The organism is Psychrobacter sp. 2Y5, assembly GCF_051847375.1.
Lineage (GTDB): Bacteria > Pseudomonadota > Gammaproteobacteria > Pseudomonadales > Moraxellaceae > Psychrobacter.
In genome coordinates this window covers 1-46,554 of sequence record NZ_JBPYDA010000014.1, presented here as the reverse complement: position 1 = coordinate 46,554, position 46,554 = coordinate 1, and the positions used below count along the sequence as shown (strand labels likewise).

General features: G+C 44.8%; 39 protein-coding genes and 1 pseudogene. 16 read left to right on the top strand and 24 right to left on the bottom strand.

The genetic code is table 11. From position 1 onward, the window contains the following. The 5 genes and pseudogenes from ACS8E3_RS12060 to ACS8E3_RS12040 all read right to left on the bottom strand — a co-directional run. Nucleotides 1–316 (bottom strand): annotated as a pseudogene (locus ACS8E3_RS12060) (hypothetical protein); the annotation flags it as partial. A gap of 280 nt (nucleotides 317–596) precedes the next feature. Continuing rightward, complete coding sequence (locus ACS8E3_RS12055; RefSeq protein WP_439244501.1) at nucleotides 597–1,967, bottom strand: OmpP1/FadL family transporter; 1,371 nt, start codon at nucleotides 1,965–1,967, stop codon at nucleotides 597–599. 475 nt (nucleotides 1,968–2,442) lie between these two features. Beyond that, on the bottom strand, nucleotides 2,443–3,876 hold the full coding sequence (locus tag ACS8E3_RS12050; RefSeq protein ID WP_439244499.1) for a hypothetical protein: 1,434 nt from the start codon (nucleotides 3,874–3,876) through the stop codon (nucleotides 2,443–2,445). 285 nt (nucleotides 3,877–4,161) lie between these two features. Next, nucleotides 4,162–5,655, bottom strand: a complete 1,494-nt coding sequence (locus tag ACS8E3_RS12045) for an OmpP1/FadL family transporter (protein WP_439244497.1) — start codon at nucleotides 5,653–5,655, stop codon at nucleotides 4,162–4,164. Between the two features lie 286 nt (nucleotides 5,656–5,941). Continuing rightward, nucleotides 5,942–6,214, bottom strand: a complete 273-nt coding sequence (locus ACS8E3_RS12040; protein WP_439244496.1) for a SlyX family protein — start codon at nucleotides 6,212–6,214, stop codon at nucleotides 5,942–5,944. A 193-nt stretch (nucleotides 6,215–6,407) separates the two neighbouring features. Here ACS8E3_RS12040 and ACS8E3_RS12035 point away from each other — a divergent pair, with 193 nt between their 5' ends. The 6 genes from ACS8E3_RS12035 (at nucleotide 6,408) to ACS8E3_RS12010 (ending at nucleotide 12,821) form a co-directional block, all read left to right on the top strand. Beyond that, on the top strand, nucleotides 6,408–8,342 hold the full coding sequence (locus ACS8E3_RS12035; protein WP_439244494.1) for an ATP-binding cassette domain-containing protein: 1,935 nt from the start codon (nucleotides 6,408–6,410) through the stop codon (nucleotides 8,340–8,342). Between the two features lie 568 nt (nucleotides 8,343–8,910). Further along, nucleotides 8,911–9,495: a ubiquinol-cytochrome c reductase iron-sulfur subunit gene (petA, locus tag ACS8E3_RS12030; RefSeq protein WP_439244492.1), complete on the top strand. Its 585-nt coding sequence runs from the start codon at nucleotides 8,911–8,913 to the stop codon at nucleotides 9,493–9,495. Between the two features lie 22 nt (nucleotides 9,496–9,517). Then, nucleotides 9,518–10,723: a cytochrome b gene (locus ACS8E3_RS12025; protein WP_439244504.1), complete on the top strand. Its 1,206-nt coding sequence runs from the start codon at nucleotides 9,518–9,520 to the stop codon at nucleotides 10,721–10,723. Then, nucleotides 10,723–11,439 (top strand): cytochrome c1, encoded by a 717-nt coding sequence (locus ACS8E3_RS12020; RefSeq protein WP_439244490.1) that lies wholly within the window; start codon nucleotides 10,723–10,725, stop codon nucleotides 11,437–11,439. The genes ACS8E3_RS12025 and ACS8E3_RS12020 overlap by 1 nt, the downstream gene beginning before the upstream one ends. 252 nt (nucleotides 11,440–11,691) lie before the next feature. After that, nucleotides 11,692–12,306 carry a glutathione S-transferase N-terminal domain-containing protein gene (locus tag ACS8E3_RS12015; protein ID WP_439244488.1) on the top strand — a complete coding sequence of 205 codons (615 nt, stop codon included), beginning with the start codon at nucleotides 11,692–11,694 and terminating at the stop codon, nucleotides 12,304–12,306. A gap of 74 nt (nucleotides 12,307–12,380) precedes the next feature. Beyond that, entirely contained in the window at nucleotides 12,381–12,821 is a 441-nt protein-coding gene (locus ACS8E3_RS12010; protein WP_439244486.1) for a ClpXP protease specificity-enhancing factor, read from the top strand. Between the two features lie 90 nt (nucleotides 12,822–12,911). On the opposite strand, the gene dcd is transcribed toward ACS8E3_RS12010, so the two are convergent. From dcd to ACS8E3_RS11970, 8 genes are all read right to left on the bottom strand, one after another. Further along, nucleotides 12,912–13,487 (bottom strand): dCTP deaminase, encoded by a 576-nt coding sequence (gene dcd / locus ACS8E3_RS12005; protein ID WP_439244484.1) that lies wholly within the window; start codon nucleotides 13,485–13,487, stop codon nucleotides 12,912–12,914. A gap of 133 nt (nucleotides 13,488–13,620) precedes the next feature. Then, nucleotides 13,621–14,724 (bottom strand): DUF2804 domain-containing protein, encoded by a 1,104-nt coding sequence (locus ACS8E3_RS12000; protein WP_439244483.1) that lies wholly within the window; start codon nucleotides 14,722–14,724, stop codon nucleotides 13,621–13,623. Nucleotides 14,725–14,746: 22 nt separating this feature from the next. Beyond that, nucleotides 14,747–15,172, bottom strand: a complete 426-nt coding sequence (locus ACS8E3_RS11995; protein WP_439244481.1) for a hypothetical protein — start codon at nucleotides 15,170–15,172, stop codon at nucleotides 14,747–14,749. An 85-nt stretch (nucleotides 15,173–15,257) separates the two neighbouring features. Beyond that, entirely contained in the window at nucleotides 15,258–16,490 is a 1,233-nt protein-coding gene (gene apbC / locus ACS8E3_RS11990) for an iron-sulfur cluster carrier protein ApbC (protein ID WP_439244479.1), read from the bottom strand. Nucleotides 16,491–16,602: 112 nt separating this feature from the next. Beyond that, nucleotides 16,603–17,943: a magnesium transporter gene (mgtE, locus tag ACS8E3_RS11985; protein WP_439244478.1), complete on the bottom strand. Its 1,341-nt coding sequence runs from the start codon at nucleotides 17,941–17,943 to the stop codon at nucleotides 16,603–16,605. Nucleotides 17,944–18,103: 160 nt separating this feature from the next. Then, nucleotides 18,104–18,904, bottom strand: coding sequence for a 3-hydroxybutyrate dehydrogenase (locus tag ACS8E3_RS11980; RefSeq protein ID WP_439244476.1), 801 nt, complete (start codon nucleotides 18,902–18,904; stop codon nucleotides 18,104–18,106). A 91-nt stretch (nucleotides 18,905–18,995) separates the two neighbouring features. Continuing rightward, a complete protein-coding gene (locus tag ACS8E3_RS11975) occupies nucleotides 18,996–19,625 on the bottom strand; it encodes a CoA transferase subunit B (RefSeq protein ID WP_439244473.1) in 630 nt (209 codons plus the stop codon). 98 nt (nucleotides 19,626–19,723) lie between these two features. Then, entirely contained in the window at nucleotides 19,724–20,437 is a 714-nt protein-coding gene (locus tag ACS8E3_RS11970; RefSeq protein WP_439244471.1) for a CoA transferase subunit A, read from the bottom strand. A gap of 363 nt (nucleotides 20,438–20,800) precedes the next feature. Between ACS8E3_RS11970 and ACS8E3_RS11965 the strand changes: the two genes are divergently transcribed. From ACS8E3_RS11965 to ACS8E3_RS11930, 8 genes are all read left to right on the top strand, one after another. After that, nucleotides 20,801–22,288: a GntP family permease gene (locus ACS8E3_RS11965; RefSeq protein WP_439244470.1), complete on the top strand. Its 1,488-nt coding sequence runs from the start codon at nucleotides 20,801–20,803 to the stop codon at nucleotides 22,286–22,288. 314 nt (nucleotides 22,289–22,602) lie between these two features. Further along, on the top strand, nucleotides 22,603–24,669 hold the full coding sequence (gene metG / locus ACS8E3_RS11960; RefSeq protein WP_439244469.1) for a methionine--tRNA ligase: 2,067 nt from the start codon (nucleotides 22,603–22,605) through the stop codon (nucleotides 24,667–24,669). Nucleotides 24,670–25,126: 457 nt separating this feature from the next. Beyond that, nucleotides 25,127–26,101 carry an ABC transporter substrate-binding protein gene (locus tag ACS8E3_RS11955; protein WP_439244503.1) on the top strand — a complete coding sequence of 325 codons (975 nt, stop codon included), beginning with the start codon at nucleotides 25,127–25,129 and terminating at the stop codon, nucleotides 26,099–26,101. Nucleotides 26,102–26,269: 168 nt separating this feature from the next. Continuing rightward, nucleotides 26,270–27,313, top strand: coding sequence for an ABC transporter substrate-binding protein (locus ACS8E3_RS11950; RefSeq protein WP_439244468.1), 1,044 nt, complete (start codon nucleotides 26,270–26,272; stop codon nucleotides 27,311–27,313). Nucleotides 27,314–27,690: 377 nt separating this feature from the next. Next, nucleotides 27,691–28,590, top strand: coding sequence for an ABC transporter permease (locus ACS8E3_RS11945; protein WP_439244467.1), 900 nt, complete (start codon nucleotides 27,691–27,693; stop codon nucleotides 28,588–28,590). 42 nt (nucleotides 28,591–28,632) lie between these two features. Further along, nucleotides 28,633–29,427, top strand: coding sequence for an ABC transporter ATP-binding protein (locus ACS8E3_RS11940; protein WP_439244465.1), 795 nt, complete (start codon nucleotides 28,633–28,635; stop codon nucleotides 29,425–29,427). A gap of 348 nt (nucleotides 29,428–29,775) precedes the next feature. Next, entirely contained in the window at nucleotides 29,776–31,167 is a 1,392-nt protein-coding gene (locus ACS8E3_RS11935; RefSeq protein ID WP_439244463.1) for a cytochrome c, read from the top strand. Then, nucleotides 31,167–32,093, top strand: coding sequence for a c-type cytochrome (locus ACS8E3_RS11930; protein ID WP_439244461.1), 927 nt, complete (start codon nucleotides 31,167–31,169; stop codon nucleotides 32,091–32,093). The genes ACS8E3_RS11935 and ACS8E3_RS11930 overlap by 1 nt, the downstream gene beginning before the upstream one ends. 117 nt (nucleotides 32,094–32,210) lie before the next feature. Here the strand turns inward: ACS8E3_RS11930 and ACS8E3_RS11925 are convergent, their stop codons facing one another. The 11 genes from ACS8E3_RS11925 to ACS8E3_RS11875 form a co-directional block, all read right to left on the bottom strand. Next, nucleotides 32,211–32,909 carry a YidX family protein gene (locus ACS8E3_RS11925; RefSeq protein WP_439244460.1) on the bottom strand — a complete coding sequence of 233 codons (699 nt, stop codon included), beginning with the start codon at nucleotides 32,907–32,909 and terminating at the stop codon, nucleotides 32,211–32,213. 163 nt (nucleotides 32,910–33,072) lie between these two features. Then, nucleotides 33,073–33,984 (bottom strand): SMP-30/gluconolactonase/LRE family protein, encoded by a 912-nt coding sequence (locus ACS8E3_RS11920; protein WP_439244459.1) that lies wholly within the window; start codon nucleotides 33,982–33,984, stop codon nucleotides 33,073–33,075. A 230-nt stretch (nucleotides 33,985–34,214) separates the two neighbouring features. After that, on the bottom strand, nucleotides 34,215–35,375 hold the full coding sequence (locus ACS8E3_RS11915; RefSeq protein WP_439244458.1) for an iron-containing alcohol dehydrogenase: 1,161 nt from the start codon (nucleotides 35,373–35,375) through the stop codon (nucleotides 34,215–34,217). A gap of 112 nt (nucleotides 35,376–35,487) precedes the next feature. Further along, the gene (locus ACS8E3_RS11910) at nucleotides 35,488–37,911 is read right to left on the bottom strand and encodes a copper-transporting P-type ATPase (RefSeq protein ID WP_439244456.1); all 2,424 of its coding nucleotides are present in this window, start codon (nucleotides 37,909–37,911) and stop codon (nucleotides 35,488–35,490) included. Between the two features lie 104 nt (nucleotides 37,912–38,015). After that, nucleotides 38,016–38,486, bottom strand: a complete 471-nt coding sequence (locus ACS8E3_RS11905) for a DUF305 domain-containing protein (protein WP_439244454.1) — start codon at nucleotides 38,484–38,486, stop codon at nucleotides 38,016–38,018. Between the two features lie 254 nt (nucleotides 38,487–38,740). Then, on the bottom strand, nucleotides 38,741–39,724 hold the full coding sequence (locus tag ACS8E3_RS11900) for a copper resistance protein B (protein WP_439244452.1): 984 nt from the start codon (nucleotides 39,722–39,724) through the stop codon (nucleotides 38,741–38,743). 25 nt (nucleotides 39,725–39,749) lie between these two features. Next, entirely contained in the window at nucleotides 39,750–41,453 is a 1,704-nt protein-coding gene (locus ACS8E3_RS11895; protein ID WP_439244450.1) for a copper resistance system multicopper oxidase, read from the bottom strand. An 85-nt stretch (nucleotides 41,454–41,538) separates the two neighbouring features. Then, complete coding sequence (locus tag ACS8E3_RS11890) at nucleotides 41,539–42,180, bottom strand: DUF411 domain-containing protein (protein ID WP_439244449.1); 642 nt, start codon at nucleotides 42,178–42,180, stop codon at nucleotides 41,539–41,541. 140 nt (nucleotides 42,181–42,320) lie between these two features. After that, a complete protein-coding gene (locus ACS8E3_RS11885; protein WP_439244447.1) occupies nucleotides 42,321–42,917 on the bottom strand; it encodes a c-type cytochrome in 597 nt (198 codons plus the stop codon). 125 nt (nucleotides 42,918–43,042) lie between these two features. After that, nucleotides 43,043–43,321 carry a hypothetical protein gene (locus ACS8E3_RS11880; RefSeq protein WP_439244445.1) on the bottom strand — a complete coding sequence of 93 codons (279 nt, stop codon included), beginning with the start codon at nucleotides 43,319–43,321 and terminating at the stop codon, nucleotides 43,043–43,045. A gap of 134 nt (nucleotides 43,322–43,455) precedes the next feature. Further along, on the bottom strand, nucleotides 43,456–43,782 hold the full coding sequence (locus tag ACS8E3_RS11875) for a hypothetical protein (protein WP_439244444.1): 327 nt from the start codon (nucleotides 43,780–43,782) through the stop codon (nucleotides 43,456–43,458). Between the two features lie 227 nt (nucleotides 43,783–44,009). Between ACS8E3_RS11875 and ACS8E3_RS11870 the strand changes: the two genes are divergently transcribed. Together ACS8E3_RS11870 and ACS8E3_RS11865 are read left to right on the top strand one after the other, a co-directional pair. Then, nucleotides 44,010–44,762, top strand: a complete 753-nt coding sequence (locus ACS8E3_RS11870; protein ID WP_439244443.1) for a heavy metal response regulator transcription factor — start codon at nucleotides 44,010–44,012, stop codon at nucleotides 44,760–44,762. A gap of 1 nt (nucleotide 44,763) precedes the next feature. Further along, nucleotides 44,764–46,209, top strand: coding sequence for a heavy metal sensor histidine kinase (locus ACS8E3_RS11865; RefSeq protein WP_439244441.1), 1,446 nt, complete (start codon nucleotides 44,764–44,766; stop codon nucleotides 46,207–46,209). Nucleotides 46,210–46,554 lie beyond the last annotated feature (345 nt).

Genomic DNA, 46,554 nt, shown 5'->3' with positions numbered 1-46,554 from the left:
CTTGACCAAGCGCCGTTCCATCAACAGATAAATGCTGAGCGCCCGATAAGTCCGCTTCCGCTGCTGAGCTGTAGTCTTCACCAGGCTCAGGAGTAGGTTCTGGTTCAGGCGTTGGCTCAGGCTCAGGAGTGGGTTCTGGAGCTGGAATGGTTGGACTGCTACCATCAAAGATATCACTCATATTATAAGAATCGCTACCACTACTTCCGCAGGCTGCTAATATCACAGAAGTCAGGATTACGACGCTAGCTTTTAATGGGGTGTTTAATTTAGGTGCTGTAGAATCAGCTGAGATTGAATGACGGTTAGGTAACATTCGTATTCCTCCATGGATTATGATGAGATATTCCTTTCATATTCAACGCCTTATAGCAGTTGAACAACTTTTATAGATAACCAAAAATAGCATAGTAAGTCAAGATTTAATTATTTAACCTTTACGAGATACGATAATACTTAACCGTAAAAGTAATACTAAACTGAATAACCACGCTTTATTAATATCTACATTTTACTTAAACTATTTTCGCTTACTATAAAGCTCATCCATCACCGCTTGATAAGCTTTATAGAGCGTTAATTAAATAGAAATTAGTTTACTGGCTCTGATAAGACAGTTTTACACCAGCAATATAGCCATCATTGTCATCGGCTTTACTGACGACGCTACCATTAGGTAATTGTCCTGTGGCATCACCAAACTTGAGGTATTTACCGCCAACTGAGACCGCCCATTCTGGAGTGACATTATATTTAACGCCGCCGCCTACACTATAGAAACCTTCAATGGTACCCAATGAGCTGACCGGATCACCGGCGCCTGAATCATAGCCGACTACGACTGAACCAGCTAATTTTTCATTGAAGCGTTTGGCTAGACCCACATCGACTTTCCACTGGTCTTTATCGTAAGACAATAAAGGCAAGCCTTCAGGTACTGCTGCTTTTGAGTAGGCATTGTAGAAAGGCGGTACAATCTTAAAGTCGCTCCAAGGTACCCAGCGTACATCTACGGTGCCTAGTAGCTGATACTCTTGACTAAGGCCTGTTTCGAAGTTTAAGTTTACAGATTCTGGAGTCGTTACTGTGGCCCTAGTGGTCGCGTACTCACCTATGGACTGGCCTAATTCAGAGTTTGGATCAATACCAAGCTGCCCTAAAGCAGTATTTTTCAAGCCTGTACCTAGTAATGGAATTCTCTCGCCTATCTCAGTTTCATGATCAATCTCTGAGCGATAAGTCAAGTTAGCTTTTAGAGCAATTTCAGGGATACTATACCCTACCCCTGCTACCCAGCCATAGTCAGTATCGCCATTGACGTTGGCATCATAACCGGTCAGAGGACCATAGGCTTTACCACGCAAATTTACTTCAGCTTTTGCTCTTTGCATGACTGGGCCGCCAAAGACTTGAAAGCCGTTAGACTTAAAGCCTAGTAAACCCGTCCACGTCTCAGTATGTACGCTAACGTTAGTGTTCTTTTCGTAGTTAGGATCGTTTACAGATGGATTGATCGTTGATTGAGGCAGCACAATCGGAGTGCCGTCAGGACCTCTTGTGACAAAGTTGTTGTCGCCAGGACGAGATACAAAGTTATGATCACCCTTATATTCAACTTCGGCACCAAATGGCTCATCGTAGAAGACACCAATACTGAAGTTCTCATTGATGTCTGTTTTGACACCGTAACGAGCGAAAGTATACGCATCATCAGTAGCATCGCCAGTGTCATTGCCTTTGACATAACCAGATTCGTTCTCAGTGATACCAAATGGTGTTCCAGCGTTGTCATGTGCTGAAACATCAGTATCGATATAAGCATAATCAATCTCAGCGTAAGTGCCTGGATTGAAGAAACCTTTGATATCTTGACCAGAGCGATCAAGTCCAGCTGCTTGAGTAAATGAGGCAGCAGATAAAGTGATAAGCGCTAAAGTGAGCTTAGAGATAGGGAATTGTTGCGACACGTGACATCCTCCATGAATAATATTATCGATCGGTAGGGTTATCCACCTGACCTCTACTTGCAATCCTTTGCCAAACGACGAAAACATCGCTCGCAAGATTTGATTTTACTATGTTATCAGATTTTTTAGACATCACAGTAATGTAAGTCAAGGTAACTGATTTTGATATCATAGTTAATTTTTAAGGTTATAGCAAACCTTCTTTATCGACTTTTATTAAGGGCAATCTTTCTATTTTAAGACAGAATATCTGGCTTTATAGATATAATGATAACTATTCAAATCAAGGCCTAGCAAGCTAACAATAGCCGACATACAACTTCGCACACTTTCTTTTAGACAGATTTTTCGATTAACTAGCCTTATATATGACTAGTAGGTTCACAATTATTTTAGTCATTGTAAACCTAAAAAAGCGACTTTAAAAAGTCGCTTTTTTGAAACTATACTATTATGTCGATTATTTGGTACTCTATTATTTACCTTGATAAGATAGCTTCACACCGGCAATAAAGCCATCGTTATCCTCAAAATCATTAACAATCTTGCCAGTAGGTAGTCTGCCTTGAGCATCACCGAACCACAAGTACTTACCGCCTGCTGAAACGGCCCATTCAGGAGTGACATTGTACTTAGCACCCAAGCCAACACTGTAGTAACCTTCGATAGGACCTAGAGAGGTCGTTGGATCACCTGCACCACTATCCCAGCCTACTGTACCACTGACTGCTAAAGCAGGAGCTAAGCGCTTAGCAACACCGACTTCTACTTGGTATTGATCATCATCATAGTCGACTAAGTTGAGACCATCGGGACCAAATCTACCTAAAGTAGCATCGTTATATAGTGGTGGCGTGATTTTGAAATCACCCCACGGCACCCAGCGCACCTTAGCCGTTGCCAATGTGGTCGGATTGATACCGGTTTGGAAGTCAAAGTTGATTGACTCAGGGGTTGTTGTTTCTACCTTACCGCCACGCTGACTAGGTAGCTGACCACTAGCTTGACTGCTCAGTATTGGCGCTAGAGGATATACTTCAAATGTTGGTGAATCATGATCAATCTCAGAACGGTATGTTAAGGCTGCTTTTAGGGCAATCTCAGGCTTACTAAACGAGATACCTGCTAGATAGCCATAGTCTGTATCACTGCTCGTGTTAGAAGTATATCCGGTGGCCGGGCCATAAGCCGTACCACGAAGCCTAGTCTGAGCTTCAATACGCTGAGCAACTGGACCACCATAGATTTGGAAGTTCTTTTTTGGACCGAATTTCATACCTAAAATAGCGGTTAAGTTATTGCTACGAACTTCAACTTTGGTCGTTTCGCCTGGTGTAGCAGCTCCAACATCAGCAACAGCTACTAAAGGTGCTAGAAGTGCTAATTGACCTTGTTGCTCAGGAGTTAAGACACCTGCCGCTGCCCCTGCTTGTAATTGTTCTAACGCATCTGCAGCTTGAGCATAGTTTGTCAGTCCAAGTGGCGATCCTGGACCAATCGCTCCACCTGATGCGCTACTGATAACAGCGTCTCGGTCGCCATTGGCTACAAAATTGCCTTTTTTATATTCAGCAGCAGCACCGAAGGGCTCATCATATATAACACCGATACTGAAGGTGTCATTGATATCCGCTTTTACGCCATAACGGAAAAAGTCGTAGGATTCAGCGATATCTCCAGTATCATCACCGCGCGCATAATCATTATCAGTCAAAAGTTGGTTTGCACTATCGCGACCACTAACATCAGCGTCAATATAGGTATAAACGGCCTCCGCGTAAGTGCCGTCTTGAAAAAAAGCAGTAACATCTTGACCAGAACGATCAAGACCAGCAGCGCTAGCTATACTAGCTGCAGAGAAAGCAGCGACAGCTACCGCAAGGGTTTTTAAATGAAAGGTAGGGCGCATTATGTATCTCCAAACATCCTCATTGTTAAACCGTCAGCATAGTCAAGTTGTTACCAAATATGTCAACGATGTCCTAATTTAATAGTAATGGCTTTTTCACTTTAAAACAACAATTAAATACTTTATTTATCATCCTTTATCTGCGCAACATTTACCGTACTAATGTCAACTTTACTACCAAACAGTTTGCATCGGTCAACAAAAAAGCGACCCCTAAGGATCGCTTGTTATTATCGCTTATTTTTATGATTTACTTTCATAAGTCCTTAACGCTATTTTAGTTCACTACTGCGCTGCCTGATAAGACAATTTAACGCCTAATACGTAACCATCATTGTCTTCGAAGTTAGCGACTATTTTTTGGGTAGGTAACTGACCTTTGGCATCACCGAACCATAAGTATTTGCCACCAGCAGATACCGCCCAGTTTTCAGTGACGTTGTATTTTGCGCCAAGGCCAGCACTATAGTAGCCTTCAATTGGGCCTAGTGATGTTACTGGGTTACCTGCACCGCTATCCCAACCAATATTACCTGATACAGCCAATGCTGGCGTTAAGCGCTTAGCTAGACCAAGCTCTACTTGCCATTGGTCGTCATCATAACTGACCAAAGCTAAACCCTTATCGTCTTCGGTAGCACGCTTGCTGACTTCGTTATATAAAGGCGGCACAATAGCAAAGTCGCCCCAAGGCACCCAGCGTACTTTTGCGGTGGCTAAAGTAGTTGGGTTAATACCTGTTTGGAAATCGAAGTTTACTGATTTCGGGGTAGTAATCTCAATAGTGCCACCCTGACTAGGATCACCACCTAATGCGGCAACTAAAGGATATTGCTCATCGATATTGGTATTATGTTCAATCTCAGAGCGATAAGTCAATGCCGCTTTTAAAGCAATCTCAGGCTTGCTATAAGAGACACCAGCGAGCCAACCAAAATCTTGATCAGAGCTGATATGAGCGGTGTAACCGGTTGCTGGACCGTACGCTACGCCTCGTAGCGCTACATCGGCTTGTACTTGTTGAGCGACAGGACCACCATAGATTTGGAATTCTTTATTGGTGCCTAATCTCGCGCCAAGAATACCAGTAACGTTTTCGGTGCGTACTTCTACATTAGTGCCTTCACCAGTCGTCGCTTGCTCTGCTTGCGCTGAAGCTACTGCCGCGCCTAACGATTCGGCTTGACCTTTTAGCTCTAAAGCTTTGTCTTGGGCAGCTTTTGCTTGCGCGGCAAATTCTGCTGCTGCTTGTGGCGAGGTCGCATTTTGGGCTTGCTCGGCGAACTGGGCAGCGGCTTGACCTGCTTGCGTAGCACCTTTTGAGAGCTGACCTATTTTGTTGCTAGCATCTACTAAACCAGTAGCATTGCCATTTGAGATAATGTTGATAGCGTCATCTAGGTTGCCTTGAGCGACGAAATTATTATTACCAGTATAATCAGCAGCAGCGCCGAATGGCTCGTCGTATAAGATACCAACGCTGAACGTGTCATTGATATCAGCTTTTACACCGTAGCGAAAGAAATCGTAAGACTCAGCGATATCGCCTATCTTATTGCCCTTGGTATAGGCTTTATCATCAGCACCTATATAAGCGTTGTCATGACCGGTGACATCGCCATCGATATAAGTATAGACCGCTTCGGCATACAAGCCGTCTTGTAAAAACGCGGTAATATCTTGACCAGAACGATCAAGGCCTGCAGCGCTAGCCGCGCTAGCCATAGAAAAAGTAGCAATCGCTACGCTAAGAGCTTTTAAACAAAAAGTGCTACGCATTGAATCTCTCCAAACATCCTAACTGTTTTATTTTCTTACTCAATAAGCCTAAAGGGATTAAACATTAATGAGTAAGTGGGATTGAAGGCAAGATACTAATGGCTTTTACAAGTGATGACAACCATAAAAATAATTATTTAATTACTATGCCGTCACAATATAGTCACAACTTTACATTTAATAAAACTCATATAATCGCGTTTGCGATTTGGATCGGACGATACTGGCGGCTATCTATACAAGGCTGGTACTTAGCAGAATGGCATTTAGTAAAATGACATCTTTCTTAATAATGTGGAGGTTTATCCGCTAGGACATCAAAAGGAGCGATACCGTCGCTTTCGTTTTGACTCTGTACTTGGTTATAGATAAGCTGCAACTGTCGTTGTAGCGTTTGGATATCTTTATCTTGACGGGTAATCACTTGGTCCAATCGCTCTACGGTTAGCTCAAGATGCGCCATACTCATTTGTAGCTCAATCATCTCATCTTTTAGTTCAGCCTGTGTCGGCGAGTCGTTTTCTGTCGCCTCTGATGGCTGGCGCAAATATAGTGGCATGATAACTATCCTATCCATTGAAGGTTAATAATTTAGTAATAAGGTTTCCGCGATAAAAAAGCGTTACATCCGCTAAAGTCATCTAGGGTCATGTTATACTGCTGACAATTTAGCGTGGCTCGTATTTAACCGCTTAGCTAAGCCCTATTTTATCATCTATTCTCCTCTACTATATATAAGCTTAAGACAATCTATGGCACTGATACATCTAAAAAACATCCACCTCGCTTTTGGCGTAGCACCTATCCTTGACGGCGTTGATTTCAGTATTGAGGCGAGCGAACGCGTTTGTCTAATCGGTCGTAATGGCGAAGGTAAATCTACTTTATTCAAGCTCATCAACGGCACTATGCAGCCTGATAGCGGCGAAGTCATTGTCAATAGTAGCGTGCGTGTTGCTATGCTTGAGCAGGATGTTCCTGAAGCTCGCGGACGTATACTAGATATCGTCATGGGCGGCAGCCGTCACACGGCTGATCTACTCATGGCCTATAATCAGCAAACTGATCTATGTGCTGAGGGCGATATGGACGCCTGCGAGCGCATGGCGACTTTGCAACACGATATCGACGCGGTACACGGCTGGGATTTAGAGCGCGAAGCGACACGGCTGATTACCACGATGGGACTCGATCCTAATGATGACCTGTCCTCGCTATCGGGTGGTCGTAAGCGCCGAGTGCTGTTGGCAAGAGCCTTAGTCACTAAGCCTGACGTATTATTGCTTGATGAGCCCACCAACCATTTGGACGTCGATAGTATCGAGTGGCTCGAGCGCTTCTTGTTAGATTGGCAAGGTTTGACACTGCTGTTTGTCACTCACGATAGAGCGTTTGTGAATAAGCTGGCGACGCGTATCGTCGAATTAGATCGAGGTCTATTGACCAGCTATGATGTCACCCAAGGCGCTAAAGGCTACGCGCGCTATCAAGAATTAAAAGAGCAGCAATTACTCGCTGAAGAAAAAAACAATGCCAACTTCGATAAAAAACTAGCGCAAGAGGAAGTTTGGATTCGCCAAGGAATCAAAGCTCGCCGCACTCGTAATGAGGGCCGCGTGCGGGATCTAAAAGCATTACGCGAAGAGCGTAGCCAGCGCCGTGAGCAAGTCGGTAACGTCAATATCACGATGGGTGAAGGCGAGAAAAGTGGCAAGCTTGTTTGCAAGGTTAAAAACCTACATCTTGAGTACGACGGCAATGTACTAGTCGACAATTTTAGCACCACGATTATGCGCGGTGATAAAATAGGTATCATTGGTCCTAACGGCGCTGGCAAAACCACCTTAATTAAAGCCTTGCTCGATATGTCTGATGATGAAGTCACTAAGACTGGCACTGTAGAGCTAGGAACTAATCTACAAATCGCCTTTTTTGATCAGCTGCGTGATCAGCTCGATTTAGAAGCTAGCGTTGCCCAAAACGTTTCTGAAGGCTCAGATTTCATCGAAGTTGGTGGCCGCAAGACGCACATCATGAGCTACTTGCAAGACTTCTTATTTGCGCCGGAGCGTGCGCGTACCCCTGTCAAAGCCTTATCTGGTGGCGAGCGTAATCGCGTACTGTTGGCCAAGCAACTGTTAAAACCGGCTAATATTCTAGTGCTCGATGAGCCAACCAACGATTTGGACATGGCGACCCTCGAATTATTAGAAGAGTCAGTCAGCAGCTTCAATGGTACGATACTGCTTATCAGCCATGATCGCTCGTTTATGGATAATGTGGTTACCTCTACTTGGGTATTCGATACCGATGAAGACGGTAATGGCGTGGTCGATGAATATGTAGGCGGCTATCAGGAGTACTTAATTCAAAAGAATCGCGCGCAAGCGGTAAAGGCGCCGAGCACTGCTAGCACTTCCAAAGCCAACCAAAAACCAGCAACGCCAACTAAGCCTAATAAAGCGCAAAAAAAGCTCAGCTTTAATGAACAGCGCGAGCTTGATTCGCTGCCAAAAGAAATCACTAAGCTAGAATCAGAGCAAGCTCAGCTACAAGACAAACTAGCCGATGGTTCTTGGTTTAACGAGGACTTTGATGCCGCAACAGCGGCCAGCGAACGCTTGGCAGTTATTGAGGAGGAGATGATGACGAAGCTTGAGCGCTGGGAAACGCTTGAGAATGATTAGAGCATTATCCTAGTATCTTTCATTTCCTCATTCTCTCATGGCTACTGACTTACATGAGAGGTTAAGTAGAATCGGTTACGTAAAGGTGCTGAAAGTTAGTGAACATTGAGCTGATTTCGAGTATCATCGCTTATAAATAAATACCCTTATCATTTATAAGGTAATCTTATCACTCGTAAGGCGATATTTGTTGCTGTGAAATAAAAGCAGTCTTTGAATCCTCACTAGCGATTATAAGTATTTTTGAATAGTGATTATATATGTCATGTAACTATTATAATGAGGCATATCGTTCAGTCGATGCGAATTATTTTGATAATGACTTAAGAACTTCAACAGTGTAAAGCTAATAATAATGCCCGCAAAGGTCGCGTTATTTTTGGCGTACCAATTTATTTTTTAACCAAAATAGCTTAGAATAGTAACAATTAGCAAAATTAGGCATAGCTGATGCGGCTTGTCTCTTTATATTGTCAATATGGTATAAACCAATACTAGATGTTTTATATTTCTAAGTCATAAACCCAGTGTGGGATAATCCCATTTCATTCACCTGGAGGAAGTATTAATGAGCCAAGCCGAAGGCGTTAATGTACAACGCCGTAGAGTTTTGATTGCTTCAACTGCCGTAATTGGTGCAGCTGGAGTAGCGGCGGTAGCCACCCCTTTTGTTCGCTCTTGGACGCCAAGTGCCAAAGCTGAAGCTGCGGGCGCGGCAGTTACTCAAGATATAGGTTCTATTGAAGACGGGCAAATGATTGTCGTAAAGTATCGCGGCAAACCTATCTATGTCGTCAAACGTACTGAAGATATGGTGAATACTTTAGAGCCTGTTGAGTCCTTACTAGCTGATCCCGACTCAAGCGCATCGCTACAACCTGAATATGCCAAGAACCAAACTCGTTCTATCGAGCCAGGCCTATTAGTGGTTGAAGGCGTTTGTACCCATTTGGGCTGTGCCCCAAACTATCGTCCTGAAGTTGGCGCGGCTGACTTAGGCGGTAATGACTGGTACGGCGGATTTTTCTGCCCTTGCCATGGTTCCAAATATGACTTAGCAGGTCGCGTTTATAGCGGCGTACCGGCACCAACGAACTTACCCATCCCAGAGTATAGTATGGATGGTACCATCTTGACAGTTGGGGAGGCTTAATATGAGTATGGGTAAAAAATTAATGCATTGGGTGGATTCGCGTTTTCCGGCGACTGAAACCTACGAATACCATATGTCCAAGTACTATGCACCAAAAAACTTCAATTTTTGGTATTTTTTTGGTGTGTTGTCAATGGTGGTATTGGTTAACCAGTTGGTGACTGGTATCTGGTTGACCATGATGTATAACCCAAGTGCTGAAGGCGCATTTGCTTCGGTTGAATATATCATGCGTGATGTCAAAGGCGGTTGGCTCATCCGCTATATGCACTCCACAGGCGCCTCCGCGTTCTTTGTTGTCGTTTACTTGCATATGTTCAGAGCACTGCTATATGGTTCATACCAAAAGCCACGCGAGCTACTATGGCTAATCGGTATGGGTATCTATTTAGCCTTGATGGCAGAAGGATTCTTCGGGTATCTATTGCCTTGGGGTAATATGTCATTCTGGGGTGCTCAGGTCATCTTGAACTTACCGGCAGCTTTGCCAGTCATTGGTGACGGCCTTGCTGAATGGGTACGTGGTGATTACATCATCTCAGGTATCACGCTTAACCGCTTCTTTGCGCTACACGTTGTTGCTATTCCGCTAGTATTAGTTGGTTTGGTATTTATGCATATCGTAGCTTTGCATCATGTCGGTTCAAATAACCCTGATGGTATCGATATTAAGAAGCTTAAAGATAAGAATGGTGTACCTTTAGATGGTATCGAATTCCACCCGTACTATACCGTTCACGATATGGTCGGGATTGTGGTGTTCTTTATCTTGTTCTTTGCAGTGGTATTCTTCTTCCCAGAAGGCGGCGGTTATTTCTTAGAGCCACCTAACTTTGAGGCGGCAAACTCCTTAAAGACACCTGAGCATATTGCGCCAGTATGGTACTACACGCCTTTCTACGCTATCTTGCGCGCGGTGCCAAATAAGCTTGGCGGGGTTATCGCTATGGGCGGTGCCATCGCAGTGCTATTCTTGATCCCTTGGCTCGATAGATCGCCAGTACGCTCTATTCGTTATAAAGGTATCTTGTCGAAGATTGCATTGGTTATATTTGCTATTAGCTTTGTAGTATTAGGTTATTTAGGTGCAACACCGGCCACGCCTACTGCGACAATCATGGCACGTGTTTTCACTATCTTGTATTTCTTATTCTTCTTACTAATGCCGTTTTACACTGCTATTGAGACGTGTAAACAGCCACCAGAACGCGTTACCGGAGGTCACTAATGAGAACCCTAACAAAATCATTGACTGGTTTGGGCTTAGGTGCAGTATTGACCTTGACTGCTAGCACCGCTATGGCAGCAGGTGGCGGTGGATGTGGTACCTTCGTTAATGCCGAAGGCGTTGAAGAGCATTTGGCTTGTAGCGATGCTCCGGTAGATTTCACTAACAAGGGCTCGCTACAAAACGGCGCAAAAATGTTTATGAACTACTGCGCTGGGTGTCACTCAGCGAAGTATGTTCGTCATTCACGTATCGCCAAAGACCTTGAGATTCCACCTGAACTAGTCGAGAAGTATCTGATGGTGACTACCGATCAAATCGGTGATCATATCAATGCGGAAATTGACCCAGAACTACAAGCGTCTTGGTTTGGTGCTGCGCCTCCTGATCTATCGCTCGTGAACCGTTTACGCGGTGATGATTGGGTCTATACTTATCTGTTATCTTTCTATGAAGATCCAAGCCGTCCTTGGGGCGCTAACAATTTAGTATTGGCTAATGCTGCTATGCCTCATGTCTTGCATAACCTGCAAGAAAGCGTGAGCCAAGAAGAGTTTGAGAGCGAAGTGGGCGATCTAGTCAACTTTATGGCATGGATGGGTGAGCCGGTTCGTCATGATCGCCGCGTCATCGGTGCTTTTGTCATCCTATTCTTGTTAGTACTACTCATTCCAGTTTACTTACTCAATAAAGAGTTCTGGAAAGATGTTAAATAAATAGATATTAAATAAGTCTTATTTTTTCGCTACTTTTAATAAACAAAGCATTACTTCGGTAGTGCTTTTTTGTGCAGTATATAGTTTGGCTTCAGTATTCAATATTTTAACGGCTAGAAAGCGGCCTAAACCTATCCCACTAATAAATTGTATATACCCGCTTGGAATTGGCTAGCATTTACGCTTACTACCTTGATTAACAAGGTGAGTTTGTTTACGATGACAGCCTTAATAATTGAATATTAGGCTGCTATGATCGATACGAATGACATTCCCAGTAGTCAGCTTATCTTGTACGCTGACGATGGCTACGATAGTCATGTCGTGCGTTTACTGTTGGAGGAAAAAAAGCTCGAGTATTATTTATCGCGTCTGCACTCTGAGCGGCCCGAAGATTTGACTGAGTTAAACCCCTACCATACTTTGCCGGTACTACAGCAGCGCGAAATCTCACTCTACGAGATTAACGTCATCTTTGAGTATCTCGAGGAGCGTTATCATGCCAATAAGCTACTACCAGAAACGCCGCAAGAGCGAGCACAGTTTCGACAATTGGCTTGGCGTATTCAGCACGATTGGTTGGTATTAGGCAAACGCTTATTAACCCATCCTGATAGCTTTAACCAAGCGCAAGGGGCTTTGGCTAAGAAGCAATTAGCCGACTCGCTGATTACTATCTCGCCGCTATTCGCTCATAAGCCTTACTTTATGGCGGATGATTTTGGCTGGTGCGATGTCTTATTAGCGCCGCTGTTATGGCGATTAGAGGAGATGCAAATCGAGCTACCACGCGCTATCAGTCGCCCTTTATTAGATTATCAAGAACGGTTGTTTGAGCGTAAAAGCTTTCAGGCCAGCGTCCGTTAAACTATTGCAGTACTTTTATAATTTGAAAATACTTGTTAGTATTATTTTGTAAAATATCAGTAGAGGAATAAAAAATGAGTGATAATCCGATCGCTATTACCCCAACGCGTCCTTATATGATACGCGCTATTTACCAGTGGATAGAAGATAATGCGCTAACACCTTACTTGATGGTCGATGCCACAGCTGAGAATGTACAGATTCCAACAGAACATGTGCAAGATGGACGTATTGTCCTTAATATTGCCAGTCGTGCCACCGGTAATATGAGTATGGAAAATGATTATATTCATTTTAGTGCGCGCTTCGGCGGTGTCTCACAAGAGATTTGGGTGCCACTACCAGCGGTACTTGGTATTTATGCCAAAGAGAACTCACAAGGGATGTTCTTTGATCCAAATGAATACGATAACTATGAGCCTGAAGAAGAGACTAGCGCGGTATCGAATAAACCAAAAGCCGCTGCTCCTAGACCGAAACGCGATAATAAGGCAGGTTTAAAAGTGTTGAAGTAATTCACTTAAAGTAAAATATGATGACTATAGAAAAACGGAGCCTATCTATAAGGCTCCGTTTTTTTGGCTGAGCATTCGTTTTAGTTAATACTAAGTCCTAGGCAAGGTCACCCCGCGCTGACCTTGGTATTTACCGCCGCGATCTTTGTAGCTGGTCTCGCAGACATCATCGGCGTCGCTCTGGAAAAACAACATTTGCGCGACGCCTTCACCGGCATAAATACGCGCCGGCAAATTGGTGGTATTACTAAATTCTAAAGTCACATGCCCTTCCCACTCAGGCTCTAGCGGCGTGACATTGACGATGATACCGCAGCGCGCGTAAGTCGATTTACCTAAGCAGATCGTCAGCACATCACGCGGGATGCGAAAGTATTCCACAGTGCGGGCTAGCGCAAAGGAGTTTGGCGGAATGATACACTCATCACCAACGATATCGATAAAGCTTTTTTCATCGAAGTTTTTGGGATCGACGACGACTGAGTGTACGTTAGTAAAGACTTTGAACTCAGGAGCGCAGCGCACATCATAACCGTAGCTTGAAGTACCATAGCTGATGAGGCGCTCGCCTTCGTCATTGAAGCGCACTTGCCCGGCTTCAAATGGCTCAATCATCTGCTGATTTTCAGCCATTTCACGGATCCAGCGGTCAGATTTGATAGACATTTTTATCCTTAACAGTATTTATAGTGTTTATGATAGATATTTCGGTAGCGATGATTATACGCAGTTGAGGAGTCAAATTATAGGCTTTACGCTAGATAAAAGTATCCACTCTACATTCAGCTAGAGTCAGGTATTACCATTTAGCAAAGTGATCTTCTGCTAGCCCTAATACCTTATCTAAGCGTATCACTTTCCCGGCTAAGCGTATCTCCCCACTGTACTCTCCTAGCCACTGCTCAAAGATACTAGCGACCATACCGAAATTATCTCTCTTTTTATAGACTCTAATCGGCGTGAAAGTTAAATCGATATCAACACTGCTCCAGCCCAAGTTTCGATGATAAATGTGCCAAGTATCTACGGATAAGTCGTCAGTACCTTTACGCTCAAATAGTACTGGTGGCAGATAAAAAATCTCACCATCGAGCCAGCAAGCATTTTCGCTCATGCCTGTCTCGTTAACGCCCATAGAGAGATTCAATAAAAAATGCCTGCCATCTGTTAGATAACTATTGACACAACTCCAAAACCAATTGGTCTCATGACGCATATAGCCAAGTGTCCAATCTAAATTGGCTCTCGTTGTCTTAGTCAGTTCAATTTTATGCTGCTGACCATCAGCGGTTATCTTTGCACCAGCTTTGATAGTTATCTCGCCGGTGGTAGCGCTCAACGGCTCTTTTTGCGTAAAAGTCCAACCGCGCCTACCCGTTGGTGTACATATCGCTAGCGGTTGCTGCTGACGCTCTAAGTTTGCATTGACTGTTAGATACTGGCTATCAAGCTCGATACTCACTTGTTCAGGGGTAAAATCTAGCGTTAGGCTAAGCTTACTATGACTAAAAGACATTTGCCCTTGATAGTGGTCGCCTTTAAATTCACTGCGGCGGGTGATTGGCTGCAAAGCTTCACCAATCTCTAACTGCTCAGTCTCCTCATTGTAGATATAAACGAAGGCACTAGTAGCAATCTTAATCGTTGCCAGTGCAAAACAAACTCTAAAAGGCGGTTCGATAATTTGGATAAAGCAAAATTGATTGGCCTTGAGGTCTTTGCGCCAGTTCGATAATGGTTTTTGCGAGATTAGCGGACTGTAATAGTCGAGATAGTTGATATGTTTAACTGTTGAGAAAACGCCAAACTGCGGTTGTCCATTGTCGATAAGCGCGTCAAGCTGAGCGGGCTTAGAATGGACGGTTGAATGTTGCAAGTGTTGTTGGTTACGTTTTTGACTCATTAGCTGGCATCCTAGCCAAATGTTATTGAGAGACTGGCTGTCCTTGATAGGCAACTGCGGTACTTATCACTATTCTTTTTGCCTGCCTTGATGCAGCCCAAATGGCTTCTCTAATAGCTTTAACCTCTATCGCAGTTAGTCCATCGGCCAACTCTTGCGTCACATTTGCTACAGCAAAAGCATTTGTCCCAAAAGGATGTTTGGGAAACTTTAACAATAAAGCCGCCATTGCCTCTACTGCTAGCAAGAAATCAGCAATCACCATTCGGCGGTTACTAAAGTTAGCATTAACCTGATAGCGCTTGCTACTACCATCTTTATAGTAGCAAACGCCAATCAATTGGTTATTTGATAACTCAATCTCATACACGGGCGGACGCAGCATTTTTAATAACTTATACTGCTTAGGCGCACCCTCTAAGTGATTTTGATAAATAGATACGCTCACAAAATTCCCTTTTTGAAAATAAAAGTACTTTAAGACCTATTTCCGCTTAGGCTATTTAATTATCGATAGAAATCATTGAAAACGGTTAAAATATCCGTTTATCATTAACAGGTCTAGCAAACTTAGCGATATTCGCTTCGATATTTTTGACAATATTTACATAATAAGTCGCAAACTCATCCTCTGCCAACACACTTGGCTCGCCTTTATCCACTTGCGCGCGAATACCACTAGCTAATGGCAACTGTCCTAATAGTGGTACCTGGTACTGCTCGGCGATCATCTCTCCGCCTCCCTTACCGAAGATGGCTTCGGTATGCTGACAGTTGCTACAAGTGTGTAGCGCCATGTTTTCAACCACACCCAAGACTGGAATATTGGTCTTATTAAACATCTCAATACCTTTTTGCGCATCAAGTAAAGCGATATGCTGCGGGGTAGTGACAATCACCGCGCCAGTCACTGGTATACGCTGAGCAAGCGTGAGCTGAATATCACCAGTACCAGGTGGCATGTCGATCACTAAGTAATCGAGCTGCGGCCAGTTGGTTTGATTATAGAGCTGCATCAGCGCGCCCGTCGCTTTGGGGCCGCGCCAAGCTACCGGAGTATTATCGCCATCGAGCAAACTACCGATAGAGAGCATTGCTAAGCCGCGCGCCTCGACCGGAACGAACTGATCGTTTTCAAGTTCAGGCTTAATATCGGCAACCCCAAGCATCGTTGGCATACTAGGACCATAAATGTCGGCATCAAGTATCCCAACCTTGTGACCTAATTTCTGTAGTGCCAAGGCGATATTGACGGTGGTTGTCGATTTACCGACGCCGCCTTTACCTGAGGCCACGACGATGATGTGACGAATACGCGGATGCGCGGCTAAAGAGGCTTGGGTGGGAGCGGCTTTACTGATAGGCACCTCTGCATCGCCGCTAGTGGGCTTTGAATCAGCAGTAGCGCTTTGTTTACTTGCCATCGCATCCGTCGTTTTTGGCATAGGAGTAGCCGCTGATTTGGGCAAACTAGCGCTAGAGGCTTTGGGCGGCGCGGGCAAGCGTACATTCATGTGAATGACCTCAATACCGTGAGGCCGTAATAGTTGCCCAAGGTCTTGCTGAATCATCTCAGGATCGCTACTGTGCGACAAACGCAAGTCTAACGTTAGCTCATTATCATTACGCTCAAGGCCAGTAACCATAGTCGCGATACTCACATCACCGACATGATAACTAAGCAGTGCCTTGTCAACCGCGCTATCACGCTGCGCTTGCTGCTGCGGTGTTTCAGGCTTGGGGTTTTTCTTCATAAAGTTAAACATAATAGCCTATATCGTTTTTATAAGTATGTAGTGTCATTATACCGTCATCGCTACTGTTTTTATAAGCTAGAAGCTTCTAATCTCACTAAACTTTACGCACTGGTCGTTCATACTAGCCTATAGCCAAAAACTTCGACGCAATAAATAAATAAATAAGGACGCCTGAGGCATCGCTTATCGAGGTAATCAAAGGCGCGCTCGCCGTCGCGGGGTCAAAGCCTAGTTTATTAAGCACAAAAGGCAGACTCATACCAATCACACTACCAATTAGTACCACCGAAACCATACTTAGCGCTAGCACGATCGAGACTATAAGATCACCGCGAATATAGCCAATAACCGCGACTGCCACTGCCATTGTAGCGCCAAGTAGTAAAGCCACTAAGGCTTCTCGCCCTAACAGTGAAAACCAGTCGCGCATCACCACATCACCTGTTGCAAGCGCCCTCACCATCAAAGTCGCTGACTGCGAGCCGGCGTTACCGCCGCTATCGACGAGTAAAGGTAAAAAGAAGACTAAGACTAAGTTTGCAGCAATGACATCTTCAAAATTGGCAATACTAAATCCTGATAATAGATTACCAAATATTAAGAATACTAGCCAAAAGACGCGCTTGCGATATAAGACAGTAATGCTTGCATCTTTTAAACGCCCTACCATGGTTGAAACACCGCCAGACTTGTGGAAGTCATCGGTTGCCTCATCGCTTGCCACATCCATTGCATCGTCATGAGTGACAATACCGACTAATGCGCCTAGATCATCGATAATAGGCAAGGCAATCAAATCATAACGAGCGACCACTTTTGCCACATCTTCTTGATCATCATTAACATTACAAGACACCGGATCGGTGACCATCAGATCACTGATAAGCTGCTCAGGTGCTGCTAATATGAGCACTCGCAAGGACACTACTCCTTGCAGACGGCGCCCCTTGTCGATGACATAAGCATGATAAATCGTCTCGGCATCAGGCGCTTCAAGTCGCAGCGCTTCTAGCGCTTCTTTAACCGTCATCTGCGCGCTCAAAGTGGCATAGTCTGAGGTCATCAATGCCCCAGCGGTCCGCTCCGCATATGCGGCAAGCCTGCGAATATCCTCTCGCTGCGCTTGTGCTAAAGCCGGAAGCAAGGCGTCTCGTTGCTGCTGATTGAGGCGCTTGTAGAGATCGGTGCGCTCATCTGCTGGCATCTCGCCCACCAGCTTTGCCATCTGCTCTCGAGGCAGTTTGAGCGCCATAGCAACCTGAGCATCAGCGTCGAGATACGAAAAAATCGTCGAGCGATTTGGCAAGCGCTCAAGTAGTTGCCAAGCAGAACTAGGATTGATTAACGCGAGTATATCCGCGATATCAATAGGACGTAGCGCTTCAACCTGATCGGCTGCTTTATCATATTGTTGCTGATCAATAGCACTACTTATCTTTAACGCAAAAGCTTCATTATGCATTATTCTGCTCCAAGCAGCCTAAACGATGCGCTTACCATCACAAAAAAGAGCCAATAGTATGAATAGTATTGGCTCCAATGAATAGGTATTAGATGCTAATAGATTACCCTTTTATTAGCAAGCGTATGACGGTTAAATCAAGAGGCGATAGCGTAAACCATCAGTTCATAAACCAACCATGACTGGCGACGATGGACTGACCAGTAAACACGTTGGTTGGAAACGCCGCTAAAAACAGCGCCAACTGGGCAATATCATCCACGGTCGTAAACTCTTTATCCACCGTATTAACGAGCATAATATCGTTGACCACTTCGGCTTCACTAATGTCCTTTTCAGCGGCTTGCTGCGGGATTTGTTTTTCGACTAACGGCGTTTTGACAAATCCTGGGCAAATCACGTGCGCGCGCACATTATGCTTTGCGCCCTCTTTTGCCAGTACGCGGCAAAGTCCCAACAGACCATGCTTGGACGTCACATAAGGGGCTTTATATAGTGAAGCTTCATGCGAGTGCACAGAGCCCATATAGATAACGGTGCCGCCTTTGTCGTCTTTATACATGTGCTGAATGGCCGCTTTAGTGGTCAAAAACGCACCATCTAAATGAATAGCGAGCATTTTTTTCCAATCCGCAAACGCCATGTTGTTGATCGGATCGATGATTTGAATACCGGCGTTTGAGACCAATATATCGATGCCGCCAAAAGTATCTACTAGCTGTTGTACGCCAGCATTGACACCGGACTCTGACGTCACATCCATCTCAATGGCTAACGCCTTGCCGCCTGCCGCTTTAATCGCATCAACGGTTTGCTGGGCGGCATCAAGATCAATATCGGCAATACCGACGGCCGCGCCTGCCTTGGCATAAGTTTCTGCAATATCTCGGCCGATACCGCTAGCTGAGCCGGTCACTAATGCCACTTTAGCGCTCAAATCCTGTTGTAACTGTGTTGCCATACCACATCCCTTGTTATTAAATACTGCTTTTGATTTTTATTGAGCAGTAGTTGTTGGTTTTAGCTATCGCATTATAACGACTGAAAAATAGCTACTGAGCAATGGCTACTGGCGTCTTTTCTTGCAGCTCAGCAAAGCTGACGCCATCGGCCAGCTCAACCAGCTGTAAGCCGTTATCAGTGACGTCCAACACCGCAAGCTCAGTAATGATGCGATCGACCACGCCTTTACCCGTCAAAGGCAGTTGGCACTCAGATAAAATCTTAGGATCACCATGTTTATTGACTTGTTCCATCAACACAATCACCCGCTGTACGCCGGCAACCAAATCCATCGCGCCGCCCATACCTTTAACCATCTTTTTGGGGATCATCCAGTTGGCCAAATCACCCTGCTCTGAGACTTCCATGGCGCCTAATATGGCAAGATTGACATGCCCGCCGCGTATCATCGCAAAGGAATCAGAGCTACCAAAATAGCTAGCGCCAGAAGCTGCGGTAACCGTTTGCTTGCCGGCATTGATTAAATCTGCATCGACGTTATCTTCGGTTGGAAACTCGCCAATACCTAATAGGCCATTCTCAGACTGTAGCCAAACATCCATTCCCTCAGGGATATAATTCGCTACTAAGGTTGGCAGGCCGATACCTAAATTTACGTAGTAGCCATCTTCTAGCTCTTGCGCTGCCCGCTGTGCCATCTGCTCTCTTGTCCATGCCATGTCGTACTCCTTTTTATATTACTTTTTTAAAGCTGCTTTCTTTAATTTATTTTCTGTAAGCTACTATTACACTGTTAGATTTGCTCTAAAGCGTTTATTTAAGCGCTCTCAGCCGCTTTGACAGTAGTTTTTTCGATGCGCTTTTCAGGCGTACTGTTGAGCACAATACGCTGCACAAAGATGCCCGGTAGATGAATCTCATCAGGATCCAGTGCGCCGATCTCCACAATCTCTTCGACCTCAGCAATCGTGATTTTACCAGCCATCGCACAATCTGGGTTGAAGTTACGGGCAGTTTTATTAAAGATAAGATTGCCAGCTTTGTCAGCTTTTTGTGCCTTGATAAGGGAGACATCGGCAGTTAAAGAATGCTCAAGCACGTAAGTACGACTCTCAAAATCTCGCGTCTCTTTACCCTCGCTAACTAAAGTGCCGACACCAGTCGCCGTATAAAACGCTGGAATACCGGCACCGCCTGCGCGTAGCTTTTCGGCGAGCGTGCCTTGCGGAGTCAGCTCAACCTCAAGCTCGCCTGCTAAGTATTGACGCTCGAACTCTTTATTCTCCCCCACGTAAGATGAGATCATTTTTTTAATTTGCCGTGTTTGTAGCAGCAGCCCTAGGCCGAAGTCATCGACGCCGGCGTTATTACTGATACAAGTTAAGCCTTTGACGCCGCTATCACGTAGCGCGGCGATTAACGACTCGGGTATACCGCATAGCCCAAAGCCACCAATAGCAAGGGTTTGACCATCTTTGACGATGTCTTCTAGAGCGCTCTTGGCACTGTTATACACTTTTGATTGACTCATACTTATCTCCTTTAAGCTTTTTTTTCATTTATTTTCGATAATCCCTTACGTTTTCTTTTATTTTAAAAACCATAGACTTATCGCTAAAAGTTAAACGCTAAGTATATTTCAATAAAAAGATACGTATCATATCGTTATATCTTATTTAAAAAGATTATGCTAACTTACCATAATAATTTGATAGCGCCTAGAGAAAAACCTTAAGCCGTAATAATTAGTTGTAGCAGCTCATAACGATAGCAGTATTAAGTCATAGCTCACTGCCCCTAATTCGCTTTTTGACTCTATTCTCTACTCAATAATTATTTCAGTTAGCAGTGAGTATATCTTACTCATTATTTTTTATGCCAAGGAGAGGCTGTTATGTTTAGTACCTTTGCTATTGTTATTACCTTACTACTACTGATGTTCTTCGCTTATCGGGGATATTCAGTACTGATTTTAGCGCCGATTATGGCGACCTTAGCCGTCCTGTTATCCGGCGACTTCCTAAGTAGTATTCCCGCCTATACTGATGTATTTATGGGCGCTTTGAGTGGATTTTTACTCAAATTCTTTCCGATATTTTTACTAGGGGCGCTGTTTGGGCGCTTGATGGCTGACTCAGGCGCAGCGACAGCGATTGCTGATACGGTAGTTAGAAAACTGGGCGCTAGTAAAGCCATTCTTGCGGTGATCTTAGTTTGCGCTATTTTGACTTACGGCGGCGTCTCACTATTTGTCGTAGCTTTTGCGATCTACCCTATTGCCAAGGATTTATTTAAAGCCGCTGATATACCTAAACGCCTGATTCCTGCTGCTATTGCTTTAGGCTCGTTTACTTTTACGATGACTGCCCTACCAGGCACTCCAGCCATTCAAAACGCCATTCCGATTCCTTATTACAATACTAACGTCTTTGCTGCTCCTGTATTAGGTATCATCGGCGGTACGATTATGTTTGTACTTGGTTGGTGGTGGTTGCAATCACGGGCCAAAAAAGCCAGTGCCGCAGGCGAAGGCTACGGTCAACATGATGACGATATCGGGGTTGGTGGTATTGATGCCAAACAAGTAGCCGTTTCTAAAGACGACCCTGCAAGTCATAGCGCTCAAACCAATGTCGCTCAGAGCAATCTTGCTAGCACACTTGAGGCGCGTAGTACGCATCAGACCTCGTTCACCGTGGCAATGATACCGCTCGTGCTAGTGATTGGGCTTAACGCTATCTTGACTTATGCGATCTTTCCATCGATGAATTTTGAGGCCATTCAAACGCAGTTCCCTGATTTAAATATCGCCGGCTCGCTTGGGCTTTGGTCGATTATCATCTCATTGGTGATCGCTTGTTTGGTACTGATCGTATTGCGTATAGGTCACTGGAATGATCTACAAAAAACCATCAACCGCGGTACTTACGACTCGATGCTACCTATCTTTAATACCGCCTCAGAAGTCGGTTATGGTGCGGTGATTGCCTCTCTTGCTGGCTTCCTTATCATTCGCGATAGCATTCTTAATCTAAGCCCGGATAATCCATTGATCTCAGAAGCGGTGGCGATGACCACGCTCGCTGGTATCACCGGCTCTTCCTCTGGCGGTTTGAGTATCGCGCTATCGACTCTAGGCGAAGATTATTTGCAGATGGCGCTAGCCGCTGGCATCGATCCTGAGCTGATGCACCGTGTAGCGGTAATGGCAGCTGGCGGTCTCGATACGCTACCGCATAGCGGCGCGGTCATCACCTTGCTTGCGATTTGTGGTTTAACCCATAAACAGTCTTATCTCAACGTCGCTATGGTCACTATGGTTATCCCATTGTGCGCTGTCGTTTCGATCATTATTTTGGGTACCTTGTTTGGCTCGTTTTAACGCTGTTTGTTGCCAAAATAGAGAAAGATTGTCCTGACGCTACTAGCCTATTTAGTAAAGTACTAAGTAGGCTTTAATCATTATAAAGATAGATCAAATGATGGCTAAGCCTGAGCGTTATGGCTAACGCCAAGATTAGGGCAGGTTGTTTAGATAATTACTAAGCACTATCACATAAATGATAGATTTACGGTATCATAGACAAAATTTTTAATTTACAAATATCTCATCATTATGGTGGATAGCTATAAAGCTTGAAAAGTCGAGTCGTGAGATAACCAACCCATTTATATCGAATAACAAAGGTGATAAAAGTGCGTGAAATTTTAGTAACTAGTGCCCTGCCTTACGCTAATGGCTATATTCATTTAGGCCATCTCGTAGAATATATCCAAACTGACATTTGGGCGCGGGCGATGAAGGCGCAAGGCCATCAAGTCACTTATGTTTGCGCCGATGATGCTCATGGTACGGCAATTATGCTAAAGGCTGAAGATAACGGCATCACTCCAGAGGAGCAGATCGCCTCGGTCAAAGCCTCACACGAAGCTGACTTTACTAAGTTTTTGATTGAGTTTGATAATTATCACAGCACTCACTCCGCTGAAAATAAACACTACTCAGAACTGATTTATCGTCGTCTCAATAGCGCCGGTCACATCTCTACCCGTGATGTCGAGCAATTGTTTGATCCTGAAAAGCAGCTATTTTTGGCTGATAGATTTGTTAAAGGTGAATGCCCTGAATGTGGGTCGGCCGATCAGTACGGCGACAACTGTGAGGTTTGCGGCACCACTTATGATGCCACTGAGCTCAAAAACCCGCGCTCTACTCTATCCGATGCTACGCCTGTGCTCAAAGTCTCTAAGCATTACTTTTTTGATTTGCCAGGGTTTGAGCAGTTCTTAAAAGACTGGACGCGCAGTGATAAGCGTCTACAGCCCTCAGTCGCCAATAAACTACAAGAGTGGTTCGATGCTGGTCTTGCCAGCTGGGATATCTCGCGGGATGCGCCCTACTTTGGCTTTAAGATACCCGATACCCCTGAGGGCGAGCCGGATAAATACTTTTATGTCTGGCTTGATGCGCCTGTCGGTTATATGGCAAGCTTTCAAAACCTTTGCGATAAGCGCGCAGGTACGGACAAGGCACTAGACTTTGATCGTTACTGGGCAGCGGAGAATGAGCATAAAACGGAAGTTTATCATTTCATTGGTAAAGACATCGTTTATTTCCATGCGCTGTTTTGGCCGGCGATGCTAGCGGGTAGCGAATTCCGTACCCCTACTGGCGTCTTTGCTCATGGCTTTTTAATGGTCAATGGTGAGAAGATGAGTAAGTCGCGCGGCACTTTTATCAAGGCTGAGACTTACGCTGAGCATTTGCATCCTGAGTACTTGCGCTATTACTTTGCCAGTAAATTATCGGATAAAGTGGAAGATATTAACTTAGATCTTGAAGACTTTATGCAAAAGGTCAACTCCGATTTAGTCGGCAAAGTAGTCAATATCGCTAGCCGTAGTGCCGGATTTATTGTCAAAAAATATGATGGAATGCTCACTGAGGTTTGCGCGGAGCCAAAACTATTAGAAGACATTACCAAGACTGGTGATGAGATTGCCGCGGCATACGAGAATCGCGAGTTCTCACGCGCGATGCGTCTGATTATGCAGTGCGCGGACAAAGCCAACGAGTATATCGATGAGAAAAAACCTTGGTCGCTAGCCAAGCAGGAAGGTACCGAGCAAGAAGTACAAGACGTCTGCTCGGTGGCGATTAATATCTTCCGTCAATTGATGGTTTATCTCGCCCCGGTATTGCCTGAGCTGACCAATAACGCCAAAGCATTTTTAAATATAGATGATTTGAGCTTTCATAGCCGTAATGACTGGCTACTTGGTCATCAGATCAATAAGTTCAAACCGCTGATGCAGCGTATCGAAGAAAAAGATGTCGCCGCTATGATCGAAGCATCAAAGGCATCATTGGGCGATTCGCAAAATCAGACAACAGCCGCTACAGATGAGAATGACAACAGCACTGTGCAAGACGATTATATCGGTATCGAGGACTTTAGCAAAGTTGAGATGAAAGTGGCGCACGTTTTAGAATGCAACCACGTCGAAGGTGCTGACAAACTACTGCAATTTACTTTAGATGTTGGCGAAGACAAACCACGTAACGTCTTTAGCGGTATTCGCAAGTTTTATGAGCCTGAGCAGTTGAACGGTAAAAAGGTCATTTGCGTGACCAATCTAGCGCCGCGCAAGATGAAATTTGGCATCTCAGAAGGTATGGTGCTCTCTACCGGTGATCCAAAAACCCAGCTAACGGTAGTGACACTGCCTGATGCTTGTGTGGTGGGTGATGTGCTCGCTTAGCTTTTTAAGTTTACGAGCTCATAAACGCTAGGTTTTATAAACACTGAGTATAGAAAAGGTGCCTAGCTTGGCATCTTTTCTATGACCATAGCATTCAATCTCAAAGCTGAATTTTTGTTCAAAGTTATTGAAATTTAATAGTGCTGAACTATAGTACTGAGCTATAAAACCACTAAAATGTGCGACTTATCGAATGATAATTTATCGGTTTTTTGAACTTATAAAACTTATCGGCTAATTTTTTATTGCGAATCGTTACATTACTGTCATAATATAACCACTTATATTTATGAATCCTCTATTTCATCTCAGTCAGTTGCAGGTGAGCACCGAAAGTGTCGCTGTGGTTGAGTTAACGAGCTGACTTGCATTTTCCAACCGAAGAGTTAATTTGATAATGACTATTGCTACCCCTCTACGCCTAAGCCTATGCGGAGCTGCTCTCAGTGCCATCAGTATGTTTGGCTTAGTAGGTTGCTCAAACTCGACCACCGAAACCACGACAGACGAGGCCGCTACCAGCAGCGAAAAACCGGCCAAGACTCTCGCTATCACCCAAATTGTTGAGCATCCCTCATTGGATGAGATCAGACGAGGGCTGTTAGAGGAGCTAGCAGATAACGGCTATGTAGAAGGCGAAAATCTAACGGTTAACTTTCAGAGCGCGCAAGGTAATCTCGCCACCGCCGGACAGATTGCCAAACAGTTTGCAGGTGATTTACCAGATGCTATCGTCGCTATCTCAACGCCGTCAGCGCAGTCTATTGTCGCTTCCACGACTCAGATTCCCGTCATTTATACCGCTATCTCTGATCCTTTAGCTGCCAAGCTTATCGATGAAAACGGCGTTCCTGCGCAATCTAATGTCACAGGCTTGTCAAGCCAGTTGCCTATCGAGCCACAACTAGATCTCATTCAGAAAATTGCGCCTAAAGCCAAAACTATTGGCTATGTCTATAGTCCTGGTGAGGCCAATTCTGTCACTGTACTTAATCAGCTCAAAGCTGCCGCTCCTGCCCGTGGCCTGAATATTTTGGATCTGACCGCCAACCGCCCGACTGACGTGGCGATGGCTACTCGTAGCCTAGACGGTCGTGCCGATGTTATCTATACCTCGCTCGATAATAATGTTGTCTCAGCGTTTGAAGCAATGGCAAGCGCCGCAAACGAGCTCAAAATCCCAGTGATCGCCTCTGATGAATTCAGCGTCAGACGCGGCGCCACTGCCGCGCTTGGGGTCAATGATTATGACTTTGGCCGCGTCACTGGTGAGATGGTCTACCGAGTATTGAACGACGAAGCGGTCGCGACGGTAAAACCACAAGTGATGAATGATCTGACTTTATATGTCAGTCCTAAACATGCGCAAGCGCAAGGCGTGACTTTATCTGACGAAGTACTAAAAAACGCTATCAATGTCGATGACCAGTGATGCTAGTACGATGCATATTTAATACACTGTATATAAATAGATAAATTGAAGCATTATTATTAAGCTGAGTATAGGAATTAGTAAAGGATTTGCTAATAACTACCAATTATAACCCTGTCTACCTTTACTGGTTGTATGGACACATTTTTATCTTTAGGAGTAAGACCTATGTTATATCAGAATCGAGCTAGCCGTTTTAACTTTACCAAAGCCTTAATGTTAGGCGGTGTTTGTACCGCTATTTTGACCGGCTGTAACCAGTCGCCAACCGATGATCCTGACACTATCGATGGCGCCGCTGGTGGTGAAGTGGCTACAGAGACAAAATCGGTCTCTATTACTGCTATCGTTGAGCATCCAGCGCTAGATGATGTGCGTAAAGGTGTGGTTGATGAGCTAGCCGAACAAGGCTTTAATGAGGGTGAAAATTTAACGCTAAACTTCCAAAGCGCACAAGGTAATACCGCAACTGCCGGCCAGATTGCCAAGCAGTTCGTCGCTGATGAAGCCGACGTCATTGTCGCTATCGGTACGCCATCAGCGCAATCAGTAGCGGCGGCGACTAGCACTATTCCGCTAGTATTCTCAGCGGTAACAGATCCAGTAGAGGCAAAGCTCGTCTCCAAACTTGATGGCTCAGGTACTAATGTCACCGGCGGCTCTGATGCGCTCCCTTATGAGCCGCAAATTGAGCTGATGCGCCAAATTATCCCGAGCCTCAAGAACGTCGGCTACGTTTATAGCCCAGGTGAAGTCAACTCAACCATTACCCTAAAAAATCTCAAAGAAAAACTCTCGCCAATGGGCATTAATGTCCTAGAAGCACCTGCAGCTCGCAGTAATGATATCGCTATGGCGGCGCGTAGCCTCGAAGGTAAGGTCGATATGATCTATACCTCAACGGATAACAATGTCGTCTCAGCTTATGAAGCACTCTATCAAGTCGCTAAAGAAAGTAAGATCCCATTAATTGCCTCTGATACCAGCTCCGTTGAGCGCGGTGCTATCGCAGCTTTGGGTGTCGATTACTACAGTTTAGGACGCGAGACCGGTAAAATCGTTGTGCGTATCTTAAATGGTGAAAATCCTGGCGCTATTCCGGTTTATACCCCACAAGACCTGAATCTATATGTCAGCCCTAAAAACGCTCAAGAGCAAGGTATTACTTTACCGCAAGCGGTTATTGATAGAGCTAAAGAAGTAGTAGAATAATTTGTACCGCTGCTGATAAGCTTACAGTAGTCGTGATGTAGAATGCTAAAAGCAAATTTATTATTAACTACTCAGTATCAGCAGCCACTTTTTGTTATTTTGACGTTATAATACTGCTCTTAAAGTTAATAAATAGCCCAGCTATCCTTTAATAGACTGGGCTTGTTTTTTTAGTTTAGCTAAGGCTTACTTGTAATTGGTAGCTGTTATGCTGTACTAAAGTTTATGTCGGATTTTGACAGAGTTGTCTATGATGATTTTTGTTTATAACGTCTTTTGGTTTACCCTAACTGCAGATTGCCTGATCTGTTAAATTCACCGCTTAGTCGCTATGTAGATTACTTGGTAGCGCTTGGTTACGACTTATTGATTTGCTTATGTCTTTAATTGCTTTTTTTGGTGCGCTTGAGAGTGGTCTAATCTATGGTCTTGTCGCCCTTGGCGTCTTAATATCCTTTCGAACCTTAGACTTCCCCGACTTGACCGCTGATGGTAGCTTTCCTTTGGGCGGCGCGGTTGCAGGCGTATCCATCGTTGCAGGTGTCAACCCTTGGCTCGCTTGCGCCTTTGGTATGCTTGCAGGCTCAGTTGCAGGCGTAGTCACTGCTTGGTTGCACGTCAAGCTTGGTATTTTGCAGCTACTAGCTAGTATCCTTGTGATGGTGGCGCTGTACTCTGTTAATCTGCGTATTATGGGCGCGCCTAACCTACCACTCTTAGGTGAGACCACTGTCTTTAGCTCACTGGTTACGAACGACAATGGCTTTTGGATGCGCTGCTTGATTATCGGTGTCGTGGTGATACTAGCCAAGCTATTTTTGGACTGGTTTTATAGTACTGAGTCTGGTCTATCGATGCGTGCGACCGGCTCTAACCTGCGTATGGCACAAGCTCAAGGTATCAATACCTCATGGATGACTATCATCGGTATGGCAATCTCTAACGGTTTGATTGCTTTAGCCGGGGCGCTGTTTGTACAGACGCAGGGCGGCGCGGATATCTCTATCGGTATCGGTACGATCGTCATCGGTCTGGCAGCAGTGATCATTGGCGAGACTATTATTCCCGCTAAGCGTATTTGGCTCATTACTTTAGCCGTGATTATCGGCGCAGTGCTTTATAAGCTATTTATCCAAGTGGCCTTATCAAGCGATACGCTGCGCAGTATTGGTTTTGGTCCGCAAGATCTGAATTTGATCACGGCACTGCTGGTCGTTTTAGCGCTAGTATTACCTAAAGCAAAAACCAAGTTTTTATCGCGTAGAGTCAGAGTTTAAAGCGAGCAGACTATAAACCTAGCAATATAGGCAATCACGATTATGATGCAAGCCAATGATTTACGCCTGACCTTCAATCCAGGCACCCCTATCGAAAACCCAGCACTGCGTGGTATCGATCTCAATATCGCAGATGGCGAGTTTGTAACGGTCATCGGTACCAATGGCGCGGGCAAATCGACTTTTCTGAATGCGGTCAGTGGCACGACGCGGGTCGATAGCGGCTCTATTCTGCTTAACGGTATCGATGTCACTAAAAAGTCTGCGCATCAGCGCGCGCATTGGGTAGCGCGAGTATTTCAAGACCCGATGGCGGGCACTTGTGAAGCGCTGACTATCGAAGAAAATATGGCTTTAGCTTTTAAGCGCGGTGGTAAACGAGGCTTAAGCTTCGCTTTAAATCACAATAACCGCGAGCTGTTTAGAGAAAAACTATCGGTATTGAAATTAGGGCTTGAAAATCGACTCACCGATCGCATGGGGCTATTATCAGGGGGTCAACGTCAAGCGGTCAGCTTACTGATGGCCTCGCTGCAACCCTCTAAGATCCTATTACTCGATGAGCATACCGCGGCGCTCGACCCAAAAACGGCCGCTTTCGTCTTAGAGCTGACCGACAAAATCGTCACCGATAATAGTTTGACAACAATGATGGTCACTCACTCTATGCAGCAAGCCCTCGCGCACGGCACGCGCACCGTCATGCTACATCAAGGACAAGTGGTATTAGATGTGGCAGGCGAAAAGCGACAAGGTATGACGGTCCATGACTTGCTCGATATGTTTGAGCGCACCCGCGGTGAAAAAATTGACGATGATAGCCTGATTTTGAGTTAATAGGCTTTGAGCTAAAAACTGACTTTTTTATGAAAGAAGATGCCTACTGATTAGTAGGCATTTTTTTGTTTATAGCTTCCTTTTATATGTTTTCTCGTGCTTAAAACTCTATATTTAGCGCTAACTATCTGAAATTTGTTCAATATACTATATCCCTTACAACTATATGGTTTTATATAGAGAATATATGTTATTCTTAACTTCAAATCCTTACAAAAAATGTGGTTTTATAAAAACAAATCTTAAAAACGATTCAAATAGCTACTTTTAGCTATTAGGTTATTTATATAAATAAAATTTCAACGCCTACCTTGTTTTGGTAATTCTATTATTATGGAGGATAAGCTTATGAAAAATGGGCTTATAAAAAGATGGCCAGTGATTATTCTTATCACGGCTCTCATTGCACTGGCTTTAGCCTTTGTTATCGGTCAGCTGCTACCTAGTCTACGCACGAGCGATAGTACCTTTGAGGTTGATATCACTGATCCTGCTTTGATTGAAAAAGGCGAATATGTGGCACGTACGGGTGACTGCGTCGCTTGCCATACTACTTTAGGCGGCGCGACTTATGCTGGCGGCCTGCCTATGCTAACACCACTTGGGGCGATTTATTCGACAAACATTACTCCTGATAAAGACACCGGTATCGGTCATTATAGTTTCAATGACTTCAAGAACGCGGTTAAACACGGCGTAGCTCCAGGGAATAGAGCGCTATATCCGGCGATGCCTTACCCGTCTTATCAGATTATGCCTGACGAGGACATGGCAGCGATGTATGCCTACTTTATGTCCGCTGTCGAGCCTATCAAGCAAGCCAACCTAAAAAGCGAGCTGCCACCAGTTGCTAACTGGCGCTGGCCGCTGGCTTATTGGCAAGTGCTGTTCGATCGCAAGCGTGACTTTGTGCCTGAGACGGATGATGCCGTACTTACGCGCGGCCAATATCTTATCGAAGGTCCCGGACACTGCGGCTCATGCCATACCGAGCGCGGGATTGGCTATCAAGAAATTGCGCTGAGCAATGCTGACTCTGAAGAGTATCTAAGCGGCGCGGTCATCGACGGCTGGCGCGCAAAAAGTATTCGCGGTGAGCATCGTGGTCTTGGCACATGGAATGTGGCGGAGCTTAATGACTTCTTCAAAACCGGTCGCACTGATACCACGGCCGCTTTTGGCGCGATGGCAGAAGTAGTCGAGCATAGCACTCAATATATGACCGAGGACGATATCAATGCGATGTCCTCCTATCTCAAAACCTTGTCTCCTGCACCCAATAAAGAATTGACGCTACCTGTTAAACAAGATGTCACCACTGAGAAGTTATTATCGGGCAACTACGACTCGCGCGGCGCGCTGCTCTATGTTGAATATTGCACTGTCTGTCATCGCGCTGATGGTAAAGGGGTGCCTCGGATCTTCCCAGCTCTGGACGGCAATAGCGCAGTCTATGCCAAAAACGCTGACTCAGTGCTACAGATCACTCTAGGCGGCGGACGTATGCCAAAAACTCCACATGATCGCATGGCCTTCACTATGCCTGAGTTTACGAATCTAGCCGATGAAGATATCGCCGAAGTCGTTAACTACGTGCGTAATAGCTGGACCAACCAAGCGCCAGAGATTACGGTCAACGATGTCGTAAAAATGCGTGCTTTCTTAGCCAAAAAGCCACAAACAGGTACGGACTTTGCCCCAGATCTCAGCCTTGATGCGACAGCAAAAGGAGCAAAATAATGACAATACTCTCATCTAAAACAACTCCTCCTCTTACTATTGCTGCCCTAACTGCGGCTTTGCTTACCACTGTTGTCAGTGGCTGTAGTCAACCTGAACCCGTTGATCTAAACGCTGCTGAATACACGCTTGTCACGGCTGATGACGCCAATGAAGATATCGGAACTTATGTCATGCCACAAGATACTGCTATCATAGACGAGCCCAACGCGAATGAAATTTTTTATGGTAAGCGGTTATTGAACGAGACTAAGCGGTTATTGCCTGAGCATGTTGGCGCGCAAATGAACTGTAATAGCTGCCATATTGCGCAAGGTAAAATTCCATTGGGCGACCCGTATATTAACAGCTATAACACTTACCCAAAGGTCATGCCGCGAGCAGGTAAAGAGGTGGATATGGAAGCTCGCATTAATGGCTGCTTTCAGCGCTCGATGAACGGTAAACCGCTCGATCGTGAGTCACCTGAAATGCTGGCGATGATCGCTTATATGAAGTGGCTAGCCCAAAATACCCCCAAAGATCAAAAGGTCGATATCAATAATGCGGGGAAAGTTGACACCACTTTAGTAGGTGATCCCATAAAAGGTGAGAGGATCTACTATGCCCAGTGTGCGACCTGTCATGGTGATAACGGCGAAGGTATTAAAGATGCTCGCGGCGATATCGTCTTTCCGCCATTATGGGGTGAGGAATCCTTTAATATTGGCGCAGGTATGGCGCGCACCTACAAAGCGGCGGCTTTTGTCAAGTACAATATGCCGATGGGTATTCAAACCGAAGGGCTTTGGGGTCATGGTAATGTACTATCCGATCAAGACGCCGTCGATGTGGCAGAGTTCTTCACGCATAAGCCGCGTCCTGATTTTGCGGGCAAGGTCAATGATTGGCCGACTGCTAAGAAGCCTAAAGATGCCCGTTATTAACCATAAATAGCTTCCTCTAATAGTCTTATAAAATAAAACCTCAAGCGCACTCTAGCGCTTGAGGTTTTTATTTATATATAATCATTGCTTGAACCGATAATATAATAAATTATTAACTTATAAACTATCCAAGATCTGCACCGGCAAAGTCACCACATCGAATGCTAAGGCAAAAGGCAGTAGTACTAGCTTGCCCGCCGTACTCGTACCGCTACTGGTGGTTCGGGTCTGCTGACTTTGACCATAAAAAGTCACCGTATAGGGCTTGCTTAGCGGACGATATTTGGACTGGATCATGCTGATATTGCTCACTTGTGGATAGATAGCGCCTTTAACCGGTACAGTGAAACAGAAGCGCTGCGCGTTGATACGCATGTCACTGGCTGAGCTACACTCCGTACCACCGTTCTGCAAAAAGAACTGATAGTCGCTACGATCGAACTCATCTTTTAATTTGGCGTAGGACAGCTTCATTTGTCCTTGAAAGTAGCCATCATTATTCGGCACGTTAAAGCTCATATCGTTTTCGACTTGGATGTTTTTGGCGGTCAAATTGGTGAGTAAATTGACCATCTCCGTGCCGCCTTGGCTGAGCACATAGCTGTTTTTATTACCGACAATCACCATACTAGCCATCGGCATTTGTGGCAACGTCGTAGCGGGACGACCAAAAGCGATAATTTGATCTTGCGAAAGCACGCTTTTGACAGAGCTGGTGGTAGTGACTCTATTGTCGTCTAACAGTGAGCTAGTGGCGCAGCCTGAGCTGACCAAAAGCGCTAGTAATGATCCGCCTATTAATGTTTTTTTCAACATTGTCTGGCTTACTGAACTGTTCGTTTTTTTATCTATATTTTTATTCACAGTAGGCTTCCTTGTCTAGGACTTAAGGATGTTTAAATAAGTTTATTTATAAAACAAAATGGCTCTCTCTAACTTCTCTAGCGTACCTTTTTCGCTAGTCTTTAACGACTGATTATTAAGGCGTTCCTGCATGTCCCACTTCGACTTGAGTCGCTAGCATACGAGCTTTGGTCTCCCCCTTACGTGAGCCTTCATCCCAGTCGGGAGCGGCGCACATAAACAGCGTTTTGCCGTCTTTACCGCCCAGCGCTACCGCAAACACGCCTTCAGATGGCGTATTGACCGTGTCTAATATCTCACCGCCCTCAGCGATACGCAGCGCTTGCTGATTTAAGGTGTTGGCAATCCAAACCGCCCCTTCGCTATCTAAAGCTAAGCCATCGGGTAAAATCTTGGCACTGCCGATACGAGTCATCAAATCAGGCTCATCGCCAAGCTCACCGTAGCTTGCAAAATCGCGTCTATCGCCCAGCGTGCCGTCATCCTTGATAGTAAATTGCGAGATTCTATTACCAAATAGCTCATTGACGATTAAGGTTTTATTATCCGCTGAGATCACCATGCCATTGGCAAAAGCTAAACCTTCTGCCACTATCTGCGAGCTGCCATCTGGCTTGACTAGCACCAGGCCAGCCGCTTTATAATCCTCGCCGCCCATCAAATCAAAGCCGAAATTACCGACATAAGCATTACCATTATTAGCGACGACCATATCATTGGCATGACCGCCGCAATGCGCTGAGATATCGGCATGCACCACTAGCTCGCCATCGTCCTCAAGACGCATAACCTTACGATCTTTCATCGACACCACTAGCATACGTCCATCAGGTAACCAGCCTAATCCCGATGGCTGCTCGGGAACTTCCACTACCTTTTCAGCAGTTCCCTTTTCATTGACGCGGTAAACGCCTTGCGTATAAAAATCAACGAACCATAGCGCATCTTTATACCAGCGCGGCCCTTCTAAATAATGAAAACCATCGATCACTACTTCTAAATTATGCTGTGTTTGGTTATCTGACATAACGATTATCCTTAATTGTTGTTTGACTTCCTTGCCATAAGCGACATAGTTTAAGATTATTAAAATACTATATAGCCGATTTACACTAAAAGTGTTATAGCGCTACTGAGATGAATTGGGATGAATTTTGCGCGGCCTCTGTCGGCCTAGGCAGCATAGGCACAGCACGCAAGTAAAGTTTATACCAATAGCTCGCTCATCAAAATCATGACGATTTTATATTCAACTGACTATAGTATCTCCTTATACATAGCTCTCACCTCCTCTAGACTGATATCTTTGGGATTCGTTGCAATAAGCCGGGCGTAAGTATTAATCACGATATCCGCTAGAGCAGGAATGTCGTTATCGGTAATCTCAAGCTCGCTTAAACGATATTTAAGACCGCTTGCTTGTAAAAACCTTTTTAGCTGAGCGATAAATGCTGTTGCCGCCTCCAAATCAGTCATAGCAAGAGTTTCTGGCATGACTGTCCGCGCAAGCTCTGCATAGTGCGGCGCCGCTTCTGGTAGATTAAAGCTAAATACTGGACACATCACTAACGCATTGCCATGCCCATGCGGAATGTGAAAATTAATACTTAAAGGATAAGACAAGCCATGCACTGCAGCTACTGAGGAATTGACGAAAGCTATTCCTGCCAGCGTCGAGCCTAATAACATCTCAGCGCGAGCCTCAAGGTCATCGCCATGATTAAGGACTTGCTCGAAGTTGTGCCAAAGCATTTGCAAGCCTTGAAGCGCTAAGGCATCGGAGATAGCATTCTTTTTGGTGCGGCTGGTATAAGCCTCGATGCAGTGCACCATCGCATCAAGGGCAGTGGCGGCAGTGATATGACGAGGTAATTTCAAGGTTAAGGTGGCGTCAAGAATAGCGACGTCAGGTAGGATTTTGGGAGTGTAAATAGCCTTTTTACTGCCATCTTCAGCAGTAATGACCGAGACAAAAGTAGACTCAGCGCCAGTACCCGCGGTGGTGGGAATAGCAAATAGCGGCAGTTTTTTGAAAGTACTTAAATCGGCATCTAAGATATCGTTGATAGAATCAAAGTTATTGGGATATAAAGCGACGATCTTGGCGGTATCGATTGAGCTACCACCGCCCAAACCTATCACTAGATCACATTGCTGCGCTCTTGCCATCTCGAGAGCTTGATTGACCACTGCAATCGGCGGATCGGCAACTACATTATCAAATACAGTTACTTTGATACCTGAATCTTGTAGCGATTGCTGAGCGATATCAACATAGCCAAGCTCGGTGATACCCCCATCGGTGACGATAATGGCTGAGGTAGCCCCATACTGTTTTGCCAAAACGCCTAACTTCTGACGCATACTATCCGCTTCACTGATAATATGACCGTTGCTATAAAACTCAATCCCTGTCATAGCTCTTCCTTGATTTTCCGGTATCAGTCTTATTATGACCCTCTTTTTATACCATATCCATCCTTTAGTTATCGGTATTATTTGTATTGATACATTTGTGTTGATACGATACTTACAACTCTAATCGGCGCAGTCTAAGCGCGTTCGCAATCACCGATACCGATGATAAGCTCATCGCTGCTGCCGCTATCATCGGGCTGAGTAATAGACCAAACGCAGGATAAAGCACACCGGCGGCAATCGGTACGCCAATAGCGTTGTAAATAAAAGCAAAAAACAAGTTCTGTCTGATATTGCGCATGGTTGAGTGGCTAAGCTTATGGGCTTTGGCTATACCCATTAAGTCGCCTTTTAACAAGGTAACCCCAGCGCTCTCTATCGCCACATCAGTTCCTGTACCCATCGCGATACCGACATCGGCTTGCGCTAAGGCAGGAGCATCATTGATACCGTCGCCTGCCATCGCGACCAACTTACCGCTATCTTGCATCTCTTTGACGATGCGGTTTTTATCCTCGGGCGACACATCAGCATGGACGTCATCGATACCTAGTTTACTCGCGACGGCTTGCGCGGTTTTTTGATTATCACCGGTTAGCATGACAACTTTTAGCCCGGCTTCGTGCAGTAATCCTATAGCTTCCTTAGTGCTCTGCTTGATAGGGTCAGCCACGGAGATGATGCCAGCTGCCGTGCCATCTATAGCGACAAACATCACCGTTTCGCCCTCCTTTCTACGGACGTCGGCTTTAGTAGACAAATTCTGATCGAAGCTATTTAAGCTATCCATTAGCTTAGAGTTACCGATAGCGACTTTTTTATCATTAACAATGGCTTCTACGCCCTCGCCTGTGGTTGAATTAAAGTCATGGGCTTTAGGGATAGTAAGCGATCTATCTTTTGCCGCTCTGACGATAGCTTCTGCCAAAGGGTGTTCACTGGCGCTTTCAACTGCGGCGACCAGTGCCAAAAACTCATCTTCATCCTGATCTGTCAGCGCGTCAATCGCTGTCAGCTCAGGACGACCTGCCGTTAGCGTGCCGGTTTTATCAACGACGATAGTATCGACCTTCTCCATGGTCTCAAGCGCTTCAGCGCTTTTGATCAATACGCCATTTTGTGCGCCCATGCCCGTACCGACCATGATAGACATAGGCGTTGCCAGACCGAGTGCACAAGGGCAAGCGATAATCAGTACCGCTATCGCATTGACCATAGCATAAGCCATCGCCGGTTCAGGGCCGAATAGCGCCCAAACGATAAAGGTGATGATGGAGGCAACGATAACAATAGGCACAAACCAGCCCGCCACTTGGTCCACCAAGCGCTGAATGGGCGCGCGGCTACGCTGAGCTTCCGCAACCATTTGTACGATTTTGGACAGTACTGAATCCGCGCCAACATTAACCGCTTTAACCAGTAGCGTGCCCGTACCATTTACCGTACCGCCTGTGACGCTATCACCTTGCTCCTTGGACACCGGAATAGGTTCACCTGTGACCATGGACTCATCGACACTACTACTGCCATCGATTACCGTGCCGTCTACCGGTAATTTCTCACCGGGTCTAACCCTTAGCCTATCGCCAGTAACGACTTCGTCCAGTGACACCTCGTTTTCATTACCCTTGTCATCGACCCGCCTTGCCGTTGGCGGTGCTAGCTCAAGCAAAGCTCGAATCGCACCTGATGTTTGGCTTCTGGCTTTGAGCTCTAGCACTTGACCGAGCAAGACTAAGGTTGTAATAACAGCGGCGGCTTCGTAGTAAACACCGACTTGTCCATTAGCGCCTCGAAAGCTATTTGGAAAGATACCCGGAAAAAAGGTGGCGACAATACTAAACCCATAAGCTGCGCCTACGCCTAAAGAGATTAGGGTAAACATATTGAGATTGCGGCTCTTAATCGACTGCCAACCGCGCACAAAGAAAGGCGCCGCGCCCCAAACCACGACTGGAGTCGCTAGCACTAATTGAACGATTTGACTCAGTTGCCCAGAGATATCAAAAGAGCCAATCTGATCTAGGTTTATGCCAACCATATCGCTCATGGCGTAGATAAATAGCGGCAAGGTCAGTACGGTGCAAATCCAAAAGCGCCGCGTCATATCGTCAAGCTCTTCGGTATCTTCCTCGCCGATAGTAATCGTTTCGGGCTCTAGTGCCATACCGCATATCGGGCAGCCACTGTTTCTAACGTCTCTAACTTCAGGGTGCATCGGACAGGTATAAATCGTGCCCTCATAATCATCGGGCACTTTATCGTATTTGCCGCCTTTGACAGATTTTACTTCGCCGCTATTACTACCTTTTCTATGACAGTTGGCGTGACTATCTTCATTGCTATTGGATTCAGCGGCCTCTTTAACAATTTGGTCTTCAGGCTTGAGGAACATACCGCATATTGGACAATCGCTCTTTTCAGTATCTCGAACTTCAGGATGCATCGGGCAGATATAAACCGTATCACTATAATTTACGGGTACTTTATCGTACTGACCACCTTTGTTAGAGTTATTACTGTCAGCGTGTTTCATATCATTCCTCCTCAAAGACGGTAAGCTGTGCTTATCGATCAAAATCTAACATTCAACATTGCTGGTAGCCAGATGGCAATAACACAGTGATAAACTCAAATGTGCTATTTCAACTCTTCAACCAAAGCTTCCATCTCTCCGATTTCACGCTTTTGCGCCTCGATAATATCGTCAGCTAATTTGCGTACTCGCGGATCTTCGATGTCAGCCCGTGTACTGGTCAAAATAGCAATAGAATGATGCGGAATCATCGCTTGCATCCAATCGACTTGATCGACGGTGGCTTGTGAGCGCACGCCCCAGAGACCAAAGGCAAACAAAAAGACGCTAAGGCCATAAATCATCAGATTGACCTTGGTTTTTTTATACATATTGGTCATAAAAGCCAGCATAATGATCGCCATCATTGCGCCCATATATAACGCCATATAAGCACGAGTTTCGCTAAAATAAACGTGATCCCACTGGTAAGTGTTGAGATACATCATGATGTACATGACGATAGTCGAGGTGAGTATCATCAGACCAAATTTGACGTAAGGATTCATTTGCGATTTATTATTGTTCATATCCATGTGATTATCTCCAAAAATGACACCTATATTGATAGATGCCAGTATTGCTAATTAAGTTAGAGGTAAAGCTGATAGTAAAAACAGTTTCACAAAATTTGAGCTTCTATAGTCGATTCACTCTAAAAATGATATAGCGCTACTGGGATGAATTTTATGCAGCCTCTGTGATAACAGCACGCCAGTAAAATTTATACCAGTAGAGCGCTTAATCTCGTAACAGTTTCACTTTGAGATGACTATAGTATTAGCTTACTCTAAAACCAAAACTTCACCCCTGCCGTTACGCTACTTGTATCGACGTCTTTATTATTCTGACGTCGCAGATCTCTAGCATCTGATAATGCGGTCTCATAGCTAAAGCCCACATAAGGGGACAGCTGACGACTGAGCATCTCATAAGTGAGTCGAACCTCAGTCTCTAACTCATTAAAGCCCTTTGTGATGTTATTGTCAGTATCATCCTTGCTAAATACCGTTAACTCAGCTTCGGGTATCACTACCCAGTGTTGATCTAAGCGCCACTCGTATTCTGCACCAAGATCAAGCTGAACTTGACCGTCAGTATAAACATAAGCTCTAGCATCGGTCTCAATGAAGTATGGCGCAGTGCCGACAATACCCGCCATCAGCGCCGATTTATCGTTTTCAGTATTATAAGCGATACCCGCTTCGCCATTCCAAAAGATGCTGAGCGGCTGCCAATAAGCAAGCGAGCTCAGACTCTCAATGTCTTTATCATTTTTGGTCGCTACGCTACCCTCAGTACGCACTCTAAGACGATTACTATCATCGCCATACCAGCCCTCAATCTCAAAGTTGACTGCATCCTCTTCGAATTGATAACCCAAATCATCTACCGATACGCCCCAAGTCGGCAGGCTGCCCATCATCACAGGCTTACCAAATTCACCATAACCTACGCCATTGGAATAATCAGGGCTACGCGCGTCAGCAGGCGGCTCTCCGCCTTGCATCCCTGACATGTCCATATCTGACATACTCATGCTGTTATGGTCCATATCTGACATATCCATACCGCTGTGGTCCATATCCGATATGTCCATGCTGCTGTGATCCATTTCCGACATGTCCATGTTGCTGTGATCCATTTCCGACATGTCCATGTTGCTATGATCCATATCCGACATATTCATTTCAGCTGCTGCTACCAAGGGTGACGCTAGCAATACCGCTGACGATAAGCCAATGAATGGCAGACTTTTTTTGATTGTTTTCATAATAAAACTCACCTTGCACAATTCATTAAACGACAGCAACTTCTCTAAACATGCCCGCTTCCATATGATAAAGCAGATGGCAATGCCAAGCCCATCGTCCCGCCTCGCCTGTCACGTCAAAGCTAATCTTTTGCGCAGGATGCACCAAGATAGTGTGTTTGCGCACTTGCAGGTCTCCTGATGGCATACGCAAATCACTCCACATACCATGTAGATGCATCGGGTGACTCATCATCGTGTCATTAACTAAAGTAATACGGACGCGCTCACCCGGCCTAATATTGACAGGAGGTGCGTCCTTAAACATAATGCCGTCGAGCGCCCAAATATAGCGCTCCATGTTACCCGTTAGATGAATCTCAACCTCGCGAGTGGGTTTGCGCTGCTCGCTCATGATTTCGTTGCCAACAGAACGCAGCTGACTATAAGTCAGTATGTTTCTATCGACTTCCCGCAAATTGATCCCAGGATCATCTAGATTCATACGCGGGCTATCGACGCGCATATCGGTCTTAAAATCATACTCAGTCTTAGCATGGTGCGCCTTATAGCCTTTATCACCCATGGCGCCCATCATATCAGCCATCGTTAGCCATTCAATACCGTCCATCTTAGGAACAGCAGAACGAGCATCATTCGAAGTGGCCAATCTAGCCGCAACATAGCCAGTACGATCGATGTTTTGCGCAAAGATAGTATGCGCGTCACGAGTGGGCGTGACGATGACATCATAAGTCTCAGCCACACCAATCCGAAAATCATCGACCTCTACTGGCGCGACATCATTGCCATCGGTACCCACTACTTTTATTTTGAGTCCAGGAATACGCACATCAAATATGGTCTGCGCGGAGCCATTAATAAAGCGCAGCTTGACAGGCTGTCCTGCTTTGACTATTTGCGCCCAATTAGCGGCGGTAGTTTTACCGTTAATCAGATAAGTAAACGTGGTTTCACCTGATAGATCACTAAAATCAGTCGGCATCATGCGCATCTGATTCCACATTTTGCGCTTATCAAAAGCAGCCTCTATATCGGTGGCTGCGATATCCGAGAGTAGTTTTTTGAAATCTGGTAGATGATAATTATCAAAGTCAGCGCGCTGCTTGAGTAGTTTCAATAAAGTATGCGGATTACGATGCGTCCAATCACTGAGCAAAATCACATGATCTTCGGCTATAGGATAACGCTCCGCTGCTTTTGGCTCGATGACGATCGCGCCGCGCATACCGGTCTGCTCTTGAAAGCCAGTATGCGAGTGATACCAGTAAGTCCCTGATTGCTTAAGTTTGAATTTATAAGTAAAGGTACTATTTGCTGGTATGCCATCGAAGCTAATGCCGGGGACACCGTCCATCTCAAAAGGCACGAGCAGACCATGCCAATGAATAGAGGTCGACTCATTCATCTGGTTATGCACGCGTATCACCACCGTATCGCCCTCTTGCATCTTCAGCGTTGGCGCAGGTAGTGAGTCATTAATCAGCGTGGCCATGCTTGACTTGCCATTGACGATAACTGGCTTTTTGCTAATATAAAGATCGAACTCGTTGCCCGTAAGTATTGGCACTTTATGATTAGGTCTATCGCTATTGATAACCGCATTGTTTTGCGAGCTACCTAAAGCACTATTAGCAATCGTTGGCAGGCTAGATAGCATTGACGCCCCTACTAAAGCAGAGGAGCCAGTCAAAAAATGACGGCGGTTAAGCTTGTGATTATTATTCATAGGGTTACTCATAATAAGGATTCAATAAGCAGAAAAATCTTTAAAAATGCTTTGTTGTCTTTTTACACGTGTAGAAAGATTCAAACTACAGTTGCTGCTGCGGCGATTCAATCTGTGCATAAACCGTGCTACTACCATCCTTGTTGATTTGCATGATTTGATACGGATCAAATCTATTTTGATATTCCATACCTGGGCTTCCCATAGGCATACCTGGTACTGCCAGACCGATCGCTTCGCTTGGTGGGTTGGCTAAAAATTCTGCCACGTGTTTGGCGGGTACATGACCTTCGAACACATAACCATCAGTGGTCACTGTGGTGTGACAAGAGCGCATATTATTAGGCACACCGTAGCGCTGCTTAAATACCGCTAAGTCGGCGACATCTTGCCCGTCAGCCGTCATGCCATGGTCTTCGGCATGACCAATCCACTCTTTACAGCAGCCACAGTTGGCATCTTTATAGACTGTCGCTGAGACGTTTTGTAGAATCGTCGACTGAGTACCTGAATGAGTACTGACAGACATCATTTGCGCTTGTGGCTGCTCTATTTGAGCACTTTGGGTGGCAAGCGCTGGCTCTGTAGTTGGCTCTATATCGGCAGCCGTGGAGTTAGGGTTGCAAGCAGCGAGCGTTAACGACAACGGTAATATAAACATCGCTGAAAGGACTCGACCAAATTTCCAGTTATTTTTATAAAAAAGCTTAGTAATATCGCGTTTCATAAACCACTCCTGAGTGTCTATTTATCTGCTGGACTCTTCAAAACTTATACTCTACTAGTAGAAAAATAGCAGAGGCTAAACTAAAATCGCAAAAGGCAGCACTATTTAGCACTGCGTTCTTATGGAAGAATAGGAAAGAATTAATGCTGCATTCCAGCTCCATCGTCTGATATATCCATCATGTCGCTATTAAGTGACATATCTAACATATCGTCATCTATTCTAGTGGTCAGCATGGTATATTGATTCTCATCTAATTCAGGTAATGATCTAATAAAAGCTACCATTGCCCACATTCTATCGTCATCATGAGAAGCGCCCCACGCTGGCATACCTGATGCCATAATACCGTGCTTAATCGCCCAAAAACTTTGCTGAGCACCCGCATCCGTTTTATAACGCTCAACCACTTGTGCATTAGTAAAATTAGGTGGCTTAGGATATAGGCTCTCACTAAAATCAGTGCTCTCTACCCCAGGAGACAAATGGCAGCCTGCACACATATCTTTGTAGTCGGCACCGCCTGAGCTAATCATCTCTACTTTTTCTAAATCTGGAACAATAATGTCCTTGCTAGCGTTGGCTATTGAACGGGTGCGAGCCGTCTCTAAAAACTTATAAACCAATGGGTTATGCCCTTGATCAGCGCCAATATTAATGACACCACTCATAACCACGGCAAAGACCCCAACAATAGCGACCACAACGATAAAAAGTATTCCTAGTAAAAACTTCATGGGTTTATCCTAAAATCCATTTTCTTTGATGCCCTACTCTTAGCGTCTAAAAATAGTTTCTATAGACCCTCATTACTGGTTGATGACACTATCTAGCAGTAATAAAGGGTTTATAGAATCAATATTTAAGAGTCACTTTTAGCGGTTACGCAGTGCTTTTGATGCATCTGTTTCATTTTTCCCATATTGGCCATCATCGCCTTCATGGCAGGATCATTCATATCCATCTTGCTATGATCCATTTTATCCATCATCTGCATGTGCTTTTCCATTTTTTCACAATTCATTTGGTCTTTTTCAGCATGCATTTTAGGATCGTGTGCTAGCGCTGACGTTGATACGACTAGAGCGACGGCTGTGGCTACGATTGCTTTAGGTAAAGACTTTGATTTAAAGAGTGACATGGTTAATCCTTAATTAATTTGGTTTAGGGTCAGTGGGACTTTAGGATATTAATTCAGTCTAAAGCATAACTTATCCATTCTGACAGGTAGATGACAACAAGATGACAATATTGTCATCTTGCCATTTTTAGATTTTAATGCGGCACATATTCCTTTAGTATTGATTGCGAACTGCGATTTCGGTTAGCACCATACTTGTTTATAAAATACTTTTCAGACTGCAGATGCTGATCTTGGTGTTCAACTTCACAAGCCACTCTGGCATCGACGTAACTTTGCATTTGAGCATCAGATATATTTGCCTCGTTGTGGTCTAGATTTCTGGCAAACTTAGTAAGGTTATCGCAGTTGTCGATAATTGAAGTGCTTAGACTGGTCGTATGCGCATTAGCCGCTGACATACCAATAAGCATAGAAGCAGATAGCAGCACCACTTTTTTGAATGAACGATAGCTTTTCATATAACATCCTTAATAAATTATTGAATATTAAAACTAATCACCTGTAGGAATAATTCATAGTAGCTACTCGTCTCAGGAATGAGCTGATATGGACTATGGGGATAGATTAGCAAACGAAGACTAACCATTTAATGACGAGCACATGACATCTTTGTCAGATACCAGTCCGTTTTGTCATTTATATTGATTTGGGTATTATAAAATCATAATTATATTGAAGGATTAGTATGAAAGTACTACTAGTAGAAGATGAATTAAAGCTTGGCGAATATATAAAAAAAGGGCTAAGCGAAGCAGGTTTCATCGTTGAACATCAAGCGACGGGGTTAGATGGCTACCATGCGATGATGACGGATACCTTCAATGTCATCATTATGGATGTGATGCTGCCCGATGTTAGTGGCTTTGAATTAGTGAGCAATTATCGCGCGGCAGGCAAGCATACGCCTGTGCTATTTTTGACGGCCAAAGATGAGCTAAGTGATAGAGTGAAGGGGATTGAGATCGGCGGTGATGATTATCTGACCAAACCTTTTGCCTTTGCAGAATTAATAGTCAGAATAAAAAGCTTATTGCGACGTGCCAATCAAGCGGACTATCAAAGCACGATCATGCAACTTGCAGATCTCAAGCTAGATATTGCTAAGCGCACGGTGCAGCGAGGAGAAACGCCCATCAAGCTGACGGCAAAAGAGTTTGCTTTATTACAGTTCATGCTTGAGCGCCAAGGCGAAGTATTACCGCGTTCGGTGATTGCCTCGCAAGTCTGGGATATGAATTTTGATAGCGATACCAATGTTATAGATGTGGCGATACGGCGGCTACGGCTGAAAGTAGATGATGAGTTTGCGGTGAAGCTAATCCATACCGTACGCGGCATGGGTTATAAGTTAGAGGAAATACAAAACGCTGAGAATGATGAAAGTAATGAGCATAATAAGAGTTCTGTTGCTCAAACTAATGTGGTCGATGTGAAATAGCATGGCTTATAACGCTGACAGTCGTCGCCTGCCCCTGTTATGGCGCACGCTATTATTATTGACTATCTTTGTGGTGCTCTCACAGATAGTGATTTATATCTGGGTTCAGCACTCAGTGAAAGGTCATTTTGAAGAAATGGACGCTGAGATTATCACTCATGCCGCCTTTAATTGGCGTCAGCGTCTGAGCGACTTTGAGCCACAAAGCCCTAACGGTATATCATTAGAACCGTCCAATCCGTCTATGGCAATGGCAGCTAATCCCCTGCATTCTTCAGCGTTTGATTATGATCTAAAGACCGTCATTACTGATAAACAAGGACAGCTATTATCTACTGCCCCTAGCAGCTTTGCTAATGAATTGGACAATGACTTTAATCTATTAACTTTGTGGCAAAATAACGCGCAGCAGCAGTTTGTCACTCATATAAACGACAGGCATTACCGCGCTATCGTTATCGAAAATGAGCAAGCATTGGTGCTTATTGCGCTGCCAATTGATGTCCATCATCAGTATTTATTACAGTTTAACCGCCAGCTTAGCCTGATCTTATTGGTCATTACCCTGCTATTAGTGTCGATCGCCGCATTGAGTGTTTATTGGGGCTTTGCTCCATTATCGACTATCGTACAAAAAATGAAGAGTATTAGTCCTGAAAAATTGGATGATAGATTAAAAGTTGATGAAATGCCTCGAGAGCTGCGTCCTTTGGCTGAATCTTATAACTTAATGATGGCAAAACTTGAAAGTAATTTTGAATCCTTGTCACGATTTTCAGATAACATCGCTCATGAACTGCGCACACCTATAGCGACGCTAAGTACACAAACCCAAGTCATGCTCAGCAAGCCTAGAGATACAGCAGAATATGTCGAGCAGCTCCACCATCAGCATGACACCCTCGATCAGTTATCGAGTCTGATCAATAACATGTTGCTGCTCGCCAAAACCCAAAAGGGGCTTAACGCCTCGCAGCTAAAGCCTATCGATATTGACGCTCTACTCACTAAACTTATGGACTACTTTGAACTAATAGCAGAAGAGAGCGGGATAACTTTTGAAAAAAGTGGCGCGTTTGGTTCGGTATTAGGAGACGACAGCTTACTACAAAGGCTATTTGCCAATTTACTGTCCAATGCCATCTATTACGCGGTGAGCGATAGTGTCATAGTCATTAAATCAGTGATTAAAGCGGCGACTGATAACTCTGAAAAAACGAAAATAACCATCACCAATAAATTACATGAGCCTTTAGCCCAAAGCGAAGCTGACAAACTGTTTGAGCGCTTTTATCGTCAAGATAAAAATCATCAGCATCAAGCGGGAGCAGGCTTAGGGTTATCTATCGTGCAAGCGATTGCTAAGGCTCACAATGGCAAAGTGAGTATTCGTATAAAAGAGGAGTATTATTTCGAGGTGGCGGTACAGTTGCCGAGCTTGAAATAACATTTTTTGCTTTTTTTTATTATAGAATAGGTCTTGGTCACCGTTTGGTCACAGAATTATCTTATAGAACTAGGTCACCAATTTTTGAAAGATAGAAGACATACATGCAAATTTATTGCGAATATACTATTAAAGAGTAGACCATTTAGTAAAAATAAATACAGAGAAAGTATCTAGCGATTATAGATAAAGGCTTTAAGGAGAAATACAGACACAAAAAAACCCCAAGTAAACTAATACTTGAGGCGAAACTTGCTTAAACTCGAGAGTTTAAATTCGTTTTAAATATGGCGCAGCGGACGGGACTCGAACCCGCGACCCCCGGCGTGACAGGCCGGTATTCTA

Coding starts and splice junctions, on each gene's coding strand:
- ACS8E3_RS12050 (WP_439244499.1), bottom strand. CDS start 3,876: ATGCGCCCTACCTTTCATTTAAAAACCCTTGCGGTAGCTGTCGCTGCT.
- ACS8E3_RS12045 (WP_439244497.1), bottom strand. CDS start 5,655: ATGCGTAGCACTTTTTGTTTAAAAGCTCTTAGCGTAGCGATTGCTACT.
- ACS8E3_RS12040 (WP_439244496.1), bottom strand. CDS start 6,214: ATGCCACTATATTTGCGCCAGCCATCAGAGGCGACAGAAAACGACTCG.
- ACS8E3_RS12035 (WP_439244494.1), top strand. CDS start 6,408: ATGGCACTGATACATCTAAAAAACATCCACCTCGCTTTTGGCGTAGCA.
- petA (WP_439244492.1), top strand. CDS start 8,911: ATGAGCCAAGCCGAAGGCGTTAATGTACAACGCCGTAGAGTTTTGATT.
- ACS8E3_RS12025 (WP_439244504.1), top strand. CDS start 9,518: ATGCATTGGGTGGATTCGCGTTTTCCGGCGACTGAAACCTACGAATAC.
- ACS8E3_RS12020 (WP_439244490.1), top strand. CDS start 10,723: ATGAGAACCCTAACAAAATCATTGACTGGTTTGGGCTTAGGTGCAGTA.
- ACS8E3_RS12015 (WP_439244488.1), top strand. CDS start 11,692: ATGATCGATACGAATGACATTCCCAGTAGTCAGCTTATCTTGTACGCT.
- ACS8E3_RS12010 (WP_439244486.1), top strand. CDS start 12,381: ATGAGTGATAATCCGATCGCTATTACCCCAACGCGTCCTTATATGATA.
- dcd (WP_439244484.1), bottom strand. CDS start 13,487: ATGTCTATCAAATCTGACCGCTGGATCCGTGAAATGGCTGAAAATCAG.
- ACS8E3_RS12000 (WP_439244483.1), bottom strand. CDS start 14,724: ATGAGTCAAAAACGTAACCAACAACACTTGCAACATTCAACCGTCCAT.
- apbC (WP_439244479.1), bottom strand. CDS start 16,490: ATGTTTAACTTTATGAAGAAAAACCCCAAGCCTGAAACACCGCAGCAG.
- mgtE (WP_439244478.1), bottom strand. CDS start 17,943: ATGCATAATGAAGCTTTTGCGTTAAAGATAAGTAGTGCTATTGATCAG.
- ACS8E3_RS11980 (WP_439244476.1), bottom strand. CDS start 18,904: ATGGCAACACAGTTACAACAGGATTTGAGCGCTAAAGTGGCATTAGTG.
- ACS8E3_RS11975 (WP_439244473.1), bottom strand. CDS start 19,625: ATGGCATGGACAAGAGAGCAGATGGCACAGCGGGCAGCGCAAGAGCTA.
- ACS8E3_RS11970 (WP_439244471.1), bottom strand. CDS start 20,437: ATGAGTCAATCAAAAGTGTATAACAGTGCCAAGAGCGCTCTAGAAGAC.
- ACS8E3_RS11965 (WP_439244470.1), top strand. CDS start 20,801: ATGTTTAGTACCTTTGCTATTGTTATTACCTTACTACTACTGATGTTC.
- ACS8E3_RS11955 (WP_439244503.1), top strand. CDS start 25,127: ATGTTTGGCTTAGTAGGTTGCTCAAACTCGACCACCGAAACCACGACA.
- ACS8E3_RS11950 (WP_439244468.1), top strand. CDS start 26,270: ATGTTATATCAGAATCGAGCTAGCCGTTTTAACTTTACCAAAGCCTTA.
- ACS8E3_RS11945 (WP_439244467.1), top strand. CDS start 27,691: ATGTCTTTAATTGCTTTTTTTGGTGCGCTTGAGAGTGGTCTAATCTAT.
- ACS8E3_RS11940 (WP_439244465.1), top strand. CDS start 28,633: ATGATGCAAGCCAATGATTTACGCCTGACCTTCAATCCAGGCACCCCT.
- ACS8E3_RS11935 (WP_439244463.1), top strand. CDS start 29,776: ATGAAAAATGGGCTTATAAAAAGATGGCCAGTGATTATTCTTATCACG.
- ACS8E3_RS11930 (WP_439244461.1), top strand. CDS start 31,167: ATGACAATACTCTCATCTAAAACAACTCCTCCTCTTACTATTGCTGCC.
- ACS8E3_RS11925 (WP_439244460.1), bottom strand. CDS start 32,909: ATGTTGAAAAAAACATTAATAGGCGGATCATTACTAGCGCTTTTGGTC.
- ACS8E3_RS11920 (WP_439244459.1), bottom strand. CDS start 33,984: ATGTCAGATAACCAAACACAGCATAATTTAGAAGTAGTGATCGATGGT.
- ACS8E3_RS11915 (WP_439244458.1), bottom strand. CDS start 35,375: ATGACAGGGATTGAGTTTTATAGCAACGGTCATATTATCAGTGAAGCG.
- ACS8E3_RS11910 (WP_439244456.1), bottom strand. CDS start 37,911: ATGAAACACGCTGACAGTAATAACTCTAACAAAGGTGGTCAGTACGAT.
- ACS8E3_RS11905 (WP_439244454.1), bottom strand. CDS start 38,486: ATGGATATGAACAATAATAAATCGCAAATGAATCCTTACGTCAAATTT.
- ACS8E3_RS11900 (WP_439244452.1), bottom strand. CDS start 39,724: ATGAAAACAATCAAAAAAAGTCTGCCATTCATTGGCTTATCGTCAGCG.
- ACS8E3_RS11895 (WP_439244450.1), bottom strand. CDS start 41,453: ATGAATAATAATCACAAGCTTAACCGCCGTCATTTTTTGACTGGCTCC.
- ACS8E3_RS11890 (WP_439244449.1), bottom strand. CDS start 42,180: ATGAAACGCGATATTACTAAGCTTTTTTATAAAAATAACTGGAAATTT.
- ACS8E3_RS11885 (WP_439244447.1), bottom strand. CDS start 42,917: ATGAAGTTTTTACTAGGAATACTTTTTATCGTTGTGGTCGCTATTGTT.
- ACS8E3_RS11880 (WP_439244445.1), bottom strand. CDS start 43,321: ATGTCACTCTTTAAATCAAAGTCTTTACCTAAAGCAATCGTAGCCACA.
- ACS8E3_RS11875 (WP_439244444.1), bottom strand. CDS start 43,782: ATGAAAAGCTATCGTTCATTCAAAAAAGTGGTGCTGCTATCTGCTTCT.
- ACS8E3_RS11870 (WP_439244443.1), top strand. CDS start 44,010: ATGAAAGTACTACTAGTAGAAGATGAATTAAAGCTTGGCGAATATATA.
- ACS8E3_RS11865 (WP_439244441.1), top strand. CDS start 44,764: ATGGCTTATAACGCTGACAGTCGTCGCCTGCCCCTGTTATGGCGCACG.